Source organism: Pseudomonas sp. DSP3-2-3, from assembly GCF_049898225.1.
GTDB lineage: Bacteria > Pseudomonadota > Gammaproteobacteria > Pseudomonadales > Pseudomonadaceae > Aquipseudomonas.
Genome location: NZ_JAFCXH010000025.1, coordinates 1 through 55449, shown reverse-complemented (window position 1 = coordinate 55449; position 55449 = coordinate 1). Strand labels below are relative to the sequence as shown.

Here is a 55449-nt window from a genome sequence, read left to right as displayed (position 1 = left end):
AATCGACAGGCCGCCGCTGAGTTGCGGGGTTTTATCCAGCTCGCGAACGTGCAGTTCACCCAGGGCGCGCAATTGGTTGGCGGACAGCTTGAGGCTGGTCCATTCGGCGACGTTCGCTGCCAGATCGACCAATAACTGCCCTTGGGCCGCGAAGGTCACTGTTTTGCCTTGTAGCGGTTCGCCTGAGGCTTCGCCGGACAAGCGCATGTCTTCAAACTGATAACGCTTGAGCGCCCGGTCCAGGCGCAGCTCGCCAACCAGTTCGGTCTTGGCGCGAATCACTGGCTGGTTGGTGGCGAGGAATGCAGTCAATTTGATCGGAATCTCGGCGCCTTCGTGGATGGCACCGGTGCTCAGCTGGATACTTTCGGCGCTGAAGGACTGGCCTTTGCGCGCATCGGTGTATTCGACCCGTGCGTTGTTGACGGTCAGGCTGTCGATATCCAGGCGGATCGGCTGTGAAGCCTTGTCGGGCCGGGTTGCAACGGCAGGGCTGTTGTCGGTCGGCTGTGGCGTGACGCCGGGTTCGGCAGGTGCGGGTTTGCCGATATCCTCCCAGTTGCCATGACCGTTTTCGTCACGATTGAGGCTGAGGTTCAAGCCTTCGACACGCACGTCGCTCATCTGTACCTGGCGGCGCAACAGCGGCAGCACGCGCACGGACAGACCGAGCATTTGCAGGTCGGCGAAAGGTTTGGTGGGGTTGGTCAGGGTGGCGACGCTGGCTTCATGCAGCTCCAGGCCCAGCCATGGGAACAGGCTCCAGCCGATGTCGCCGTTGAGCGTGAGTTCCACGTTTGCCTTGTCGCGTGCCAGTTGGCGAATCTCGTCTTTATAGTCGTTGGGATCAAACAGATGACTCAGGGCGAAACCGAGAGCCACGATGATCAGCAACAGCCCGAGAACAAACAGTCCCAGGATTTTGCCGAACGCTTTCATGGGCGAGTCCTTGTAATCGACGTTCAAAATATGCCCGCGAGTATAACGTCCTCACGCAGGTACCGGGCCTTGGATGCCTCACGCACAGCTTGTCCCAGGCTCAGGCACTGGGGAAATCTGCAACTCTACGTGGAGTTTGGCCGCCAGAGTCTGGACTTCGAGAGCCTCGGCGGTTGCCAGCAAGCGTAGCGTGCAACCGGCATCTTCGGCCGATTTCTGCGCATGTATCACCAGGCGTTCAGCGACCCCGCGCCGGCGGGTGAGGGCGCGCACGCACAAGTGGGACAGTTCCCACACTTGCCCGTGCCTTTGCAGGCGCGCTGCGCCCAGCAAGCGGTCATTGAAACGCGCGGCAATGAGCGTGTGGTGATCGAGCGCCGATTCAATGAGCTGCGACGCATCGCTAAAAGGTGCGAAAAGCCAGGACGGGGCGTCTCGATAGATCTTCTGGAGATCCCCCTGGTCCTGGTAAGTGGCCGACTGCAGGGACTCGACAACGATTGGCATGATGTTTCCTTTTGCGATGCGAAGGCGTCTGGATAGTGCCAGACCGGCAACGCGCAAATTGGCGTCAAAAAACTGATGGCAGGTTGCCGCTAGTGCTGCAGCAAATGCTAATCTCTCGCTTTTGGTGCAATAGGTGCGTCGATTTGTCACGTAACCGGAAATGGCGCCGATAAGAAAGCTGTTGCGCATGCGAATGGACTCCGTGTGCAGCAACCAAGGCCTTGCGAGTTATACACAATTGGGGAATATAAAAATGAGTTCAAGCACTGTGTTGGACGGCCCTGCCGTGCAGCCTGCGTTCTTGTCCAAAGAGCGCATCATCGCCAAGCCCGGTTTCAACCGTTGGCTGGTTCCACCCGCAGCACTGGCAATCCATCTGTGCATCGGCATGGCGTATGGTTTCTCCGTGTTCTGGTTGCCGCTGTCGAAGGCCGTTGGCATCACCGCGCCTGTCGCTTGCGCACCCGACATGAGCTTCTTCGCGCAGATTTTCTCGTCTGCCTGTGACTGGCCGATCTCGATGCTCGGCTGGATCTACACCTTGTTCTTCATCTTTCTGGGTTGCTCGGCGGCCATTTGGGGGGGCTGGCTGGAGCACGCAGGTCCACGCAAGGCTGGCGTTGTTTCGGCATTGTGCTGGTGCGGAGGCCTGTTGATATCAGCGCTTGGTGTGTACACGCACCAGATATGGCTGATGTGGATAGGCTCGGGCGTGATCGGCGGCATTGGTCTGGGTCTTGGTTACATTTCGCCGGTCTCGACCCTGATCAAGTGGTTCCCGGACAAGCGCGGTATGGCTACCGGCATGGCGATCATGGGTTTCGGCGGCGGCGCGATGGTCGGCGCACCGTTGGCAGCAGCCTTGATGGGGCATTTCGCTTCGGCTGGCAGTGTCGGCGTCTGGCAGAGCTTCGTGGTGATGGCGGTGATTTACTTCATCTTCATGATCGGTGGCGCGTTGTCTTATCGTGTTCCGCCAACCGGCTGGAAACCTGAAGGCTGGACCGCTCCGGTCAAGAAAGCCAGCAACGCGATGATCACCCACCGTCACGTGCACGTGAATGTGGCCTGGAAAACCCCGCAGTTCCGTCTGGTCTGGCTGGTGCTGTGCCTGAACGTTTCGGCAGGTATCGGCATTCTCGGCATGGCTTCGCCGCTGTTGCAGGAAGTGTTCGCCGGCAAACTGCTGGGCAATAGCCTGACCTTCAGCCAACTCGATGGCGATCAGCTGAAGCAGATTGCTGCTATCGCTGCGGGTTTCACCGGTTTGTTGAGTCTGTTCAACATTGGCGGACGCTTCTTCTGGGCATCCTTCTCGGACTACCTGGGTCGTAAGAACACTTACTTCGTGTTCTTCGCGCTGGGTTTTGCGCTGTATGCGTTGATTCCGGGCATGGGCCATCTGGGCAACATTGCGCTGTTCGTCGGTGCGTTCTGCATCATTCTGTCGATGTACGGCGGCGGCTTCGCAACGGTTCCGGCGTATCTGGCCGACCTGTTCGGTACGCAGATGGTCGGCGCGATCCATGGTCGTCTGCTGACGGCATGGGCAGCGGCGGGCGTGTTGGGTCCGGTGTTGGTCAACTATCTGCGTGAATATCAGCTGAGCCACGGCGTTGCTCGTGCCGATGCCTATGACATTACCTTGTACATCCTGGCCGGTCTGTTGGTATTGGGCTTTATCTGCAACCTGCTGGTACGTCCGGTTGCCGACAAGTACTTCATGACCGATGCCGAACTGGCTGCAGAACAAGCAATCGGCCACGACAAGGGCGCGGATCACACCACTGTGCTTGAGTGGAAAGCCAATCCATCCACCAAGCCGCTGGCTATCGCTGCCTGGCTGGCAGTGGGCATTCCGCTGGCGTGGGGTGTGTGGGTCACCTTGCAGAAGACGGCGGTGTTGTTTCACTGAGTACCGTTTGTACGGTCCCGCGGATATCCCGTGGGACCGGCTTTAGCCGGGAAGAGGCCGGGGTATTCGCGGCATCTGTTGCGTCAGAGGTGCAAGCTTCCCGGCTGAAGCCGGTCCCACGACACCTTTCATCTGTAGTAATTCGTCGTCTTCTTCCTTTCCCTTCTTCTGTTTGCTTCATGCCAGCCGCCTTCTAGGCCTATAATGATCGCCTTTTTCGCCCAATGATTTTGCGGAGCTGGTGATGGCCGAACGTAAGGCGTACGTCGAGCGCAATACTCTGGAAACCCAGATCAATGCCTCGATCAACCTGGATGGCACCGGAAAGGCCCGATTTGATATCGGTGTGCCTTTTCTTGAGCACATGCTCGACCAGATCGCCCGGCACGGGCTGATCGACCTGGATATCAACTGCAAAGGTGACCTTGAGATCGACGACCACCACACCGTGGAAGACGTCGGTATCACTTTGGGTCAGGCCTTCAGCAAAGCCATCGGCGACAAAAAAGGCATCCGTCGTTACGGCCACGCTTATGTGCCGCTCGATGAAGCGCTGTCGCGTGTGGTCATCGACTTCTCCGGCCGCCCTGGCTTGCAGATGCATGTGCCGTTTACCCGCGCTGTGGTCGGCGGTTTCGACGTGGATTTGTTCCAGGAATTCTTCCAGGGCTTCGTCAACCACGCCAATGTCTCTCTGCACATCGACAACCTGCGTGGCACCAACACTCACCACCAGATCGAAACCGTGTTCAAGGCTTTCGGCCGCGCGTTGCGCATGGCTGTTGAGCTGGACGAGCGCATGGCCGGGCAGATGCCTTCGACCAAGGGTGTGCTCTGATGCAGACGGTCGCGGTTATTGATTACGGCATGGGCAACCTGCACTCGGTCGCCAAGGCGCTTGAGCACGTTGGCGCGGGCCGGGTTCACATCACCAGCGACGCCAATGTGATTCGCGAAGCCGACCGCGTGGTGTTTCCCGGCGTCGGCGCGATTCGCGACTGTATGGCTGAAATCCGCCGCCTGGGTTTTGATTCGCTGGTGCGTGAAGTCAGCCAGGATCGCCCGTTTCTCGGCATCTGCGTCGGTATGCAGGCCTTGCTCGACAGCAGCGAAGAAAACGGCGGCGTGGACTGCATTGGCATGTTTCCCGGCCAGGTGAAGTTCTTCGGCAAGGATCTGCATGAGGACGGCGAGCATCTGAAAGTGCCGCACATGGGCTGGAACGAAGTGGCGCAGGCTGTGGATCATCCGCTGTGGCACGACATCCCGGATCTGGCGCGCTTCTACTTCGTGCACAGTTTCTACATCGATGCCGCCAATCAGCGCCAGGTGGTTGGTCGCGGTCACTATGGCGTCGATTTCGCTGCCGCGCTGGCTGAAGGTTCGCGCTTTGCCGTGCAATTCCACCCGGAGAAGAGCCATACCCATGGCCTGCAACTGTTGCAGAACTTCGCCGCGTGGGACGGTCGCTGGTAATCGCCATGGCTAAAGCTAAAGGCAAGCCGCCGATCCTGACCCTCAGTGCCGAACACGAGCAGCAGGCTATCGACAAGCTCAAGCGCCTGTTTTCCCAGCGCTTCGAACTGGACCTGGGTTCGTTCGAAGTCGCCGAGGTGCTTGAGTTGTTCACCAACGAGATCGCCCCGCATTACTACAATCGGGCGATTTTCGATGTTCAGCAGCACCTCAAAGAGCGCTTCGAAAGCATCGAAAGCGATTTGTGGGCGCTTGAGAAGAACTAGACGCAGCGGCAAGCTTCAAGCTTCAAGCTTCAAGCTTCAAGCTGCAAGACTGATACGTACACTTGAAGCTTTCAGCTTGCGGCTCGTAGCTGCTTCTGGGCTCTTTTGACGAAGGAAAAAGCATGCTGATTATTCCCGCTATCGATCTAAAAGACGGTGCCTGCGTGCGTCTGCGCCAGGGCCGCATGGAAGATTCCACGGTGTTCTCCGATGACCCGGTGGCCATGGCCGCCAAGTGGGTCGAAGGCGGCTGCCGTCGTCTGCATCTGGTCGATCTGAACGGCGCGTTCGAAGGTCAGCCAGTGAATGGCGACGTGGTCACTGCAATCGCCAAGCGCTACCCGAACCTGCCGATCCAGATCGGTGGCGGCATTCGTTCGCTGGAAACCATCGAGCATTACGTCAAGGCGGGCGTGAGCTACGTCATCATTGGCACCAAGGCCGTCAAGAATCCTGAGTTCGTCGCTGAAGCCTGTCGCGCGTTCCCCGGTAAAGTGATCGTCGGCCTGGATGCCAAGGACGGTTTCGTCGCTACCGACGGCTGGGCTGAAATCAGCACCGTGCAAGTGATCGATCTGGCCAAGCGTTTCGAAGCTGACGGCGTGTCGGCGATCGTTTATACCGACATCGCCAAAGACGGCATGATGCAGGGCTGCAATATCCCGTTCACCGCTGCCCTGGCTGCGGCAACGCGGATTCCGGTGATTGCGTCCGGTGGCATCCATAACCTGGGCGACATCCGCGCCTTGCTCGACGCCAAGGCACCGGGGATCATCGGCGCCATCACCGGCCGTGCGATCTACGAAGGCACGCTGGATGTGGCTGAAGCTCAGGCGCTGTGCGATGGCTATGCAGCCAGCTGAAAGCGGCAAGCTATGAGCGGCAAGTAAAAGCACACCGCGATCCGCTCTTGCTTGCAGCTTATGGCTTGCAGCTTGTAGCTCTTAATCGGAGATTAAGCCCATGGCCCTGGCCAAACGCATCATCCCTTGCCTGGACGTCGACAACGGTCGTGTGGTCAAGGGCGTCAAGTTCGAAAACATTCGTGATGCGGGCGATCCGGTTGAAATCGCGCGTCTTTACGATGAGCGGGGCGCGGACGAGATTACCTTTCTCGACATCACCGCCAGTGTCGATGGCCGCGATACCACGCTGCATACCGTGGAGCGCATGGCGAGCCAGGTGTTCATCCCGCTGACCGTGGGCGGCGGCGTGCGTACCGTGCAGGATATCCGCAACCTGCTCAATGCCGGGGCCGACAAGGTTTCGATCAATACCGCAGCGGTGTTCAACCCGGAATTCGTCGCCGAAGCGGCCCAGCATTTCGGTTCGCAGTGCATCGTGGTCGCCATCGACGCCAAGAAGGTTTCGCTGCCCGGGGAAACCCCGCGCTGGGAAATCTTCACTCACGGTGGTCGCAAGCCGACCGGCCTGGACGCCGTGCAATGGGCGATGAAGATGGAAGAGCTGGGCGCCGGTGAAATCCTCCTGACCAGCATGGATCAGGACGGCATGAAAAACGGCTTCGACCTCGGCGTGACCCGGGCGATCAGCGATGCGCTGGGCATTCCGGTGATTGCCTCCGGTGGCGTCGGCAATCTGCAACACCTGGCTGACGGCATCATCGAAGGTCACGCCAGTGCAGTGCTGGCAGCGAGCATCTTCCACTTCGGCGAATACACCGTCCCCGAAGCCAAGGCCTACATGGCCAAGCGCGGGATTGTGGTGCGCTGAAGTCAAAAGCTGTTGGAGTGAGGCAACGATACGCGGTTAGTCTGGCACACCGAGGTGATCGATTCGCGGGCAAGCCTCGCTCCAACGGGATGGACTTCCTCCCGACAGCGCTGCACTCTGTGCGCTGTCATGCGTCAGGAGGATGCACATGTTCAGATGCCGTCTTATTGCATTCGCAGCCTTCAGTTCAATGCTGGCGGGCGCGGTTCAGGCCGCGACGTCTGGCGACGGGAGTGGTAGCGCGTCACCGACTTCCATCGTGTTGCTGACTGAAAACTTTCCGCCGTTCAACATGGCCGTCGATGGCAAGAACTTCGCTCAGGAAAGCAGCATCGATGGCATTGCTGCCGAGGTGGTGCGCGCGACGTTCAAGCGCGCGGGCATCGACTACAACATGACGTTGCGTTTCCCTTGGGAGCGGGTCTACAAGCTGGCGCTGGAAAAACCTGGCTACGGCGTGTTCTCCACGACCCGACTGCCGGAACGCGAGAATCTATTCAAATGGGTTGGCCCGGTGGGTTCCTACGACTGGATCATGCTCGCCCGCGCTGACAGCCCCATCAAATTGACTACCCTGGAACAGGCCAAGGCCTACAAGATCGGTGCCTATAAAGGTGACGCCATCGGTGAGCGCCTGGCTTCTCAGGGCCTGAATCCGATTCTGCTGCTGCGTGATCGGGACAACGTGAAGAAACTCACCAGTGGCCAGATCGACCTGTGGGCGGTGGGCGATCCGGTGGGGCGTTATCTGGCGAAGCTCGACGGCGTGACCGGCCTCAAGACGGTGTTGAAGTTCAATAGCGCCGAGTTGTACCTGGCACTGAACATGAACACCCCGGATGAGATGGTTGCGCGTTTGCAGACAGCACTGGACCAGATCCGCGCGGAAGGCAAGATTGCCGAGATTCGTAGTCGGTTTGAGTAGACGGTCAGGCGCTCTACACCGGCCCGTTGGAGATTCTATGTCTGGGGGCAACCGCCAGGCGCCGCAGACGTATTGTCTGAACCGACGCCTTCCCGGCTAAAGCCGGTCCCACTGGATCGCGCTGATTGTGTGGGACCGGATTTATCCGGGAAGACGGCATTCCAGTAGACGCAAATACAGCGGCTGTACGTCCTATCGTGACTGTTGCGTAGATCCGTTGGAGGCTTGCCCGCGAAGAGGCTGGTACATCCTCCAGATATCTGCTGGGTGAACGAATGCCTTCGCGGGCAAGTCCGCTCCCACAAGGGTGATGCATTCTCCCTACCGATAAACCCCATTCTTCCCATGCCCGGCCATGGCTTCATTGCCGCGCACGCTGATCATGCGGCGCAGGTCGATCCAGTCGATGCCCTGGGCCTTGAGGTTGGGCAGTTCGCGTTCCAGCACGTCGAGGGTGACGGGGTAGGGATGGCCGATCATCACCGCTGAACCCTGTTTTTGCGCCAGCTTGATTGCGATGTGCAGTTGGCGAGTGATGGCTTCTGCGGTGCGCTCGTCGTCGAGGAACACATCCCGTGACACGCTGGCCAGGCCGATCTGCTGGGCTTGCGCGGCGGCGACGGTCTTGGCGCTGGTGCGGCTGTCGACGAAAAACATATGCCGACGCTGCAACTCTGCCACCAGCCAGCCCATGGCGACCGGTTCGGCGGTCATGCGGCTGCCCATGTGGTTATTCAGGCCAGCGGCATAAGGCACTTTGAGCAGCGCGGCGTTGAGTCGGCTTTCCAGTTCCGGCAGCGGCAGATCCGGATGCCAGGCAAACGGGCCCGTCGCCGGGTCCATGGGCATGTGTAGCATGACGGTCTTGCCGGCCTTGTGCGCCTGACGGGCGAATTCGGTGGCATGGGGCGTGTCGGGCATGATCGCCAGGGTTACCGGGCCGGGTAGTGCCAGGGCGCGTTGGTCGCGAACCGGGTTTTGCCCCAGATCGTCGATGATCAGGCTCAGATAAGCCACCCGCGCCTGAGGTTTTTCCGACACCGGCGACGCTGCCAGAGCAGCGCCGCTGATGCCCCACGACAAGGCCAATAGCCAAACCCACCGAAACAAGGGCATCGCTTATTTGCCGCGGGTGATACTCAGGCCCTTGAGCAAACTGAGCGCCTGGCTGAGCTGGAAATCGTCGTCCTGCGGACGCGCTTTGCTTGCGCCGCCTTTGACCGTCGGTTTGTCCGCGCCGCCGTTGCCGTTGCCCAGGTGGCCGAGCAGATCCGCTTCCTTGTAGTTCTCGCCATCGACTTCGTTGGTCACCTTGGCGCGACGCACAACGATGTCCGGGTTGATGCCCTGCGCCTGGATCGAACGCCCGTTCGGTGTGTAATACAGCGCCGTGGTGATCTTCAGCGCGCGATCATTGTTCAGCGGCAGCACGGTTTGTACCGAGCCTTTGCCGAAGCTGTCGGTGCCCATGAGGATGCCGCGTTTCTGATCCTGCAAGGCGCCGGCAACGATTTCCGAGGCCGATGCGCTGCCGCCGTTGATCAGCACGACCAATGGCACGCCTTCACTGGCGTCAGCCGGATCGGCTGAGAAGCGCAGTTCGGAATTGGCGATACGGCCTTTGGTGTAGACGATCAAACCTTTGGTCAGGAAGTGATCCGCGACTTCGACCGCTGCTTGCAGCACGCCGCCTGGGTTGTTGCGCAGGTCCAGGACCAGACCGCTCATTTTCTTGCCGTTGTCCTTGCGCAGCTTGGCCAGCGCCTTGCCGACTTCTTCGCCGGTCTTGACCTGGAACTGGGTGATGCGGATATAGCCGTAGCCGTTTTCCAGCATCTGCGCCTTGACGCTCTTGACCTGAATGGTCGCCCGCGCCAGCGTCACGTCGAACGGCGTGCCGCCGTCGCGCACCAGCGTCAGGGTGATTTTCTCGCCGATCTTGCCGCGCATCTTGTCGACCGCTTCCTGCATGGTCTGACCTTGCGTCGGTGCGCCATTGATCTTCACGATCAGGTCGCCGGCTTCGATGCCCGCTTTGGAGGCCGGTGTGTCATCGATAGGCGAGACGACTTTGACGAAGCCGTCTTCGACACCCACTTCGATGCCCAGGCCGCCGAATTCGCCGCTGGTGCTTTCCTGCAACTCCTGGAAGTCTTCCGGGCCGAGGTAGGCCGAGTGCGGGTCAAGGTTGCTGAGCATGCCCTTGATGGCGTTCTCCAGCAGGGTCTTGTCGTCCACCGGCTCGACATAGGCGGCCTTGATCCGGTCCATGACCTCGGCGAAGGTGCGCAGCTCTTCCAGCGGCAACGGTGCCTTGGCCGGCGCTACCGGCGCAGCGGCGGGTGCGACCTTGACCTCAGCAGCCTGAGCCAGTGGGGAGCCGATAACGATGGCAATAGCGAAAGCCAGCGAGGTGAGGCGGGACAGATACGGCATGTCTAACGAACTCCTGAAGTTGATACCGACTTATCCTTGAGTGCGGCACCATTGGGCCGGATCACTTGGGCGACCCTGCTGACGAATAGCGAAATACAACGCTGTAGCTTCTTGACCGCCACTGTTGCCTACCGTGGAAATTGCTTCACCTGCTTTAACAACGTCACCCGCCTGCTTGAGCAAACTCTGATTGTGACCGTACAAACTCAAATAGCCGTTGCCATGGTCGAGAATGACCAGAAGCCCCGAGCCGCGCAACCAGTCCGCGAACACCACGCGACCGCCGTGCACGGCGTGCACCTGGCTGCCCGCAGCGGCGTTGATCATCACGCCATCCCAGGTCGAACGGGCATCGTCGCCGCGGGCTTCACCGAAACGCGCCAACAATCGACCATCAACTGGCCATGGAAGTTTGCCCTTGGCCTCTGCAAAAGGTCCGCCATAGGACACTCCAGCGCTGGAAACCATCGCGCCGGGTGACTTGACCGGACGGCGCGGTGCTTCTTCGGGCTCTTCCTTGCTGTCATCGCGAGTCTTGTTGCGCTCGGCCAGGGCTTGAGCCTGAGCCTGGGCTTCACGCTGGCGCTTTTCTTCAGCCTCGCGTGCGGCGATCAGGGCTTTCTGGCGCGCTTCTTCGGCTTCGCGAGCCTGGCGCGCCAGTGTTTCTTCAATGGTCTTGAGGACTTTGGCCAGATCGGCCTGATCCTGCTGCCGCGATTGCAGTTTCTGGTCGCGGGCCTTGTAGTCCTGATTCAGTTTAGCCAGCACCTTCTGGCGCTCCTGGCGAACCTTGTCGAGTTCCTCGCGCTGGTCGTCCAGCGTACTTTTCTGGACCAGCAGTTGCGCCTGTTGCAGGTCGATATCTTTGCCGACCGCCGCCAATTGGCGCAGCGTTTCGTTGAACGTGTGCAACTGCGCCAGACGCGCCTGACTCATATAATCGTAGTAGGTCAGGGTGCGGGCGAATTTTTCCGGGTGTTGCTGATTAAGCAGCAACTTCAGGTATTCCTGGCGGCCGCTCTGATAAGCGGCGCGCGCCTGAATGGCGATCAGCCGTTGTTGCTCAACGCGCTGGGCTTGCAGCTTCTTTTTTTCCTGGTCGAGCCGTTGCAGCTCGACTTCGGTCTTTTTTAATTCCTTTTGCAGGACCTCGACCTGCTTTTCCAGCTTCCCCATTTCGGTTTCAGTGCCGCGCAGATCCTTTTGGACGCCGGTTTTTTCTTCCTGCAACTTGCCGAGAGCTTTTTGCAGCTCAACGACATCCTGACGCGCAGCATCAATCTGTTTTTGGGTTTGCGCACGCTCATCATCGGCAAACGCCGGATTGAGCAGGCAGATCAGAGCAAGGGCGATTAAGGCGCGGAGCATGGGGGTGGGCGATACCGAGGAAATTGTGAGAAAAAATGACAGGTCTAGTATGCCCGCCACGGGTTGCAAAAAAAACGCCCAACAACAACTGCTTTAGGGCCATTCAGATAAAAAAACCGGCATTGTCGTTACCAACAAGCCGGTTGCGAGCCTTTTACTCCGCCACGAGGATCGAAGTGCCGGTCATTTCTTCGGGTATCGCCAGCCCCATCAGTTCCAGCATGGTCGGCGCGACATCGGCCAGCACGCCGCCTTCACGCACCTTGAGCTTGCGCTTGCCGATATAAATGAAGGGCACCGGTTCCGACGTGTGGGCAGTGTGGGCCTGGCCAGTATGGTCGTCGGTCATCTGCTCGACGTTGCCGTGGTCGGCCGTCACCAGCGCTTCGCCGCCGACTTTTTCCAGCGCTTCGGCGATACGTCCGACGCAGACATCCAGATATTCCACGGCCTTGATTGCCGCTTCCATGATGCCGCTGTGCCCAACCATGTCGCCGTTGGCGTAGTTGACCACGATCACGTCGTAACGCTGATGCTCGATGGCGTCGACGATACGGTCGGTAACTTCCGGCGCACTCATTTCTGGCTGCAGGTCGTAAGTCGCGACTTTCGGCGACGGGATCAGGATGCGCTCTTCACCGGGGAACGGTTCTTCCCGGCCGCCGGAGAAAAAGAACGTCACGTGGGCGTATTTTTCGGTCTCGGCAATGCGCAGCTGGGTCTTGCCGTTGGCGGCGAGGTATTCGCCCAGCACGTTTTTCAGGCTGCCAGCGGCGAATGCCGACGGTGCCGGAATGCTTGCGGCGTATTGGGTAAGCATGACGAAGCCGGCCAGTTTCGGCTGGCGGGCGCGCTCGAAGTCCTTGAAATCGTCTTCGACGAACACGCGAGTCAGCTCGCGGGCGCGGTCGGCGCGGAAGTTCATGAACACCACGGCGTCGCCATCTTCGACCTTGACCTGCTCGCCAATGCTGGTGGCTTTGACGAATTCGTCGTTTTCGTCGCGCTCGTAAGCGGCTTGCAGACCTGCAACGCTGGTTGCGGCCTGGAATTGCGACGCGCCGTCGACGATCAGGTTGTACGCCTGGGCAACGCGGTCCCAGCGGTTGTCTCGGTCCATGGCGAAGTAGCGGCCGATGATACTGGCGGTGCGGCCTTTGCCCAGGCGGGTGAACGTGGCGTCCATCAGTTCCAGGGATTTTTGCGCGCTGCGTGGCGGCGTGTCGCGGCCATCGAGGAACGCGTGCAGGTAGATTTTCTCGGCGCCGCGCTGGGCCGCCAGTTCAGCCATGGCCACCAAGTGGTCCTGATGGCTGTGAACGCCGCCGTCGGAGAGCAGGCCGAGAATGTGCACGGCCTTGCCCGCGCCAACCGCTTTGTCCACGGAGGTGCAGATGGTCGGGTTGGTGAAGAAATCGCCATCACGGATGGATTTGGTCACCCGGGTGAAGTCCTGATACACCACGCGCCCGGCACCAAGGTTCATGTGTCCGACTTCAGAGTTGCCCATCTGCCCGTCCGGCAGGCCGACGTCCATGCCCGAACCGGAGATCAGGCCGTTGGGCATGGTCTTGTACAAGCGGTCCATGACCGGCATTTTGGCGGCCAGAATGGCGTTGCCTTCGCGGTGCTCGCTGTGTCCGAAGCCGTCCAGAATGATCAGGACCAAAGGTTTTGGCGTGGTAGTCATAGATCCCACTCGTGGCTGATGAAGTTAAATAAAAAAAGGATCGGCATTTTAGAGGCTGTTGTTGTTCAATTGCGAGCCGCGTTGCCGGGTCCAATCCTGTGCGCAAGGCATCAAAGGTGCTCAAAACGTGTCAGCGCCGTACGGGCTTTGGCCGATCTTGGGTGCTGTGTATACTGGCCGACATTTTAACGCCCCTGGAACCTACTGATGGTTGATCACCTGATTGCATTTGCCACGAACCACTATTTGATCACTGGCGCCTTCGTCATCCTGCTGGCGATGCTGATCGCCTACGAGATGAGCAAAGGCGGTCGCAGCCTGAGCACGCGTGAGCTCACGGCGCTGGTCAACAGTGATCAGGGTGTAGTCATCGACATCCGTTCGACCAAGGATTACGCGGCGGGCCACATCGTCGGTGCGCTGAGTTTCCCCCAGGACAAAATCCTGACCCGCACCGCCGAGCTTGAAAAGCACAAGGCCAAGACCCTGATCATCGTAGATGCCATGGGCCAGCACGCTGGTACCACTGCTCGCGAGCTGCTCAAGTCCGGTTTCACCGCAGCCAAGCTGTCGGGCGGCGTTTCCAGCTGGCGCGCAGACAATCTTCCTTTGGTGAAATGAAATGGCTGAAGTCATCGTCTATTCCAGCGATTATTGCCCTTATTGCATTCGCGCCAAGCAATTGTTGCAGAACAAGAGCGTGGCATTCGAAGAAATCAGAGTCGATGGCAAGCCGCAAGTTCGCGCTGACATGGTGAAGAAGGCCGGTCGTACCTCGGTGCCGCAGATCTGGATCGGTTCGACCCATGTCGGTGGATGCGATGAACTCTTTGCCCTGGAGCGCGCCGGCAAGCTCGACGCGCTGCTGGCAGCCTGATTCCAAACCCTACTAGACCCTAAAAGTAAGAAGGATCTGAGATGACTGATCAACCGACCAACGGCACCGTTGCCAACGAAGAAGACGCACCGCAATTCTCGTTGCAGCGTATTTATGTTCGCGACCTGTCATTCGAAGCGCCGAAAAGCCCGGCGATTTTCCGTCAAGAGTGGACGCCTACCGTCAGCCTTGACCTGAACACCCGTCAGAAAGCACTGGAAGGCGATTTCTACGAAGTCGTGCTGACCTTGTCCGTTACCGTGAACAACGGCGACGAAGTGGCCTTCATCGTTGAAGTCCAGCAAGCCGGTATCTTCCTGATCAAAGGTCTGGATCAGGGCGCAATGAGCCACACACTGGGCGCGTTCTGCCCGAACATCCTGTTCCCGTATGCTCGCGAAACCATCGACAGCCTGGTTGTCCGTGGCTCGTTCCCGGCGCTGATGCTGGCTCCGGTGAACTTCGATGCCTTGTACGCGCAAGAGCTGCAGCGCATGCAGGAAGCTGGCGAAACACCTACTGTTCAGTAAGTGTTGCTGCTGGACTGAAAAACGCCTTTCGGGGCGTTTTTTTATGGAGTTTTGCGGTGGAGCCGCATTGGTGGGCGATTCTATATTTGAGGGCAACCCGCAGACGCCGCAGATGTGGTGTCTGCACCGACGCCTTCCCGGATAAATCCGGTCCCACGGGATCACCGCATTTCTCCTGTGGGAGCAAGCTTGCTTGCGAAGGCAATGTGTCAGGCTCGAAATAGGCGTCGGCTATACCGGCCTCTTCGCGAGCAAGCTCGCTCCCACCCATAAAAGGATTTGTGCTACTTGAACCCCAACTGCCGCCACGCTTCATACACCGCCACGGCAACGGTGTTGGACAGGTTCAGGCTGCGGCAGCCTTCGCGCATGGGCAAACGCAGGCGCTGGTCGCTGTCCAGGGCGTCGAGGACTTCCGGGGGCAGGCCGCGGCTCTCGGGGCCGAAGATGAACGCGTCACCGTCTTCGAAGCGGGCGTCGTGAAAGGGCCGCGAGCCTTTTGTGGTAAAAGCGAACAGGCGTGGATGACCGATGCTTTCCAGGCAGCTGGCCAGGTCGGCGTGGGTCTGCAAAGTGGCGTACTCGTGGTAATCGAGGCCGGCCCGGCGCAGGCGTTTGTCATCCAGCTCGAAGCCCAGGGGCTCGATCAAATGCAGGGTGCTGCCGGTGTTGGCGCACAGTCTGATGACGTTGCCGGTATTCGGCGGAATTTCTGGTTGAAAAAGGATGACGTGAAACATGCACGGCTCCGAACTTGAGGACGGGGTGCATTCTACCCCCGAAGAGGACCCGCGACCGAAGCTATGGCCGCGCGTTCTTGGTTCGTTGGCAATTGTCGGCTTGATGGTGGGGCTGATGATCGGCCGCCTGACCGAGCCCGATCCCCTCGAACTGCTGCAAATCGAAGAGCTGCCCAGCGGCCTTGCGCTGTGGTTCAACCACGAACCGCAAGTGGTGACTGAACAGGTCGATGGCACGGTGGCTTTACGCTTCACGGCGAAAGGTCAGCCATGGCGCGGTCAGTTGAAGCTCGATGGGAAAAATGTGCGCTGGAAGCTGGAGCGAAGCGGGGGGGATTTGCTGCTGAACCTGCTGGCGGCCCGTCCGCTGCACGGCGACTTGCGCGGTGCGGCGGTGGACGGGCGCTGGAGACTGGAGATCAGTCTCCGAGAGGAATAAAAGAGGGGAATCCCCGGCCTGCCTGTACCAAGGTCCCCAAAACTGGTGATACGTAACCTATTGCAGAGGTCGTGCCAGTTTTCTGATTTTTGCATGAAACAATCTGTTCAATCCGCTCCAGATCGCCCAATGCCCTGTTATTCGGGCGTCTGGGGCGCAGAAGTGAATGTTCGTGGAAAGTGTTCAGCCCGGATTCAGCGTCCATCTGAGCCATGTCGTGGCGATAGCGAGTTCGCAGCTACGCATCGTTGCGGTGCATCGAACGCCTTGGATGCACCTTTGTGAGTGCGCATGCGCCTGTTTCACGCGTTGTGGCTCGTGACGACAGAATCGCTCGCCAGTGACAGCTGCCGGACAGTCCGAAAGCGCTTTTGTTCATCGGCTCCCATTCCGAACTGCCAGATCTGGCTGCAAAAACCCGGATTTCAGGTCTCCCTTAAGCCGTTCTTAAATTATTTTTCAGGTTTTTATTTCGGTCCGACCTAAGGCGGTGGCAATTGTCACAATTGCGGCTACTGGAGCTGGTCTCCCGTGTTTAAAGGGCTCCAGCGATTTACAGCCAGTGTAACGGCGAGGTTACGCTGACTGGATAGTCGGATTTAAGCCGTTTGCCAGGCCGGAATTCGTTTCCCCGACCAGCGGTCATGAAATAAATTTTGGGAATTAGCTTTGCAGGTCGATACACTCCTCGACGGACGGAACCGACATGGCTTGTGACATATATCTGATGGGTCTAAAAGGATGAATATTAATTCTTTTTAGATTTTAGAAATGTTCACTACCCTGCTGACCACCGACACACGCGGTCTAGTCATTTAGTCTTGAGGCGCCCAGTAACCATTGACTCACCGAGTCGGGTCTGGCGCTAATCGCGCGTCCCTGAGTTAGAGCGCTTTGGCGCCGGCATCAGGGATTACAAAAATTAGATTCACGAGGAGCGAAACATGAAGAAGTCCACCCTGGCCCTGGCCGTCACCGTTGCTGCATTGGCGCAACAAGCCGGTGCTGCTGGTTTCATTGAAGACAGCAAAGCGTCCGTAAGCTCGCGCACCATGTATTTCAATAACGATTCCCGCGAAGGTCTTCGTGCAGCTGATCAGCGCGAAACAGCAACGGCTCTGAAGTTCGATTACCTGTCCGGCTTCACTCAGGGCACGGTTGGTTTCGGTCTTGATCTGCAGGCAGTGGTGGGCGTCCACCTCGGCGGCGGTATCGAGCACCACAACGCGGCGACCAGCAACAGCTTCTTCCCGACTGATACCGACGGTAGTTCGGTAGACAGCTGGAGCCGTCTGGGCGGTAACCTCAAGGCTCGCTTCTCGAAAACCGAACTGCGTGCCGGTAACGCATTGGCACCTAACCTGCCAATCCTGGTTTCCAACGATGGTCGTCTGATTCCAGCCGCTTACGAAGGCGGAATCGTTACCTCCAAGGAAATCGACAACGTTACCCTGACTGGCGGTCAACTGACTCAGTCGGCTGGTCGTGCTACCAGTAACTGGACTGACCTGTCGGTTAGCGGCGGTACTAAAGGCAGCGACGAGTTCCGTTTCGCTGGCGGCGACTGGAAAGTCACCAAAGACCTGACCTTGCAGTACTACTACGCGAACCTGGAAAACTACTACAAGCAGCATTTCCTGGGTCTGGTACACGTTCTGCCAATCGCTGAAGACCAGTCCTTCAAGACTGACCTGCGTTACTTCAACAGCAGCGACGATGGCAAGAATGGCCAAACTGGCTATATCTTCAACAACAACGGCGGCTATGCCAAGAAAGCTGGCGTAGTTGATAACCAGACCTGGTCTGCCATGTTCACCTACACCTTGGGTGGCAACGCATTCCTGGTCGGCCATCAACAAGTCGGCGATGACGGCGGCATGGTTTTCCTGGGTCAGGGTAACGTTGTTGACGGTCGCAACCGCAACGAAGGTAACGGCGGTTCCAGCGTTTACCTGTTCACTGACTCCATGGTTGGTAACTTCACCCGTGCCGGTGAAAACACTACTTTCGGTCAGTACTCCTATGACTTCGCACGTCTGGGCGTTCCAGGCCTGAAAGCCGCAGTTGCTTACTTGCACGCTGAAGACATCAAAGGTGTTGGCGCTACTGCAGGCCGTGAGTTCAACGAGTGGGAACGCGACATGCGTGTTGACTACGTCATCCAGAGCGGTCCGCTCAAGGGTTTCGGCACCACGCTGCGTCACGGTACCTACCGCGGCGATGCTGACCTGGCAAGCTCGACCAACACTGACCAGACTCGTCTGATCTTCAACTACACCTACGCTTTCAAATAAGCCTGGTTGGTTGACTGGTTGAGTTAAAAAGGAACCCCGCCCCGTGCGGGGTTCTTTTTGCCTGAAATTTGATATTTCCTTTAGTGCTATATAAATCGTTATCTATTCTTTTTAATTCACTTCGCAGTCGGGCACTGTGTGCTGAACTCAGCTATCAATTTCGGCAAACAAGGAGCAACACCCATGAGCCTGCGACTTGGCGACATCGCCCCTGATTTTGAACAGGAATCCAGCGAAGGCCGTATTTCCTTCCATGACTGGCTGGGTAGCAGCTGGGGAGTGTTGTTCTCCCACCCGGCCGACTTCACGCCGGTCTGCACCACCGAGCTGGGTTTCACTGCCAAGCTCAAGGACGAATTCACCGCACGTGGTGTGAAGGCCATCGCCTTGTCGGTGGACCCGGTTGATTCGCACATCAAGTGGATCGACGACATCAACACCACGCAAAACACCCTGGTCAACTTCCCGATCCTGGCTGACGCTGATCGCAAGGTGTCCGACCTGTACGACCTGATTCACCCTAACGCCAACGACACGCTGACCGTGCGTTCCCTGTTCGTGATCGATCCGAACAAGAAGATTCGCCTGACTATCACTTATCCCGCCAGCACCGGGCGTAACTTCCACGAAATCCTGCGGGTCATCGACTCCTTGCAGCTGACCGACCACTACAAAGTCGCCACGCCCGCCAACTGGGTCGACGGTGATGATGTGGTGATCGTGCCGTCGCTCAAGGATGAAGACGAGATCAAGCAACGCTTCCCCAAAGGCTACAAGGCCGTCACGCCTTACCTGCGCCTGACACCGCAACCCAATCGCTGATTTACCCTTTCCACGACAAGCAGGGGGTTACCTTGGGCCGATTCGTCGGCCCTTTTTTTATGGGCAAAAAAACCTGTTGGAGATTCTATGTCTGGGGGCAACCGCCAGGCGCCGCAGATGTATTGTCTGAACCGACGCCTTCCCGGCTAAAGCCGGTCCCACTGGAACGCGCTGATTGTGTGGGACCGGCTTTAGCCGGGAAGACGGCATTCCAGTAGACGCAAATACAGCGGCTGTACGTCCTATCGTGAATGTTGCGTAGATCCGTTGGAGCGAGGCTTGCCCGCGAAGGCTTCGTCATGACCGCCGAATGTGTGTACGCGGTACGGGCCTCTTCGCGGGCAAGCCTCCAACGATAAAACATATATTCTTTTAAAGAATAACCAAATGAAAAAATGAGATTTATAGATATAAAAAACTGCTGTTAAGGTCTCTGCGTGCTGGCGTCATTGCGAGCGAACGAATTGTCGTCAAACGCCTTACTCGCCCGCCATCGGGCAAGCAGGTGCCAATCATGAATCAGCAAAGGAGAGCGCCAATGCGCACTGTCATTTTGCGTCAAGGCTTGGCCGCTCTGTTTGCTGCAGCGGTCGCCTTGGGCGCGATCAACCAGGCACAGGCGGAAAGCTTGCGCATCGGTTATCAGAAATACGGCACCCTGGTGCTGCTCAAGGCCAAGGGCTCGCTGGAAAAGCGCCTCGCCGAGCAGGGCGTGCAAGTGCAGTGGACTGAGTTCCCCGGCGGCCCGCAATTGCTTGAAGGGCTCAACGTCGGCTCCATCGATTTTGGCGTGACGGGCGAAACCCCGCCGGTGTTCGCCCAGGCCGCCGGTGCCGATCTGCTGTATGTCGCTTACGAGCCGCCTGCGCCAACCAGCGAAGCGATCCTGGTGCCCAAGGACTCGCCGATCACTTCGGTCAAAGACCTCAAAGGCAAGAAAGTCGTGCTCAACAAAGGCTCCAACGTGCATTACCTGTTGGTCAAGGCACTGGAAGACGCCGGCCTGAAATACACCGACATTCAAACCGTGTTCCTGCCGCCCGCCGATGCCCGCGCCGCCTTCGAGCGTGGCAGCGTGGATGCCTGGGTCATCTGGGACCCGTACCAGGCCGCCGCCGAGCAACAGTTGCAGGCGCGAACCCTGCGCGACGGCACCGGGATCGTCGACAACCATCAGTTCTACCTGGCGACCAAGCCTTACGCGCAACAGCACCCGAAAGTCATTCAGGCGCTGATCGAAGAAGTCCGCGCGGTGGGCGAATGGTCCAAGGCCAACCCGGAAGAAGTCACCAGCCAGGTCGCACCGTTGCTCGGTCTGCCAGCTGACATCACCTTGAAGTCGGTCAAGCGTCAGGGCTACGGCGCGCTGTTTCTTACGCCGCAGGTTGTCGCTTCACAGCAGAAAATCGCTGACACGTTTTATCAGCTCAAGTTGATTCCCAAGCCGCTGAACATCGCGGACGTGATCTGGACTCCACCCGCTGCTGTCGCGAAAGCCCAGTAATCAGCAGGCCGTTTGAGGAGACAACTCCATGAGCCATAGTGCTTCGCAACGCATCGTCCAGCGCCTCGCGCCCTGGGCATTACCGATCCTGCTGCTGGCGTTCTGGCAACTGTCGGTCAGCGCCGGCTGGCTATCGACCCGGATTCTGCCTGCGCCGAGCGCGGTCATCGAGGCCGGGGTCAATCTGGTTTCCAGCGGTGAAATCTGGACGCACCTGGCAATCAGTGGCTGGCGTGCCGGGGTCGGTTTCGCCATTGGTGGCGGCATCGGCCTGGTCTTGGGCTTTATCACTGGCCTGTCGAAATGGGGCGAACGCCTGCTCGACAGCTCGGTGCAGATGATCCGGAACATTCCGCACCTGGCGCTGATTCCACTGGTGATCCTCTGGTTCGGCATCGACGAAACCGCCAAGGTATTTCTCGTTGCGTTGGGCACGCTGTTCCCGATTTACCTCAACACGTATCACGGTATTCGCAACATCGATCCGGCGCTTGTGGAAATGTCGCGCAGCTACGGGCTGTCTGGTTTCGGCCTGTTCTGGCACGTGATTCTGCCGGGCGCCATGCCTTCGATTCTGGTCGGCGTGCGCTTCGCTCTGGGCTTCATGTGGTTGACCCTGATCGTCGCCGAGACCATTTCCGCGAGTTCCGGCATTGGTTATCTGGCCATGAACGCACGGGAATTCCTGCAAACCGATGTCGTGGTTCTGGCCATCGTGCTCTACGCGGTACTGGGCAAGCTGGCGGATCTGGCCGCACGCGGCCTGGAGCGGGTCTGCCTGCGCTGGCATCCGGCTTATCAAGTAAATAAAGGCGGTGCGGCATGAGCAGCTTGAAACAGCAACAACCGGCCCATCTGCTGCGCGGTATTCCACTGGCTGTGCGTAACCTGAAGAAAACCTTCGGCAGTCGCGAAGTCCTCAAGGACATCGACCTGCATATTCCGGCCGGGCAATTCGTTGCTGTGGTCGGGCGCAGCGGTTGTGGCAAAAGCACCTTGCTGCGCCTGTTGGCGGGCCTGGATAAACCCACTGGCGGCGAACTGCTGGCCGGTTCGGGCAAGTTGGTCGACGCGCGGGAAGACACGCGTTTGATGTTCCAGGAAGCGCGTTTGCTGCCGTGGAAGAAGATCATCGACAACGTTGGGCTTGGCCTGAGTGGCGATTGGCGCGGCAAGGCGCTGGAAGCCCTCGAAGCGGTGGGTCTGGCCGAGCGCGCCGATGAGTGGCCGGCGGCATTGTCCGGTGGGCAAAAGCAACGCGTGGCGCTGGCTCGGGCGTTGATCCATCAACCGCGTCTGTTGCTGCTGGATGAACCGCTGGGTGCGCTGGATGCCTTGACCCGCATCGAGATGCAGCAACTGATCGAGAACCTGTGGCGCAAACATGGCTTCACCGTGCTGCTGGTGACTCACGATGTCAGCGAAGCGGTGGCGATTGCCGACCGCGTGATTTTGATTGAAGAAGGGCGCATCGGCCTGGACTTGCTGGTGGAGTTGCCTCGCCCGCGCGCGCGTGGCTCGCATCGTCTGGCTGCTCTGGAAACCGAGGTGCTGGAACGCGTCTTGTCCCTGCCTGGCACGCCGCCGGAACCCGAACCTGTTTCACCGCTGCCCACGCAATTGCGCTGGGCTAACTAGTCGCGCCAACTAATCGAATCAACGACCTTTAACCCCAAACAGGAAGCAAATCATGACTATCAAAGCCATCAACGTTCGCAACCAGTTCAAAGGCACCATCAAGGAAATCGTCGAAGGCGACGTGCTGTCCGAAATCGACGTGCAAACCGCGTCCGGCATCGTGACGTCGGTAATCACTACCCGCTCGGTCAAAGAGCTGGAGCTGGTAGTGGGCAGCGAAGTGATCGCGTTCGTGAAATCCACCGAGGTTTCCATCGCCAAGCTGTGATCGATGGGCAACAACCACAGCCCCGGACGGTGACGACCCTCCGGGGTTTTTTCGTTTTCAGCCTTGGCTGTGGATAAACGCGATGGCTTTGGCGGCAAATTCCTCTGGCGCGTCCTCCATCAGAAAATGCCCGGCATTTTCGAGGATATGTAAGGTTGAGCCGGGAATGTCGTCGTGCAGCCGATGAGCGTAAGTCACGGATTGCCACTCATCCTCCGCTCCCCAGAGGATTTGCGTCGGGACGCGCAGTTCCGGCAGGCGTTCGGCATGGTCCTGGGTGTAACGGGCGTTGTAGTGCGCCACCTGATTCTTGTAGAAGCTGACCTGGCCGGTCAGGCCCGTGATTGGCGCGAGGTAATGTTCCAGCACTTCGCCTTGCATGACGCTCTTGTCGAACACCGCCATGCCGAGTTGCCGGGTCATCAAGGCCCGATGCTGTTCGGCGTCCGCTGCGGCGTAGTCGGCATGATGGTCGCGGATGTCGCGCCAGGTTATGGAGGGCCACGAGTCATAGCTGCAGATGTCGGCAATGGTCAGTGATCGCACGCGTTGCGGCATTTCGATGGCGAGCCTGAGCGCGGTGGCGCCGCCGATGTCATGGGCAATGAGGTGCGCGTGAGGGAGATGCCAATGGTCCAGCAGCTGTTCCAGCAAGACGCGCTGCATCGCAATCGAGGTGTCCTGGTCTCGCGGAAACTCCGAGGCACCGAAACCGAGCAGATCAAATAAATGCACCTTGAATCCCGCGTCTACAAGAAGCGGAACGACATTGCGCCAGATATACGAATGGGCTGGTGTGCCATGCAACAGCACGACCGGTACGCCTTCGCCATGAATGCCTGTTGCGATGCGTCGACCCTCGATGATGACGTGCTGGTTGAGCAGATTCGAAATAGCGTTCATGAGCCTGTCCTCTGAGGTGTGTTCGAGCCTCAAGGCTATCGAAGTGCTTTGCATGACTCCAATGACAACTTATGCTGGTGAAATTCGATTCTTGTCATAGTAGAGCTGTCATGGAGGCTGCAATGAACCAGCGATTGCCAATCGATGTGTTGCGGGCGTTGCGCAGCATCGTCGAGCTGGGAAGTGTCACGCGGGCGGCGGAAAGCCTGAATCTCAGTCAGTCAGCGGTGAGTTGGAAGATCAAGCGCCTGGAGAAACAGCTGGGTCGCGATCTGATTCGTCGGGAGGGCCAGCGTCTGGTGGCGACCAACGAAGGCGCCGAGCTGCTGATTCATGCGCGGCGCATCCTCAACTCCCACGATGAAGCGCTGGCGTTGTTTGCCCCGTCGACGCTGGCAGGCGTGGTTCGGCTGGGGGTGACCGAGCAGGCATCGCTGCCGCAACTCGCGCCCCTACTGGCCAGGTTCGCCAGGCAACATGGCAACGTCGATGTCCAGGTGGTGGTCGAGCAGAGTCAGGCTTTGCGTCAATCTCTTGTGCAAGGCAATCTGGATCTGGCACTGCATCAGGATTTTTCCCACGCGTTGAGCGCCGAGGATCACCTGCTGTGGAGCGAGCGCCTGCATTGGTGTGTGCCGCCGGGATGGCAATACACGCCTGATGCCACAGTGTCATTGGTGACTTATGGACCTGGTTGCTTTTACGGCAGTCTGGCGCAGGACCGACTGCAAGCGGCGGGCATACGTTGCAAGGTGGCGGTGCAATGCCCGTATTCAGATGGGGTACTTTCGGCGATTTCTGCCGGATTGGGCATCGGGATCGTGGCCGGGGGCAATATTGACCTGCGCGTTGAGACAGGCCGGGCTTTCCAGCGCAGCATGCCTCTGCCGGAAGTCGCCAATGTGTTGCGCTATAGCCAGCGCAAGCACGATCCGATCCTCCAGGCGTTGCAGCAGATGCTGGCGCAAGCTCTGACGCGCACCCCTGAAGTCGCAGTGATGCAAGGCTGACGCTTTAGTCCGTCGAAGGCTCTGCCTTCAACGGCTCTCTGCGCGCAAGGAACGGCGGCAAGTACAACCCCAGATACGCATCAAACACGCGCATGCCTTCTTCGGCCATGCGCGGGGTGATTGCATCGTGCAGTTGTATGGAGCGGGCGTAGACGCGGTCGCCCAGTTCCATGGCCAGGGCAAACACGTCGACGTCGTCGGGAAGGGCTGGCAGCTGGAAGTGGCGATTGAAGACTTCCAGCATCAAGTGGCCCAGCTCAATGTCGTGCTGGCGGTCGGCCTGGTTGATTTCCGTGAGGCCGTGCTGGGCGAGGATCAGCTGGCGGGCGGCGGCGTCAGCGTTGTAGATGTCCAGCATGCGCATTTCGACCAGCCGCGACAGATCGCGCCAGTTACTCAGTTCTGCATGTTCGATAGGCGCTTGCAGGCAGGCGCGAAAGGCGGCGTGAATATCGGCGGTCAGCGCTTCAAGCAGGGCCGGGACGCTGGCGAAGAAGTGGTAGACCGAAGACGGCGGAATCTGCGCCCGTTCGGCCACGCTGTAGATCGACAGACTCGCCACGCCTTCAGTCGCCAGCAGCTCGCGTGCGGCATCGAGGATCGAATCGATCCGGGCCTGACTGCGTGCACGAGGTTTGCGGGCGGTGGCGGGGCGCGTCATTGAATGCTCTCTTGGGCGGGGCTGTGGGGAGTGTAATGGAAATTAGCGTGGGACCGGCTTTAGCCGGGAAGAGGTATGTGCAGTCGATGTATAGCTGTCGCCTGGAATGATGCTTTCCCGGCTAAAGCCGGTCCCACGACCACAAAAAAACGCCGCAAAACCTTCAAGGTCTGCGGCGTTTTTTATTCTTCACACCAGATTAAACGGTATGCAGATACCAGTTGTACTCAAGGTCGGAGATGGAGTGTTCGAACTCCTCCAGCTCGCTTTCCTTGCAGGCAACGAAAATATCGATGTATTTCGGGTCGATATAGCGCGCCATGATTTCACTGTCGTCCAGCTCGCGCAGGGCATCGCGCAGGTTGTTTGGCAGGCTTTGTTCGTTTTGCTCGTAAGAGTTGCCTTCCACGGGCGGCGGCGGTTCGATCTTGTTGGTCAAACCGTGATGCACGCCTGCCAGGACCGAAGCCATCAGCAAGTACGGGTTGGCATCGGCACCGGCAACCCGGTGTTCCAGACGCACTGCATCGGCAGAACCTGTTGGAACGCGCAAGGCTACAGTCCGGTTGTCCAGGCCCCAGCTTGGCGAATTCGGCACGTAGAACTGAGCACCGAACCGGCGGTATGAGTTGACGTTCGGGCAAAGGAACGCCATCTGCGCCGGTAGGGTCTCGAGCACACCGCCGATCGCATGACGTAATGCGGCGTTCTGCTCGGGATCCTCGCTGGTGAAGATGTTTTTGCCATCGCGATCCAGGATCGAGATGTGGACGTGAAGACCATTGCCTGCCTGACCCGGATAGGGCTTGGCCATAAAGGTCGTGTCCATTTCGTGGTCGTAGGCGATGTTCTTGATCAGTCGCTTGAGCAGTACGGCGTAATCGCAGGCCTTGATCGGGTCGGCGACGTGGTGCAGGTTCACTTCGAACTGTGCCGGGGCGCTTTCCTTGACGATAGCGTCAGCCGGAATGCCTTGTTCTTTCGCGCCTTCCAGAATGTCCTGGAGGCAATCGACATATTCGTCGAGGTCGTCGATCAGGTAGACCTGTGTCGAGTGCGGACGTTTGCCGGAGATCGGCGAGCGTGGCGGTTGTGGGCGGCCATTCACGTTCTCCTGATCGATCAGGTAGAACTCCAGTTCGAAGGCGGCGCAGATCGTCAGGCCCATGTCATCGAACTTGCTGACCACTTGACGCAAGACTTCACGCGGATCGGCGAAGAAGGGTTCACCTTCGATTTCGTGCATGGTCATCAACAGTTGCGCGGTAGGGCGCTTCTGCCAGGGTTCATTGCACAGGGTGTCAGGGATTGGATAGCAGATTCGGTCAGCATCACCGATGTCCAGACCCAGGCCGGTGCTTTCCACCGTCGAGCCATTGATATCCAGGGCAAATAAAGAGGCAGGCAGGTTGATGCCCTTCTCGTAAACCTTATGGAGGCTGGTGCGTTCTATGCGCTTGCCGCGCACCACACCATTCATATCTGCAATCAGAAGGTCAACGTACAGAACCTCAGGATGTTCCTTAAGGAACGCGTTCGCTTCGTTAAGCTGAACGGCACGCGGGGGTACCGACATGATGCAACACCTTTGTTGTTAAAAATATCAATCATCGAGCCTTACGGGATTCAGTCAATCCGAAAGCCATGATTAAGTCAATAGAGCCTTCTTTTGCCCTAAAAGGGCGCCGAAAAGCCGTTTTTGCCGCAATTAGGGGCAAGTATTGGACGCTGGAAGGGCCCGGCACATCGGGCCTGCACGACCCGTGTTCGATTTTTTACCGCACAGTTGTGGAAAAAAATGAACAAGGCTAAGCTCGATTGCAACCCATAACAGCAACAACAACACGGGGGTCCTATGTCTCGCCTGCCACTGATCGGCGTCACCGCCTGCAACAAGCAGATCGGTCACCATGCCTATCACATCAGCGGCGACAAATATGTCCGTGCGGTAGCCGTGGCGGCCAAAGGCCTGCCTCTGATTCTGCCTGCGCTCGGACCCTTGCTTGATCCCGCCGAAATTCTCGCCAGCCTCGATGGACTGCTGTTCACCGGCTCGCCTTCCAATGTCGAACCCTGGCACTACAGTGGTCCTGCCAGCGCTCCAGGTACGGAGCACGATCCTGATCGCGACAGCACCACCTTACCGCTTATTCGTGCCGCCGTGGCAGCTGGTGTTCCGGTTTTGGGTATTTGCCGCGGATTTCAGGAGATGAATGTGGCCTTCGGCGGCAGTCTGCATCAGCGTGTTCACGAAACCGGAACCTTCATGGACCATCGTGAACCTGACAACGAACCTGTCGAAGTGCAGTACGCGCCGAGCCATGCAATGCATGTTCAGCCAGGCGGTGTATTGGCCGGAATCGGCTTGGCCAGCGAGATCCGGGTCAACTCCATTCACGGGCAAGGCATTGAGCGGCTGGCGCCGGGCTTGCGCGTGGAGGCATCGGCGCCGGACGGCCTGATTGAAGCCATTTCGGTGGACGGCAGCGAAGGATTCGCGCTGGGCGTGCAATGGCATCCCGAGTGGCAGGTCACTTCCAATCCGGATTATCTGGCGATCTTTCAGGCGTTTGGCGATGCCTGTCGAAAACGAGCGATTGAACGCGACGCCGATGCGTCACACAACTCCTGATCCTTGATCGGGACCAAGCGGGTCTGTTGAGCCTCAACAGACGCTTTATAAACCTGAGGTATTTATGAGTACCAACCTCGACCAGCTCACCGATTGGTTGAAAGAACACAAGATCACCGAAGTCGAATGCATGATTGCCGACCTCACCGGGATCACTCGCGGCAAAATCTCACCCACCAACAAATTCATTGCCGAGAAGGGCATGCGCTTGCCGGAGAGCGTATTGCTGCAAACCGTCACGGGTGATTACGTCGAAGACGACATTTATTACGAACTGCTCGACCCTGCCGATATCGACATGCTCTGCCGTCCCGACCAGAACGCGGTGTATCTGGTCCCTTGGGCAGTCGAGCCCACGGCGCAGGTGATTCATGACACCTACGACAAGCAGGGCAACCCCATCGAGCTGTCGCCGCGCAACGTCTTGAAGAAAGTCCTCAAGCTGTATGCCGACCGAGGCTGGCAGCCGATTGTCGCGCCGGAGATGGAGTTCTACCTGACCAAGCGCAGCGACGACCCGGATTATCCGTTGCAACCGCCAATTGGTCGCTCCGGTCGCCCGGAAACCGGTCGCCAGTCGTTTTCGATTGAAGCGGCCAACGAATTCGACCCGCTGTTCGAAGACGTCTACGACTGGTGCGAGCTGCAAAACCTCGATCTGGACACCTTGATTCACGAAGACGGCACCGCGCAGATGGAAATCAACTTCCGTCACGGCGATGCTCTGTCCCTGGCCGACCAGATTCTGGTGTTCAAACGCACCATGCGCGAAGCCGCGCTCAAGCATGATGTGGCCGCCACGTTCATGGCCAAGCCAATGACCGGCGAGCCGGGCAGCGCCATGCATCTGCACCAGAGCATCATCGATATCAAGACCGGCAAGAACATCTTCTCCAATGAAGACGGGACCATGAGCGAGCTGTTCCTGCATCACATAGGCGGCCTGCAGAAATTCATTCCCGAGCTGTTGCCGCTGTTCGCGCCCAACGTCAATTCATTCCGCCGCTTCCTGCCCGACACCTCGGCGCCGGTCAACGTGGAATGGGGGGAAGAGAACCGCACCGTGGGCCTGCGCGTGCCGGATGCCGGGCCGCAGAACCGTCGTGTGGAAAACCGCTTGCCCGGTGCCGACGCCAACCCTTACCTGGCGATTGCCGCGAGCCTGCTGTGCGGGTTCATTGGCATGGTCGAAGGGCATAGTCCAAGCGCGCCAGTAGTCGGGCGTGGATATGAACGTCGCAATCTGCGTCTGCCGTTGACCATTGAAGACGCGCTGGAGCGAATGGAAAACAGCAAGACCATCGAGAAATACCTCGGCAAGAAATTCATCGTCGGCTACGTTGCCGTCAAACGTGCCGAACACGAAAACTTCAAGCGCGTGATCAGTTCGTGGGAGCGGGAGTTCCTGCTCTTCGCCGTTTAACGGGACATTGTGGGAGCGAGCTTGCTCGCGAAAGCATTGTTTCTGCCCAAGAATCTGTCGGATGTGCCGACTCTTCGCGAGCAAGCTCGCTCCCACGCATTTGGTGAGCTGGGCCACACAAGCATATGGAGTGCTATAAATGAGTTCGAACAACCCGCAAACCCGTGAATGGCAGGCCTTGAGCAGCGAGCACCACCTGGCCCCGTTCAGTGATTACAAACAGCTCAAAGAAGTCGGCCCGCGCATCATCACCCGCGCCAACGGGGTTTATCTCTGGGACAGCGAGGGTCACAAGATTCTCGACGGCATGTCCGGCCTGTGGTGCGTCGCCATCGGCTATGGCCGTGATGAACTGGCCGAAGCCGCCGCCAAACAGATGCGTGAACTGCCTTATTACAACCTGTTCTTCATGACCGCCCACCCGCCGGTGCTGGAGTTGGCCAAGGTCATCTCGCAAATTGCTCCACAAGGCATGAACCACGTGTTCTTCACCGGTTCAGGTTCGGAAGGCAACGACACGATGCTGCGCATGGTTCGCCACTATTGGGCGATCAAGGGCCAGCCGAACAAGAAAACCATCATCAGCCGGGTCAACGGCTATCACGGCTCGACCGTGGCGGGCGCGAGCCTGGGCGGCATGACGTATATGCACGAGCAGGGCGATCTGCCGATTCCGGGCATCGTGCACATCCCGCAGCCGTACTGGTTCGGTGAAGGTGGTGACATGAGCCCCGACGAGTTCGGTGTCTGGGCCGCCGAGCAGCTGGAAAAGAAAATCCTCGAACTGGGCGTGGACAACGTTGGTGCTTTTATTGCCGAGCCGATCCAGGGCGCCGGTGGCGTCATCGTGCCGCCTGCCAGCTACTGGCCGAAGATCAAAGAGATCCTCGCCAGGTACGACATCCTGTTCGTCGCCGATGAAGTGATCTGTGGTTTCGGGCGTACTGGCGAATGGTTTGGCAGTGATTTCTATGACCTCAAGCCGGACATGATGACCATCGCCAAAGGCCTGACCTCGGGTTACATCCCCATGGGCGGCCTGATCGTGCGTGATGAAATCGTCAAGGTGCTCAACGAGGGCGGCGACTTCAACCACGGCTTCACCTATTCCGGTCATCCGGTTGCGGCAGCGGTGGCGCTGGAGAACATTCGCATTCTGCGCGACGAGAAGATCGTCGAGCGGGTGAAAGCGGAAACGGCACCGTATTTGCAAAAGCGTTTACGTGAACTCAACGACCATCCGTTGGTGGGCGAAGTCCGGGGTGTGGGCCTGTTGGGGGCAATCGAGCTGGTCAAGAACAAGACAACCCGCGAACGTTATACCGGCAAGGGCGCAGGCATGATTTGCCGAACCTTCTGCTTCGACAATGGCCTGATCATGCGAGCGGTCGGCGACACCATGATCATCGCGCCGCCGCTGGTGATCAGTTTTGCGGAAATTGACGAGCTGATCGAGAAAGCCCGCAAATGTCTTGATCTGACATTGGCGAAGTTGCAGGGCTAGAGTGATTCACTGTGGGACCGGCTTTAGCCGGGAAGACGGCGTTATACCTGTGGGACCGGCTTTAGCCGGGAAGACGACATTACCTGTGGGACCGGCTTTAGCCGGGAAGACGACATGAATGCACCGGCTTCTTCCCGGCTGAAGCCGGTCCCACAAGACTTGTCGTAGACTTATGGTCAGAAGCCGCTACCTAACAACACTGGAGCTGTATACATGAAAAAATTTGGCAAGACCCTCCTGGCACTGTCCCTGATGGGCGTTGTGGCCGCCGCTGCTCAGGCTGATGACAAAGTGCTGCACGTGTACAACTGGTCCGATTACATCGCACCGGACACCATTTCCAAATTTGAAGCAGAGTCGGGCATCAAAGTCGTCTACGACGTGTTCGACAGTAACGAAACCCTCGAAGCCAAGCTGCTGGCCGGTAAATCCGGTTACGACATCGTCGTGCCGTCGAACAATTTTCTCGCCAAGCAGATCAAGGCCGGCGTCTATCAGGAGCTGGACAAGTCCAGGCTGCCTAACTACAAAAACCTGAATACCGCGCTGCTCAAGGCTGTATCGGTCAGCGACCCGGACAACAAACACGCCTTCCCGTACATGTGGGGCTCGATCGGTATCGGCTTCAACCCGGACAAGGTCAAGGCTGCGTTGGGTGCCGATGCGCCGACCAACTCCTGGGATTTGCTGTTCAAGCCTGAGAACGCTGCCAAGCTGAAATCCTGTGGCATCAGCTTCCTGGATTCGCCAACCGAAATGTTGCCGATTGCCCTGCATTACCTGGGCTATCCAACCGACTCCCAGGACAAGAAGCAGCTGGCCGAAGCCGAAGCGCTGTTCCTGAAAATTCGTCCATCGATTGGTTACTTCCACTCGTCCAAGTACATCTCCGATCTGGCCAACGGCAACATCTGCGTCGCGGTCGGTTACTCGGGTGACATTTACCAGGCAAAATCCCGGGCTGAAGAAGCCGGTGGCAAGGTCAAGGTCAGCTACAACATTCCCAAAGAAGGTGCTGGCAGCTTCTACGACATGGTCGCCATTCCCAAGGATGCCGAAAACGTCGAAGGCGCCTACAAGTTCATGAACTTCCTGATGAAGCCGGAAATCATGGCTGAGATCACCAACGAAGTGCATTTCCCGAACGGCAACGAAGCGTCGACCCCGTTGGTCAACAAAGACATCACCAGCGACCCGGGCGTTTACCCGCCAGCTGATGTGTTGGCGAAACTGTACGCCATCGCCGATTTGCCAGCCGCGACCCAGCGGATCATGACCCGCAGCTGGACCAAGATTAAATCGGGTAAGTAAAACGGGTTAATCAGCCTCTGTAGGACCGGCTTCAGCCGGGAGGGCGTAGGTACATTCACACGATGTATGCAGGAATAACGCCCTCCCGGCTGAAACCGGTCCTACGAGCGATCTGGAGCTCCTGCAGCTCCACCCAAACCATTGTCATATAATGTTTTTTTGCAGTCCGCGGTCATCAACGGTAAGTTGCGCGCCGGTTCGCCGACCCACGATGCTCAGCTCAGCGACACGGGCACCAGACCCCATACAGAAGAAGGAATGTTCACGTGTCTATTTCTTTATTTGCCAAATCCATGCTCGCCGCTGCCACTCTGACCCTTACGGTCGGTGCCCAGGCAGAATCCGTCGTGCATATTTATAACTGGTCCGATTACATCGGCACGACAACGTTGGCGGACTTCGAAACCGCCAGCAATATCAAGCCGATGTACGATGTATTCGACTCCAACGAAACCCTGGAAGCCAAGCTGCTGGCCGGGCGCACCGGTTACGACGTGGTGGTGCCGTCCAATCACTTCCTCGGCAAACAGATCAAGGCCGGCGCGTTCCAGAAGCTGGATAAAGCGCAGCTGAGCAACTATCAGAACCTTGATCCGGCGCTGCTCAAGCGTCTGGAAAAAAACGATCCCGGCAATCAATACGCCGTGCCGTATCTGTGGGGCACCAACGGCATCGGTTACAACGTCGACAAAATCAAAGCCGTGCTGGGCGTCGACAAGATCGATTCCTGGGCCATGCTGTTCGAGCCTGAGAACATCAAGAAGCTGTCGAGTTGCGGCGTGGCCTTCCTCGATTCCGCCGATGAAATGCTTCCGGCGGTGCTCAATTACATGGGCCTGAACCCCAACAGCACCAACGAGGCCGATTACAAAAAGGCCGAAGCCAAGCTGATGGCGGTACGTCCTTACGTCACTTATTTCCACTCGTCGAAATATATTACCGACCTGGCCAACGGCGACATCTGCGTTGCTGCCGGATTCTCCGGTGATGTGTTCCAGGCCAAGGCCCGTGCGGCCGAAGCGGGCAAAGGTGTGAACATCGCCTATGCGGTGCCCAAAGAGGGCGGCAATCTGTGGTTCGACATGCTGGCGATTCCGGCCGACGCCAAAAACGTCAAGGAAGCTCACGCTTTCATCAATTACCTGCTCAAGCCTGAAGTGATCGCCAAAGTCAGCGATCAGGTCGGTTACGCCAACCCGAACCCGAAATCCAGTGAGTTCATGGATCAGGAAATTCGTACCGATGAGGCGGTTTACCCATCGCAGGCCGTCCTGGACCGGTTGTTCGTGAACAGCGAGCTGCCACCCAAGGTGCAACGTCTGATGACCCGCAGCTGGACCAAGGTCAAGTCGGGCAAATAAAAATCCAGCGCCCGGCTGCATTGGTCGGGTTGCGAATCTGTTGGGAGTTTCACCCATGGCAGTTGCCTCCGGCGCCTACAAGAAATCACTCGAAGGCGGTCAGCAACCAAAGCAGGTGCTGGTCAAGATCGATCGGGTCACGAAGAAATTCGACGAGACGATTGCGGTGGACGATGTGTCCCTGCAAATCAACAAGGGCGAAATTTTCGCCCTGCTGGGCGGTTCGGGTTCGGGCAAGTCCACGCTGTTGCGCATGCTGGCGGGTTTCGAACGACCTACCGAAGGCCGGATTTACCTGGATGGCGTCGACATTACCGACATGCCACCGTACGAACGTCCGATCAACATGATGTTCCAGTCCTACGCGCTGTTCCCGCACATGACCGTCGAGCAGAACATCGCTTTCGGTCTGCAGCAGGACAAACTGCCGAAAGCCGAAGTGACGGCCCGCGTCGAAGAAATGCTCAAGCTGGTGCAGATGACCCAGTACGCGCGCCGCAAGCCGCATCAATTGTCCGGTGGTCAACGGCAGCGGGTCGCGCTGGCGCGTTCCCTGGCCAAGAAGCCCAAATTATTGCTGCTCGACGAACCCATGGGCGCGCTGGACAAGAAACTGCGCTCGCAGATGCAACTGGAGCTGGTGGAAATCATCGAGCGGGTCGGCGTGACCTGCGTGATGGTGACCCACGATCAGGAAGAGGCCATGACCATGGCCGAGCGCATCGCGATCATGCACCTGGGCTGGATCGCGCAGATCGGCAGCCCCATCGACATCTACGAAACCCCGACCAGCCGTCTGGTCTGTGAATTCATCGGCAACGTCAATCTGTTCGAAGGCGAGGTCATCGACGACGCCGAAGGCCACGCGTTGATCAGCACCCCGGAGCTGGAACGCAGCATCTATGTCGGCCACGGCGTCACCACTTCGGTGGAAGACAAGCGCATCACCTACGCGCTGCGTCCGGAAAAACTGCTGGTTACCACCGAGCAGCCGTCCTTCGAGTACAACTGGTCCCGGGGCAAGGTTCACGACATCGCCTATCTGGGCGGCCACTCGGTGTTCTATGTGCAGCTGCCGTGCGGCAAGCTGGTCCAGTCGTTTGTGGCCAACGCCGAACGTCAGGGTACGCGGCCTACCTGGGGCGATGAAGTATTCGTCTGGTGGGAAGACGACAGCGGCGTGGTGCTGCGCTCATGAAAATCCGAAAAATAAAACGAGCACTCAATCGAATAACCCCCGGTGGCCGGCAGATGGTCATCGGCGCGCCGTTCCTCTGGCTGTTCCTGTTCTTCGCCTTGCCATTCATAATCGTCATCAAGATCAGCTTCGCTGAAGCTGACGTCGCAATCCCGCCGTATACCGAGATTTTCAGTTACGCCGAGCAGAAGTTCGAAGTGATCCTCAACTTCGCCAACTACGCGCTGCTGACCGGCGACGACCTGTATATTTCAGCGTATCTGGGTTCGCTGAAAATGGCCTTCTTCAGCACGCTGCTGTGCCTGTTGATCGGCTTTCCCATGGCCTACGGCATTGCCACGGCACGCAAGGAAATGCAGACGGTTTTGCTGCTGCTGATCATGATGCCGACCTGGACCGCAATCCTGATCCGGGTCTATGCGTGGATGGGCATCCTCAGCAACAACGGCCTGCTTAACGCCTTCCTGATGTGGCTGGGCTTTATCGACGAGCCTTTGCAGATTCTCAACACCAACCTCGCGGTCTATATCGGCGTGGTGTATTCGTACCTGCCGTTCATGATTCTGCCGCTGTACGCCAATCTCGTGAAACATGATCCAAGCCTGCTGGAAGCCGCATCGGACCTGGGTTCGAGCACCTTCAACAGCTTCTGGAAAATCACCGTGCCGCTGTCCAAGAACGGCGTGATTGCCGGCTGCATGCTGGTGTTCATTCCGGTGGTGGGCGAGTTCGTCATTCCTGAACTGCTGGGTGGCCCGGAAACCCTGATGATTGGTCGCGTGCTGTGGCAGGAATTCTTCAATAACCGCGACTGGCCCGTGGCGTCCGCGCTGGCGGTGGTCATGCTGTTGATCCTGATCGTGCCGATCATTCTGTTCAACCGCAGTCAGGCTAAAGAGCTGGAGGGCAAGGCATGAGAAGCTTTCGATTCTCGAACATGATGCTGGTCCTCGGTCTGCTGTTCATCTATGCGCCGATGGTGATTCTGGTCATCTATTCGTTCAACGCCTCCAAGCTGGTGACGGTGTGGGGCGGCTGGTCGGTGAAGTGGTATGTCGGCCTGCTGGATAACACGCAACTGATGGGCTCGGTAATGCGTTCGCTGGAGATCGCCACTTACACGGCCATCGCAGCGGTTGCGCTGGGGACCATGGCGGCGTTCGTGCTGACGCGCATCACCCGCTTCAAGGGCCGCACCTTCTTCGGCGGCCTGGTGACTGCGCCGTTGGTAATGCCGGAAGTGATTACCGGTCTGTCATTGCTGCTGCTGTTCGTAGCCATGGCGCAACTGATTGGCTGGCCACAGGAACGCGGCATCGTCACGATCTGGATCGCCCACACCACGTTCTGCGCGGCGTATGTCGCGGTAGTGGTGTCGGCGCGTCTGCGTGAGCTGGACCTGTCTATCGAAGAGGCAGCAATGGATCTCGGTGCGCGGCCGTGGAAGGTGTTCTTCCTGATCACCATCCCGATGATCGCGCCGTCGCTGGCAGCAGGCGCGATGATGTCGTTCGCCTTGTCGCTGGACGATCTGGTACTGGCGAGCTTCGTCTCCGGGCCTGGCTCCACGACCTTGCCGATGGAAGTCTTCTCCGCCGTGCGTCTGGGCGTGAAGCCGGAAATCAACGCCGTGGCGAGTCTGATCCTGCTGGCGGTTTCCATGGCGACCTTCCTGGTCTGGTTCTTCAGCCGCCGCGCGGAAAACCTGCGCAGGAAAGCCATTCAGCAAGCCATCGAGGAAAGCGCCGCCGACACCTACAAACAGCCCGATCCACGCCGGACGGCTGCGCCGGTTTGATGGGCTGAAACCGTGGGACCGGCTTTAGCCGGGAAGGCGGTATTTCTGACGCAAAAAATGCATCGGATGTACCGGCCTCTTCCCGGCTAAAGCCGGTCCCACACGCCGGGCATCGAATGTACTGCCTTCCCGGCTAAAGCCGGTCCCCCACGCCGGACATCGGATGTACCGGCCTCTTCCCGGCTTTAGCCGGTCCCACGGTGGACCGAATATTTCATCGGCCCGGCACCAACCGCAACGTCCCTTCTGTATGCCCCGCAACATCCCCTTCGCTCAAATACTGCGGCACATAGCCGCCGTCGATGTAGGTCTGTGCCTGATCCGAATAGTGTTTGTCGAACGGCACGCCGCTTTGCCCGACCGGGTTGATACCCACGCTGTGCGCCGGGTCGGCGAAGTCGATGATGCGCCGGGTTGATGGGCCGTAGGTCACCGGCCATGGCGCGGGGCCGATGCGCGCGGAAAGGTTGTTCGGGACTTCATGAGTGCCGGGCGCGGCAAACGGCCCGACATTGAGCAGTTGCCCCAATAGCGGCTGCGAACCCAGCGGATGTGCATGCGTCAGGGTATGCGCCTTGCCCCACAGCCATTCATCCGGGTTCACGCCATAGGTGGATTTCAGATGTGAAACGCTGGCGTGCCAGGCGACTTTCACCGTGTTGGCGCGGCTCTCCGGCGCCGGGGAATTGCGATTGTTCCACCATGGCGAGCTGGCATCGGCGGCGACACGAGGCAAAGCGGCATCGATGACCCGAGTCGAGAGCAAGGTTTCGAACAGCCCATCGCCCAGTTCGTCATGAAAGGTTTCTTCGGTGAGATCGAACAGGAACTGGTTGAACAACGTCGCGCCGACTGAATCCAGCGAATAATCGCCTTTCCAGCTGGCCAGCCGTTCCACCAAAGCCTTTTCTTCCGGATCGCTGATCACGCTGCGCAATACCGGAATCAATGGCGTGAGAATGCGTGAGGCGTACTCGGTCTGCGTGCCCAGTTGCAGCTTCTTGCTGCTGTCCACATCCCACTTCAGCGCCGAATCGCTCAACTGCCGATTGAGCTGTTGCCCACGGTCGGCGAGGTTGTAATAGCCGGGGATCGACATGCCCGTGGGCGAAGTCGGCTGGAAGTTGGCAGACACGATGTAACCGCGAGTCGGGTTCTCTTCCTGCGGGTTGGCGCTGAACGGGTAAAAGCCCAGTTTGTCTGCCTGCTCGGTGCTGCCATCCAGAATGTAGTTGGGGTTGACGCCTTCGGGGCGAATCGGCAATTGCGCCGCCGCCCACCAACCGATATCGCCCTTGGCGTTGGCCCAGACGATGTTCAGCCCCGGCGACTGGATCTTCTCGGCAGCGCCGCGCATTTTTTCCAGGGTGTCGGCACGATTGGCTTCATAAAAGCCTTCGAGGATCGGATTCTCCGATTCAAGGAAAGACCACCACATGGCAATCGGCGTCTTGCCCGCCGTCGCGCCCAACACGTCATTGACGATGGGGCCGTGGGGCGAGCTGCGCAGGGTGAGCGTCACCGGCTGTTCGCCCTTGACCGCAATCTGCTGCTGGCTGCTGGTCATCTCGACCCATTGGCCGTGGTACCAGACTTGATTGGGATTTTCCGGATTGGCCTTTTCGGCGATCAAATCCAGATCGTCGTTCTGGAACATGGTCAGGCTCCAGCCGAAATCCATGTTGTTGCCCAGCGATGCGAACGGATTCAGCGCCTGATGATGGCCGTACAGCTCAAAACCCGGCGCGGAGAGCTGCGCTTCGTACCACACCGCCGGAGTAGAAAAGCGAATATGCGGATCGCCCGCCAGCAGCGGCTTGCCGCTTTGCGTGCGAATGCCGGAAACCGCCCAGGCATTGCTGCCCTCGAATTGCGGCAGACCGGCTTGTTCCAGCGCCTGATTGCTGAGGAATGCCAGTTGGTTGAGGGACTTCCAGTCGCTGTCAGCAAGAGTTGGCGCCTGGCTGAGTGCGCCTTGGGGCTGCCAGTCCAGATCAAAGGCTTTCAGGTATTCAGGGCCAAGCGTGTCGCGCACGAAGGTCAGCAAGGGTTCGGTACGAAACGCCGCCGCAAAGCTGTAGGCCATATAACCGCCGACGCTCAGCGTGTCTTCAGCCGTGAACGGTCGCTTGGGAATGCCGAGTAAATCGAATTCCAGCGGTTTGGCGTGGCCGTCCTGATATTGATTGATGCCGTCCAGATAGGCTTGCAGGGCTTTCCAGGCTGGCGTGTTCTGGTCGTGGCGCGCGACATAAGCGTCGGCGTGCTCGCGAATGCGCAGACTGCGGAACAGCTTGTCGGTGCCCACCAGCTTGGGGCCAAGCACCTCGGCCAGCTCGCCACGCGCCAGTCGCCGCATCATTTCCATCTGGAACAACCGATCCTGGGCATGCACATAACCCAGGGCGCGATACAGATCGGCCTCGTTTTCGGCGCGGATATGCGGCACGCCGCGCTCGTCATAACGCACGCTGACCGGCGCTTGCAGATGCGCGAGCGCAATTTCGCCATCGCGCACTGGCTGTTTGAGGTGGATGAACCAGGCGCCGCCGCCTGCAACGAGGGCAATGATGAATACAAGGATAGTCAGACTGCGTTTCATCCAGCTTCTCTATGAATAATTAGGCGGGCGCGAACTCGTGGGAGCAAGCTTGCTTGCGAAGACAATATTTCAGACAACAGCAATGTGCCTACTGTACTGACCTCTTCGCGAGCAAGCTCGCTCCCACAGGTTTTTTCATGGCAACCACGGGCAATAACACCCCACCGCCATGGTATGCGTGGCGTCCACCGGGCGGCCGGAGCTGAGGGCTTGCAGGATCGGCTCGATGAAGCTGTTGCTGGAATTGCAGGTCAGCCCTTCGCTGTACGGCCCGAAATAGGCGAGCTTGCCTTCCCGATCCCAAATCGCAACCGCAGGGCTGGCGGTGATTTGCTCGGCGCCGGGCAGGCTACTCAATGGCTTGATGGCGCTCAGGGTTTCCGGCAACTGGCCGTGGCTGCCGGGTTTCTGCACCGAATAGAAATCCACGCCGCTGCTCCCAACAATGTCGCTGCCAAAGCGCTCGATCAATTCCCCGAGATGCTGCTGATTGCCGACATTGCACGGGCAAGCCGGGTCCCAGAAATGCACCAGGCGGATTCGCCCCGGCCCGGCCAGCTCGGCGGGCAGACGCAGCGCGTCGCCGGCGAACAGCGCGGTCTGATCGCTGAACGCGCGCAAGTAACGTCCCTGAAACCAGTCGTACGCCGCCCACAGTCCGGCTGCGCAGACCAGCGCAAGCAGCCAGCTGAACAATGTGTTGCGGCGGATCAGTTTCATGTCAGACGCTTCTGTTTGAGGTGGCGTAGCTTGCCACGCCAAGGGATACAGATGAATATCGGCACAGCGCATTTCGCCACGCCGTTTGTTCTGGAATTTTCATGACCGCCACGTTCGACCCCAATTCCCTGCGTGCCAGCCTGCAACCGTTGAGCGCGATGCAGCCGCTGTCAGTCGAGGGACTCGCCTACCAGCGCTTTTACAGCATTGCCGGACTGGGCCCGAAAGGCCCGACGCGCAGTTGGCTGGGCCGCATGGACGTGGCAGGTTATGAAATCGTCGCTCAGGTCTGGCTTCCCGAGCAACCGGTGGCGACGCTGTTCCTGCTACACGGCTTTTATGACCACATGGGTCTGTTCAAGCATGTGATCGAGTGGGGGCTGAGCATGAACTTCGCGGTAATCGCCTGCGACTTGCCGGGGCACGGTTTGTCCGGCGGCCCGCGCGCCAGCATCAACGACTTCGCGGAGTATCAGCTGGTGCTGCAGCGCTTGTTCGCAGAAGCCTCCACCTTGCAGTTACCGCAGCCCTGGCATCTCCTGGGACAAAGTACGGGCGGGGCGATTGTGATTGATCACGTGCTCAATCAGGGCGAGAAAAGCCCGGCCCAAGGTCAGGTGATCCTCCTCGCGCCGCTGGTTCGGCCGCGCGCCTGGGGCTGGTCGAAGCTCAGCTATTACCTGCTCAAACCCTTCGTCAAAGGCATCGCCCGACGCTTCAGCGAAAACTCCAATGCGCCGACTTTCCTGCCATTCCTGCTGGCCGACCCGCTGCAAGCGCGGCGTCTGCCCACCGCATGGGTCGGCGCCCTGGCACGCTGGATCGAACGCATAGAATCAGCGCCGCGCAGCTCCCGCAGCCCGATCATCATCCAGGGCGAAGCCGACATGACCGTTGACTGGAGTCATAACCTGGGCGTGCTCAACGAAAAATTCAACCACCCGCAAATCCTCATGCTCAGCGAAGCCCGCCATCATCTGGCCAATGAACTGCCGGAGTTGCGCGCGCGCTATTTCGCGTCCATAGAGCAGAAGATGGGGCTGGCGGCTTCAAACAGTCAGGTTTACTGACTCGGCGCCAGGCTCGAAGCGCTTTGCCCGACCGCCAGTCCTGCGCGGATCGCGGCCAGTGCGGCCTGGTAATAGGCTTTGCCATCGGGGGATTCGGCGAAGTTCGAGAATTCTTCCAGCTCCGGGTCGGACAGGTCGCGGTAGACGTACAGCAGGGTGTTGTTCATGTCGGCGGCGATTTGCGTCATCAGGCGTTGGCGCTGGCCGTCGAGCATGCTTTGCCCCTGGCCACCTGCGCCGCCCATCAAACCGGGGATCATCTGGCTCAGGCTGTCGGCCGCCACACCGGCAATCGCCAGGCTGATTTCGGCACCTGCTTCCTTGGCGGGCAGAGCCTGCGCCAAATGGCCGATCAATAGTTGGCGGGTGGCGTCAGCTTCGATATGCGGCAGGCCCTGAGCGTTTTTTGCCAGTTGATCGGCGCGGGTTGCGGTCAGCTCGGCGTTGACGATTTTCATGCCCAGTGGCGATTGAAAGAATTGCAGGGCAGGGTTGGGATCGCGCAGGGTTTCACGCAAACGCTTTTCGGCACGCTGATCCATGGCCTGCGGGCCGAAGCGCTGGTTGCTGTTATCGACCAGCGCCTGATACACCGCGGGCGGCAGGCTATTGCGATATCGTTGTTGGGCTGCTTTGAGGGCATCGTTGAAATGCGCGCGTTGTTCTGGCCAACCGGCGACCTTGTATAACTGGTCATAGCTGTCTGCCCAGGCAGGCAAAGTGCAGAACATCAACAGCAAAACAAACAAACGGCGCATAGGGACTCCTGTCGGCAGGTCGCTATTCTCCGGGTGCTGGCGGGGATTTGTCGAGTTATGACTTCCCTTGCCACGTGAAAATTAATTGAGTTGGCAATCCCTGCATCACCGGTACTGTTGGATTTGCGGGCATATGGATACTATGCGCGATGCGAATTGCCCCTGATCACCCGTTGCTGCTGCGAATCGTTGACGACCTGGCTGCCCACGGCTGGTCGCAGCAGAATATTTTCCTGCCTGAAACATTGACCCGCGAGCTGGCGAGCGAGTGCCACACACGCGCCGCCGAAGGCGAACTGGCCCCCGCTGGCGTGGGTCGCGGGCCGTTCCAGGAAGTGCGCGAAGGTATTCGTGGCGATCATATCCAGTGGCTCGAAGCCGGGCAGGTCGAGGTCTGCGACCGCTATCTGGAACTGATGGACAGCCTGCGTCTGGCGCTCAATCGCGGACTGTTTCTCGGCCTTGAAGACTACGAAAGTCATTTCGCGCTGTACCCGCCCGGCGCTTTCTATCGCAAGCACGTCGACCGCTTTCGTGATGACGACCGGCGCATGGTTTCGGCTGTGCTTTATCTGAATCAGGCCTGGTTGCCCGAGCACGGCGGCCAGCTGCGCATGTATCTTAAAAATGAGCTGCAAGATGAAACGCAATACGACGTGCAGCCCACCGGCGGTTGTCTGGTGGTGTTCCTGTCCGGTGAAATCCCTCACGAGGTCATGCCTTCGACCCGCGAGCGGCTGTCGTTGACCGGATGGTTCCGGCGCCGGGGCAACGAGCCGTTCTGACCGATGCCGAGACGAATGGCGTGGCTTTGCCTTGGTCATACCGGCTGATCGGGCTAGAATGCTCGCCCCTAAAATGATGGCTGCAATCGCGCATGCACATTCAGTTGAACGGCGAACCCCTTGAACTGCCGGATGGCGAAACCGTCCTGGCACTGCTGACCCGCCTTGATCTTGCCGGGCGTCGTGTTGCGGTCGAGCTGAACCTGGATATCGTGCCGCGCAGCCAGCATGTGTCTACGGTCTTGAGCGAGGGCGATCAGGTCGAAGTGGTCCACGCCATCGGCGGCGGCTAGTCCCCGGCACGCAGTGATTTCAATCTGCTAGAAACCTTCCAAGAGGATTTCCCATGAGCAACGTTCGCAGCGACAAGCCGTTCACCCTGGCCGGTCGGACTTTCGAGTCGCGCCTGCTGGTCGGTACCGGCAAATACGTCGATATGGAACAAACCCGCCTGGCTATCGAAGCTTCTGGCGCCGAGATCGTCACGGTCGCGGTGCGCCGGACCAATCTGGGCCAGAATCCGGGCGAGCCGAACCTGCTGGATATCCTGCCGCCGGACCGCTACACCATCCTGCCGAACACCGCTGGCTGCTTCGATGCCATTGACGCCGTGCGCACCTGTCGCCTGGCCCGTGAGCTGCTCGACGGCAAGAATCTGGTCAAGCTCGAAGTACTGGCGGACCAGAAGACTTTGTTCCCCAACGTGATCGAAACCCTCAAGGCCGCCGAAGTGCTGGTCAAGGAAGGCTTCGACGTGATGGTTTATACCAGCGATGACCCGATTATTGCCCGACAACTGGCGGAGATCGGCTGCATCGCGATCATGCCGCTGGCCGGCTTGATTGGCAGCGGCCTGGGGATCTGTAATCCGTACAACCTGCAGATCATCCTCGAAGAAACCAAAGTCCCGGTGCTGGTCGATGCTGGTGTCGGTACTGCATCCGACGCCACCATCGCCATGGAGCTGGGCTGCGAAGCGGTGCTGATGAACTCGGCCATCGCCCACGCGCAGGACCCGATCCTGATGGGCGCCGCCATGAAACACGCCGTCATTGCCGGCCGCATGGCCTACCTTGCCGGCCGCATGCCGAAAAAACTTTATGCCAGCGCGTCCTCGCCGCTGGATGGCCTGATTCGGTAGGACTCCTACCGTGGGACCGGCTTTAGCCGGGAAGGCGTCATTCTGATCAAAGAATTTCGTCGGATGTACTGGCCCTTTCCCGGCTAAAGCCGGTCCCACGGTCAAATAGATAATGTGTCGTTTGATATAGAGCTCGTTGATGACTGATTCGCACGTTCCACCCGAGTTGCCTGTTGCAGAAGAAGGCGCAGAACGCCAACACCGGCGCATCAAGAGTTTCGTGATGCGCGCCGGGCGCATGACTGAAGGCCAGCAACGTGGTCTGGATCAAGGTCGCCCGCTGTTCGTTCTGCCGCTGACCGATGCGCCCGTGGATTACGATCAGGTGTTTGGCCGCTCTGCGCCGCGCACCCTGGAAATCGGCTTCGGCATGGGCCATTCCCTGCTGGAGATGGCGGCGGCTGCGCCGGATCAGGACTTCATCGGCGTCGAAGTGCACAATCCGGGCGTCGGCGCGCTGCTCAATGGCGTGCTGACTCAAGGCCTGACCAACGTGCGGGTCTACGATTGCGACGCAATCGAAGTGCTCAACCGTTGCATCGCCGACAATAGCCTCGATCGCCTGATGCTGTTTTTCCCCGATCCATGGCACAAGAGCCGTCACCACAAGCGCCGCATCGTGCAGCCTGAATTTGCCAAACTGGTGCGCAGCAAGCTCAAGGTAGGCGGCGTGCTGCACATGGCCACTGACTGGGAACCCTATGCCGAGTACATGCTGGAAGTGATGAACGTCGCGCCGGGTTATCGCAACCTGGCCGAAGACGGCAAATGCGTCCCACGCCCAACTGAACGCCCGATCACCAAATTCGAACGCCGTGGCGAACGCCTGGGGCATGGGGTTTGGGATTTGAAGTTTGAGAAGATCGATTAATTGTGGGAGCGAGCTTGCTCGCGAATAGGCCAGTACATCTAATAGATATCTGGAGTCTGACAAACCCCTTCGCGAGCAAGCTCGCTCCCACAAATGTGGGGTGATCTTGCTTGTTGGTCACTTCCTGTCCGCAACAACCCCGATCAACACCAGCACCACCACCAATACCGGCGCCAGGCTGTAGTTGTTGAACTGGCTTAGCCCGCGAATCACCCACGGGGTGGCGTAGATCAACGCTGCGCCGCTGCCGAGAGTGACCAGCAACGCCATGAGCGGGATGCGCAATGCGCCTGCGAAGCTGCTGATGCGTTGTTCGACCCAGCCCTTGAAGTCCGCGCCAAACAGCACCAGCAAACAGCCCACCAGCGCGAGCGCGATTTCCGAAAGGTTGCTGCGGCTCCAACGGGAGGCAGTGGCGAGCAGGTCGAAGATGAAATCCATGCAGGGTCCTTAGATTAGAAAGTATTGCAGCAAGTCATTGAGAAACAGCTGGCCTTGGGGCGTGGCGACCAGTCGTGTCGGATCAGGCAGCAGCAGGCCGCGTTGTTCGGCTTGCTGACGGGCGCTGGCCAGCGAATCGAGGCTTAGACCGGTGCGCTGGCGAAATAATGCAGCGTCCACACCATTTGTCAGGCGCAGGGCATTCATCAGGAATTCGAACGGCAGCTCTTCGACGCTGAGCAGCTTTTCCCCGGCCTTGAATGGCTTGGCCGGGTTGAGGTAATCCTTGGGCAGACGGGTTTTCCAGGTCCGCACGATGCGTCCGTCCGGATGGCTGAGCTTGCCGTGGGCGCCCGCGCCGATGCCGATGAAGTCGCCAAAACTCCAGTAATTAAGGTTATGCCGCGCCGGTCTGCCGGGTTGTGCGTAAGCCGAGACTTCGTACTGCGCGTAACCGTTTTCGGCGAGCAGCAATTGTCCGGCTTCCTGAATGTCCCAGAGAATGTCGTCTTCGGGCAGCACGGGCGGCTGGTTCCAGAACACGGTGTTCGGCTCCAGCGTCAGTTGATACCAGGACAAATGCGTCGGACCCAGATCGATGGCTTGTTGCAGATCGCCCAAGGCATCGCTTTGCGACTGATCCGGCAGGCCGTGCATCAGGTCCATATTGAAGTTGTCGAAACCGGCCTGACGCGCCATGTCGGCGGCGCGAATTGCTTCGTCGCCGTTGTGAATCCGGCCCAGCGCCTTGAGTTTGGCTTCCTGGAAGCTCTGGATGCCGATGGACAGGCGATTGATGCCCAGCCCGCGATAGGCGCTGAACTTGACCTGCTCGAAGGTGCCCGGATTGGCTTCCAGGGTGATTTCGATGTCGCTGGCGAAGCGAATGCGCTGTTCGACGCCCTTGAGCAAGCGGCCCAGTGCATCGGCGCTGAACAGGCTCGGCGTGCCGCCGCCGAAGAAGATCGAGCTCAGTTCCCTACCGTAGACATTGGGCAAATCCAGATCCAGGTCGGCCAGCAACGCGTCGATGTATTCGGCTTCCGGCAGCACCGGGCTGGCGGTGTGGGAATTGAAATCGCAATACGGGCATTTGCGCACGCACCACGGAATATGGATATACAGCGACAACGGCGGCAGTTGCGGCAGCGCGGCCCTCGGACCGGTGGAGGAAAAGCCGGTTTCGCCGAGAAACAGCGGTTGTGCGGGTGCGTCGTGGCTCATTTCAAACTCAAGCGCTGGCGCAGAATCGCCATGGCGCGGGCGCGATGGCTGAACTGGTTCTTCTCGACGGGGCTCAGTTCGGCGCTGGAGCAATCGCGCTCCGGAACCCAGAACAACGGGTCATAACCGAAACCATGCGCGCCACTCGCAGCGGTCAGAATGCGCCCGTGCCACAGGCCTTCGCAAAGAATCGGCAGCGGATCATCAGCGTGACGGACCAAGGCCAGCACGCAGACGAACTGCGCGCCGCGTTGCTCTTCGGGTACGTCCTTGAGCGCATCCAGCAATTTGGCGTTGTTCGCCGCGTCGCCGAGCCCGTCGGCATAGCGCGCCGAATAAATCCCCGGCGCGCCGCCCAGATAATCCACCGCCAGCCCCGAGTCGTCCGCCAGAGCGGGCATACCGGAGATGCGCGCCGCGTTACGCGCCTTGAGGATCGCGTTTTCGACAAACGACAGGCCGGTTTCTTCCGGCTCGACCTGGCTGAACTCACCAATCGAGCGCAATTGCACGCTGTCGCCGAGCATGGCCTGGAGTTCTTTGAGTTTGCCGGCGTTGTGGCTGGCCAATACGAGCTGCGGGAAAGTCATTAGTCGCCTGAGTAGATTTCTTGGTTGAAGCTGAACGAGTGTGCGACATCGTCACCGGCCTTTACGTTGACGGTGAAGGTGTAGATCGCTGACGCGTTCGGATCAACGGGGAACTGCGCGATGTAATAGACCGCGCCCTTGTCGTTGATCTGCTTGAAGGTGAGGGTTTTTTCCCGTCCGGTCAGATCCTTTACAGCCCCCGTGACATTGGCGGGAATAGTCTTGCCGGCCTTGACCGTTGCGATGTTCAGCACGCCCTGATTCTTGCTGCGAATCAGGCCGGTAGCTTCAGCGATGGCCGGTTGCAGGACGCTGGAAGCGAACGCGTTGTAGTGCACGGTCAGCTCACCGAATTGTTCTTTGCGCTCGGGCTTGGCGTTGTCGGCAGCCATTAGCGGCAATGCCAGGCACAAGGTGCATAAAAAGACAGCTAGGCGGCGCATGTTCGTTCTCCTGTCATGAGGTGACTCAAATCGCAATCTGGTGCTCTTGCAGGCCCGGACTGCTGACCCGATAGATGCCGATCTCACCTAACAGGTTAGGCCATAGCTTACTGGCCCAACCATGTCGATGCTGTTGATCTACCGCAAGCCGATCAATGACCCGCGCGTGGCGGCCCCGGCACAGGTCTTCGAAGTCTTCGAAGGTGCAGAAGTGAATATTAGGCGTGTTGTACCAGGTGTAAGGCAGGAAGTCGGATACCGGCATGCGGCCCTTGCTCGCCAGGTACCAGCGGCAGCGCCAGTGACCGAAGTTGGGGAAGGTGATGATGCACTGGCGGCCGACGCGGAGCATTTCGTCGAGGATCTTGTCCGGGTAGCTCACCGCTTGCAGCGCCTGGGTCATGACCACGACGTCGAAACTGTTGCTGGCGAAGTTGCCCAGGCCCTTGTCCAGATCCTGCTCGATGACATTGACACCCTTGCCCACGCAGCGGGCGATGTTATCGGCGTCGTTTTCCAGGCCGTAGCCGGTGACTTGCTTGTTGTCCCGCAGCCAGGCCAGCAGTTCGCCGTCGCCGCAACCGAGGTCGAGCACGCGGCTGCCCGCAGGGATCCATTCTTGGATGATTTCCAGGTCAGCTCTCATGGCTTCCTCAAAGTGCAATGCGGTTCATGTAGCTGGAGAAAGCCTGCAAGTAGCGCGGGATCGGGATCAGAAAGGCGTCGTGGCCCTGGGGCGCGTCGATTTCCAGGTAACAGACGTTCTTCTTCGCCGCCATCAGCGCATCCACCAGTTCCCGGGAGCGGGCTGGGGAAAAGCGCCAGTCGGTGGTGAACGAAATCACGCAGAACTCGGCGGTGACGTTGGCCAGCGTCGCCGCCAGATTGTCGTTGAATGCGCCAGCCGGGTCGAAGTAGTCCAGCGCCTTGGTCATCAGCAGGTAAGTGTTGGCGTCGAAACGCCCGGAGAACTCTTCACCCTGATAACGCAGATAGCTTTCAACCTGGAACTCGACGCTGTGGAAGTCGTAGTTGAGCTTCTCGCTTTTGAGCCCACGGCCGAATTTCTCGCCCATGGAATCGTCGGACAGATACGTGATGTGCCCGACCATGCGCGCCAGCATCAGGCCGCGTTTGGGGATCACGCCGAATTCCTGGAAGTCGCCACCATGGAATTCCGGGTCGGACAGGATCGCCTGACGCGCCACTTCGTTGAAGGCGATGTTCTGCGCCGACAGCTTGGGTGCCGAAGCGATGGCCAGACAATGGCGAACGCGATTGGGGTACGTCATGGTCCATTGCAGCGCCTGCATGCCGCCCAGGCTGCCGCCGACCACAGCGGCCCATTGCTCGATGCCCAGCAGATCAGCCAGACGGGCTTGACTGTGAACCCAGTCTTCAACGGTCAACACCGGGAAATTCGCGCCGAACGGCTTGCCGGTTTCCGGATCGATGCTGCTCGGGCCGGTGGAGCCGTTGCAGCCGCCCAGATTGTTCAGGCTGACCACGAAGAAACGGCGGGTGTCGATGGGCTTGCCGGGACCGATGCAGCTGTCCCACCAGCCGGGTTTGCGCTCGTCGACGCTATTGAAACCCGCTGCGTGGTGGTGGCCGGACAAGGCGTGGCACACCAGCACGGCATTGCTGCGCGCGGCGTTGAGTTCGCCATAGGTTTCGTAAATCAGGTCGTAGGCAGGCAAGGAACGACCACAGTCCAGGGCCAGAGGCTCGCTGAAATGCGCCAGTTGCGGCGTGACTAGACCGACAGAATCTTCGGGAAAGACCGTGGACATCGACCCTGCTCTCGCTTAAATGAGGCGTAAGTCTAAAGACCATGGGGGGGTAGGGCAAATGATCTTCCAGTGTCTGTGTGGACATCTTCGCGAGCAAGCTCGCTCCCACGGAGCATGTGATACCTGTGGGAGCGAGCTTGCTCGCGAAAGCGATTATCCAGACGCCGAAAATCAGATCAGCAAACGCAGCACATCCGGCATCATGCTCATTGCCGCCAGGTTGTTGATAACCAGCATGTCCAGCAGCTTGAGGACCATGAACGCCAGGATCGGCGAGATATCCAGACCGCCCAGGTTAGGCAGAATCTTGCGCAGCGGGGCCAGCATCGGCTCGCAGATCTGGTTGACCATTTCCGCACCAGGGTTGTGGCTGGCCGGGGCGACCCAGGACAGGATCACGCTGATGATCAGGGCGAAGAAGAAAATCTTCAGGAACAGCGCCGTCACGCCAATGATTGCCCAGAGCAGCAGATGCAGCGGATCACCGGTGGTGCCATAGGCCAGCAACAGGGTCAGGGCCATCAAAATCAGCTGCACGATGATCGCCAGCACCAGAGACGACATGTCCAGGCCAAACAGGCTGGGGATGATCCGGCGCAGCGGCTTGAGCAGCGGCTGGGTGGCGCGCACGGCGAACTGGCTCAACGGGTTGTAGAAGTCCGCCCGTACCAGTTGCAGCACGAAGCGCAGCAAAATGATCAGCAGGTACAAGCTGCCGATGGTTTGCAGGATGTAGATTGCAGCGGTGTTCAGTCCGATCATCGGTTCTGTTCCTCAAAGGCCTGGAAGGTTACTTGCCCAGCTGTTCGGCCATCTCTGCCGAACGCTGTGCGGCGGCAGTGAGTGCGGTTTCGACCAGGGCTTCGAAGCCCCCGGCCTGGAATGATTTGATTGCAGCTTCTGTGGTGCCCGCTGGCGAGGTTACCCGACGACGCAGTTCGGCAGCGTCAACATCGCTGCCGGTGGCCATCAGCGCGGCGCCCAGCGCGGTTTGCAGCGTCAGCTGCGAGGCCACTTCCTGCGGCAGGCCGAGTTTCACGCCCGCCGCCGTCATGGCCTCGATCAACAGGAAGAAATACGCCGGGCCGCTGCCCGATACCGCCGTCACTGCATCCAGTTGCTGTTCTTCGTCGAGCCACAGGGCAATGCCAACTGCCGACAACAACTGCTCGGCCTGTTCACGCTGCGCCTGGCTCACCAAAGCCGTGGCGTACAAACCGCTGACGCCCTGACGCAGCAACGCCGGCGTGTTGGGCATGCAGCGCACGATGGGTTGCGCGCCCAGCCATTGGCTCATGCTGGCGCAAGTGATGCCGGCAGCAATCGAAACCACCAATTGATTGGGTTTGAGGCTTGGACGCAGGGCTTCGCAAACGGCTTTCATCATCTGCGGCTTGACCGCGATCAGCACGACATCCGCGCCTTCGATGGCTTCGGCGTTATCGGCCACCACCACGATGCCATGTTCAGCGGCGATTTTGCCGCGCTGTTCGGCGCCGGGATCACTGGCGCGGATCGAGTCGGCTTCCACGCCCTGGGCGCGCAGTCCGCCGATCAGGCTGGCGGCCATGTTGCCGGCGCCGATAAAGGCAATACGAGTCTTGCTCATGTCGGGTTCCTTGAGAGGGGAAGGTTATGGCTGGCCGTAGTCACGGGCGCCAAACAGGGCAGTACCGATCCGCACCCAGGTTGCGCCTTGTGCGATGGCGGCCTCCAGGTCGTGGCTCATGCCCATGGAAAGGGTGTCGAGTGGCAGATTCAACGAATCCTGCAGCGAACGTACCGCAGCAAAGGCCGCGTTTTGTTCCGCGTTGTCTTCGGTCGGTTCGGGAATGGCCATCAAACCGCGCAGTTTCAGGTGCGGCAAGGCACTGATCGCGGCGGCCAGCGCCGGTAAATCAGCGGGCGTGCAGCCGGACTTGCTGGCTTCGCCACTGACATTGACCTGAATGCAGATATTAAGCGGTGGCAAGTCCGCAGGACGTTGCTCAGACAGACGTTGCGCGATTTTCAAACGATCCACTGAATGCACCCAGGCGAAATTCTCGGCAATAGCACGAGTCTTGTTCGACTGAATGGGGCCGATGAAATGCCAACACAAGGGCAGGTCGGCCAATTCGAGCTGTTTGCTCAGGGCTTCCTGCAAATAGTTTTCGCCGAAGTCACGCAAACCCGCCGCATAGGCTTCGCGCAAGGCGCTGGCCGGCTTGGTCTTGCTGACCGCGAGCAGGCCTATGGCGGCTGGATCGCGTTGGGCGGCAAGGGCGGCTGCGTTAATTCGTGCGCCGAGCGTTGAAATGTTCGCTGCTATCGTGGACATTGATTTGCGCCAGCAGGGCTAAAGTCTGCGGCATTCTATGTGATTGAGGAGCTGTATGGATATTACCGAGCTGCTGGCCTTCAGTGCCAAGCAAGGCGCATCGGACTTGCATCTCTCTGCTGGCCTGCCGCCGATGATCCGGGTCGATGGCGATGTGCGGCGGATCAACCTGCCAGCCCTGAGCGCCAAAGAGGTCCAGGAGCTGATCTACGACATCATGAACGACAAGCAACGACAGAACTTCGAAGAGCTTCTGGAGACCGACTTTTCCTTCGAAGTCCCGGGCGTGGCGCGCTTCCGGGTCAACGCGTTCAACCAGAACCGTGGCGCGGGCGCGGTGTTCCGGACCATTCCTTCGAAGATCCTGAGCATGGAAGATCTCGGGATGGGAGAAGTGTTTCGCAAGATTACCGACGTGCCGCGCGGCCTGGTGCTGGTCACCGGACCGACCGGTTCCGGCAAGTCGACGACCCTTGCGGCAATGGTCGACTATCTGAACTGCAACAAGCATCACCACATCCTGACTATCGAAGACCCGATCGAATTCGTTCACGAGTCCAAGAAGTGCCTGGTCAACCAGCGCGAAGTGCACCGCGATACCCTCGGCTTCTCGGAAGCCTTGCGCTCGGCGCTGCGGGAAGACCCGGACGTGATTCTGGTGGGCGAGCTGCGCGACCTGGAAACCATTCGCCTGGCGCTGACGGCTGCGGAAACCGGCCACCTGGTGTTTGGCACGCTGCACACCACGTCTGCCGCGAAGACCATCGACCGGATCGTCGACGTGTTTCCGGCGCAGGAAAAATCCATGATTCGTTCGATGTTGTCCGAGTCGCTGCATGCCGTGGTATCGCAAACCCTGCTGAAGAAGGTTGGCGGCGGGCGGATTGCCGCGCACGAAATCATGATGGGTACGCCGGCGATCAGGAACCTGATTCGCGAGGACAAGGTCGCACAGATGTACTCAGCGATTCAGACCGGAGGCTCGCTGGGCATGCAGACGCTGGATATGTGCATGAAGGATCTGGTCACCCGCGGCCTGGTAACCCGCGAAAGTGCGCGGGAAAAAGCCAAGGTGCCGGACAATTTCTGAGTAGACGGCCTGTTGGAGCGAGGCTTGCCCGCGAATCGGTGTCCAAGCCGGGAATAGGGCGATGCATCTGTGTGGCCAGACACGACGCCTTCCCGGCTAAAGCCGGTCCCGCTAGATAAACCGCACCCCAAAGTCTGGACCAGGTGTCCAACTTTTTGGGGTGCAGTTCAAGATCAGCGCTGAACGATGCGCAACGGCTCTTTCTGCTTGGGCAGGACGCGCTTGGCGACCATGTAGTGGCTGTCCCAATACGGCTTTTTCAGCGTATCGACAGTCACCGCCTTGCCACGGCGCGGGGCGTGGACGAAGCGGTCGTTGCCCAGGTAAATGGCGACATGGTTGACCTTGCGGCTCTTGATGTTGAAGAACAGCAGGTCGCCGGGCTTCAGATCCTTGCGGTCGACTTTTTGCCCGTGGCCTTCGGCCATGGCATTGGACGTGCGCGGCAGATTGACTTCACTGACGCCGTTGAACGCGTATTTGACCAGCCCGCTGCAATCCAGACCTTTGCCGGCGGTGGTGCCGCCCCAACGGTAAGGTGTGCCGACGGCGCTGAGCGCGCGGCTGACCACCGAGTTGCTTTGTTTGGCGTTAGGCGCAATCACTGCAACACTGCTGGTCTTCTTCGAATTCTTCAGGGCGGCTGAACGAATAGCGGCCTTGGTGCTGCGCTCTCGTGGAGAAATGACCGGCGCAGGCTCGGTGCGGTTGGTTGCGAGGGTTGGCGAAGAGTGACTTTTCGCCGTGTAGCCAGAGAAGCTCGCAGGTAAGGATTGCTCACGATTGGTGGCATGAGCGGCCAGGGGCAATAATAGGCAGATGGTTAGCCATGACTTGAAAAATGGACGCATTCGGCAGGGCTCTTGTGGGTAAGCGCGCAACTTTATAACAGCTTTTTGTGAATTCCTGACCCCATTTGTCGATTCAATTACGGCGCAATCGTTACGATTTATGCGACAAACTGTCTCAAAAGGCACGCCAATCCCTTTGGTTACAAGGGTTTGCCCGATCCGTAGGAGGTTCCCGCCATACGTCGGATGGACACAGAAAAGTCACAAACTTTACGAATATTTTTTTCTATCAACTCAAATGAGGGCGCAAATGAACACCTATCAAAACGGCGTGCAGCAGCACGACACCCACAGCAAGGTCATGGGCTATGTGCTCTGGATTGTCGGCTTCACCGGGGCGCATCGCTTCTACTACGGCAAGCCGGTTACCGGGACGATCTGGTTCCTGACCCTCGGTCTGCTGGGTATCGGCTGGCTGATTGACGTGTTCCTGATTCCGGCCATGGATCGCGAAGCCGACCTGCGTTTCACTTCGGGTTCGACGGACTACAGCCTTTCCTGGATTCTGCTGACCTTCCTCGGCGTATTCGGCGTGCATCGCATGTACATGGGCAAGTGGATCACCGGGCTGATCTACCTGTGCACAGGCGGGCTGTTTCTGGTGGGCGTGCTGTATGACTTCTGGACGCTGAACGACCAGATCTCGATAAAAAACGCCCAGCGCGGTTGATTGCAGGGTCTTTTCAGACGCCGCTTAGTCAAGGACCGGTAGGAGGGGACTTGTCCCCGAACACGGCAGCCCAGGCGGCGTTGATATCTGCATTGTTGGTTGTCCGGCCCATCGCATTCGGGGACAAGTCCCCTCCTACATTAAGTTGGTTCGCCTTGGATATTCAGCAGCCAATAAAATTTGCATCCACATTTAAATCAGAGTAAACCGAAAATTGTGATGCCCCATGGATGAAATTGTTCTTTGGAAAAGAGCAGGGCGTCACTTCTAAAATTTTCGAACAAGGATGCTGTTATGGAAAACATTGATACTGCTGCGCGTTATGCGGGACAACTTGATCCTGAGTTCACCCAACAGCCGAATATTCCTGGCTGGGTCGATATTTTGCGCGCGCTGGGCTGGCCGGCAAGTCGCGATCTGTTCTTTTCTTCAGTTGCCGCGACAGCTGATGGTTATCTTTATGCCTGCGGCTATTTCGCCGAAACAGTCAGTCATCCGGTGGAGTACTTTATCGCCCGTCTGCAAGAGGACGGGCAAAGAGATACCGCATTCGGCAATGACGGAGTCATCAGGGGCACATTCCCGGTCAACTTCAAGATGATCATCCCGACCAGAATGGTGGTGCAGGCCGACGGCAAGATTCTCTTGCAGGCGCTGGGTTATGCCGGCAGTCAGGAGTCGGCTGACCCGGTTCTGCTGGTGGCGCGGTTCCTGGCGAACGGCGAGGCGGATGTAGAGTTCGGCGAGCAAGGGTTGATGCGCAAGGACCTGCCACCCGGGAAGCCCGGTTTTCTCGCGTCCTTTGTCGGTGATCTGCAGCAGTTGCCGGATGGCCGGATTCTCGCCAGCACAACCGGCGTGCGAACGACTGCGCAGGGCCCAATGGAAAGCGCGATTGTTTACCGGCTCACCGCTCAGGGCGAGCTGGACGGGTCGTTCAACGGTAACGGCATAAAGGACTTTGCCCCGCCGGGCGCGTCGTTGCGGGTCAAGGGCTTCGTGGTCCAGCCTAATGGCAAAGTGGTGCTCGCTGGGCGGGTGACCCATGAAGGCAGCGGCTCAACCAGCGGCATGTTCGCGCGCCTGGATGAGACTGGGCAGCTGGATAAAACCTTCGGCCCGCTGGGCACAGGCTTTTTCGAGTTCTCCCTGGGCGATTACAATCTGCACATCAACTCAATCGCGCTGAGTCCAGATGGTTCGCTAGTGGGGGTTGGTGCGGCGTCGGCGATTATTCCCGAGCAGGGTTTTATTGATCAGGGATTTATCATCGGCATTACCGCTGACGGTTTGTCCGATGAGGATTTTAATAACGGAACGCTGTTGGTGACGCCGATCAATGAGCGGTATTCCGTAGAATGGGTTTCGGCGCACTTTCAGCATGATGGTAAGTTATTGGTGGCGGGGCGTTCAAAGCGTCTGGTTTCTACCCATGACACTTATATCTATGTGGCGCGATTTAACAGTGATGGTGCGCCGGATATGAATTTTGGTGGCCTGGAAACTGGAAGAGTTGAAACTCCGGTGGGTGGCTTTAATGATATTCCGCTTGAAATGCGTCAACAAGCAGACGGCAGGATACTTGTGGGCGTCAATGCCAGTAGTTTCCGCAAGGGAACGCTGTTGCGTTATTTGAATGATTGATTAGTCGCTGTGGGAACGAGGCTTGCCCGCGAATGCGTCAACCCAGTTGAGGAACACTCAGACTGGAAATCCGATTCGCGGGCAAGCCTCGCTCCTATGTATGGACTCGCCCACACTTTCAACCTGCTTTTGAACACTGCTACCCGGTTGCATCTATGTATAAGGCCTATTCGAGGAAGCATCATCGGCTTCTGGCCAACATTGGGTGAGCTCGCGGTATGCCGATTACGTTAAGGCCTCAAAGGGCCAGTAGGAGCGCAGGCATCT

Annotated in this window: 57 protein-coding genes (1 of these 57 only partly in view); 34 read left to right on the top strand and 23 right to left on the bottom strand. The window is 58.8% G+C overall.

The annotated features are described in order from the left end of the window. A protein-coding gene (locus tag ACP7E4_RS23510) for an AsmA family protein (protein WP_426117921.1) crosses the window boundary here: on the bottom strand, positions 1–939 show its start. The gene continues 1281 nt to the left of window position 1, outside the view; only the first 939 of its 2220 coding nucleotides appear in the window; the start codon lies at positions 937–939; its stop codon lies off the left edge, out of view. A gap of 78 nt (positions 940–1017) precedes the next feature. Then, positions 1018–1446: an aspartate 1-decarboxylase autocleavage activator PanM gene (panM, locus tag ACP7E4_RS23505; RefSeq protein WP_426117959.1), complete on the bottom strand. Its 429-nt coding sequence runs from the start codon at positions 1444–1446 to the stop codon at positions 1018–1020. A 253-nt stretch (positions 1447–1699) separates the two neighbouring features. On the opposite strand from panM, the gene ACP7E4_RS23500 reads away from it, so the two are divergent. The 7 genes from ACP7E4_RS23500 to ACP7E4_RS23470 all read left to right on the top strand — a co-directional run bounded on the left by ACP7E4_RS23500 (position 1700) and on the right by ACP7E4_RS23470 (position 7762). Next, positions 1700–3361: an OFA family MFS transporter gene (locus ACP7E4_RS23500; RefSeq protein ID WP_426117920.1), complete on the top strand. Its 1662-nt coding sequence runs from the start codon at positions 1700–1702 to the stop codon at positions 3359–3361. 244 nt (positions 3362–3605) lie between these two features. Next, positions 3606–4199, top strand: a complete 594-nt coding sequence (gene hisB, locus ACP7E4_RS23495) for an imidazoleglycerol-phosphate dehydratase HisB (protein WP_020291744.1) — start codon at positions 3606–3608, stop codon at positions 4197–4199. Then, positions 4199–4837, top strand: a complete 639-nt coding sequence (gene hisH / locus ACP7E4_RS23490) for an imidazole glycerol phosphate synthase subunit HisH (protein WP_047576549.1) — start codon at positions 4199–4201, stop codon at positions 4835–4837. The genes hisB and hisH overlap by 1 nt, the downstream gene beginning before the upstream one ends. Positions 4838–4842: 5 nt before the next feature. Continuing rightward, on the top strand, positions 4843–5103 hold the full coding sequence (locus ACP7E4_RS23485; RefSeq protein ID WP_065835342.1) for a DUF2164 domain-containing protein: 261 nt from the start codon (positions 4843–4845) through the stop codon (positions 5101–5103). A 122-nt stretch (positions 5104–5225) separates the two neighbouring features. Next, complete coding sequence (gene hisA, locus ACP7E4_RS23480; protein ID WP_426117919.1) at positions 5226–5966, top strand: 1-(5-phosphoribosyl)-5-[(5-phosphoribosylamino)methylideneamino]imidazole-4-carboxamide isomerase; 741 nt, start codon at positions 5226–5228, stop codon at positions 5964–5966. A gap of 100 nt (positions 5967–6066) precedes the next feature. Further along, a complete protein-coding gene (gene hisF / locus ACP7E4_RS23475; RefSeq protein ID WP_426117918.1) occupies positions 6067–6837 on the top strand; it encodes an imidazole glycerol phosphate synthase subunit HisF in 771 nt (256 codons plus the stop codon). Positions 6838–7027: 190 nt separating this feature from the next. Further along, complete coding sequence (locus ACP7E4_RS23470) at positions 7028–7762, top strand: substrate-binding periplasmic protein (RefSeq protein ID WP_426117958.1); 735 nt, start codon at positions 7028–7030, stop codon at positions 7760–7762. A gap of 321 nt (positions 7763–8083) precedes the next feature. On the opposite strand, the gene ACP7E4_RS23465 is transcribed toward ACP7E4_RS23470, so the two are convergent. From ACP7E4_RS23465 to gpmI, 4 genes are all read right to left on the bottom strand, one after another. Beyond that, positions 8084–8878: a divergent polysaccharide deacetylase family protein gene (locus tag ACP7E4_RS23465; protein ID WP_426117917.1), complete on the bottom strand. Its 795-nt coding sequence runs from the start codon at positions 8876–8878 to the stop codon at positions 8084–8086. A gap of 3 nt (positions 8879–8881) precedes the next feature. Further along, entirely contained in the window at positions 8882–10198 is a 1317-nt protein-coding gene (locus ACP7E4_RS23460) for a S41 family peptidase (protein ID WP_341522253.1), read from the bottom strand. A gap of 30 nt (positions 10199–10228) precedes the next feature. Beyond that, complete coding sequence (locus ACP7E4_RS23455) at positions 10229–11566, bottom strand: murein hydrolase activator EnvC family protein (protein ID WP_426117916.1); 1338 nt, start codon at positions 11564–11566, stop codon at positions 10229–10231. A 154-nt stretch (positions 11567–11720) separates the two neighbouring features. Further along, the gene (gpmI, locus tag ACP7E4_RS23450) at positions 11721–13256 is read right to left on the bottom strand and encodes a 2,3-bisphosphoglycerate-independent phosphoglycerate mutase (protein WP_426117915.1); all 1536 of its coding nucleotides are present in this window, start codon (positions 13254–13256) and stop codon (positions 11721–11723) included. A 207-nt stretch (positions 13257–13463) separates the two neighbouring features. Here gpmI and ACP7E4_RS23445 point away from each other — a divergent pair, with 207 nt between their 5' ends. The 3 genes from ACP7E4_RS23445 to secB are packed head-to-tail and all read left to right on the top strand — an operon-like array spanning position 13464 to position 14663. Then, positions 13464–13877 carry a rhodanese-like domain-containing protein gene (locus tag ACP7E4_RS23445; protein ID WP_065835349.1) on the top strand — a complete coding sequence of 138 codons (414 nt, stop codon included), beginning with the start codon at positions 13464–13466 and terminating at the stop codon, positions 13875–13877. Between the two features lies 1 nt (position 13878). Further along, positions 13879–14133 carry a glutaredoxin 3 gene (gene grxC, locus ACP7E4_RS23440; protein ID WP_426117914.1) on the top strand — a complete coding sequence of 85 codons (255 nt, stop codon included), beginning with the start codon at positions 13879–13881 and terminating at the stop codon, positions 14131–14133. A gap of 41 nt (positions 14134–14174) precedes the next feature. Further along, on the top strand, positions 14175–14663 hold the full coding sequence (secB, locus tag ACP7E4_RS23435; protein ID WP_020291756.1) for a protein-export chaperone SecB: 489 nt from the start codon (positions 14175–14177) through the stop codon (positions 14661–14663). A 284-nt stretch (positions 14664–14947) separates the two neighbouring features. Here secB and trmL read toward each other — a convergent pair whose 3' ends face one another. Continuing rightward, positions 14948–15403: a tRNA (uridine(34)/cytosine(34)/5-carboxymethylaminomethyluridine(34)-2'-O)-methyltransferase TrmL gene (trmL, locus tag ACP7E4_RS23430; RefSeq protein ID WP_020291757.1), complete on the bottom strand. Its 456-nt coding sequence runs from the start codon at positions 15401–15403 to the stop codon at positions 14948–14950. Here trmL and ACP7E4_RS23425 point away from each other — a divergent pair. The 7 genes from ACP7E4_RS23425 to ACP7E4_RS23395 all read left to right on the top strand — a co-directional run bounded on the left by ACP7E4_RS23425 (position 15402) and on the right by ACP7E4_RS23395 (position 22368). Beyond that, positions 15402–15842, top strand: coding sequence for a hypothetical protein (locus ACP7E4_RS23425; RefSeq protein WP_426117913.1), 441 nt, complete (start codon positions 15402–15404; stop codon positions 15840–15842). The genes trmL and ACP7E4_RS23425 overlap by 2 nt on opposite strands. Before the next feature lie 944 nt (positions 15843–16786). Continuing rightward, a complete protein-coding gene (locus ACP7E4_RS23420; protein WP_426117912.1) occupies positions 16787–18136 on the top strand; it encodes an OprD family outer membrane porin in 1350 nt (449 codons plus the stop codon). Positions 18137–18319: 183 nt separating this feature from the next. Further along, a complete protein-coding gene (locus ACP7E4_RS23415) occupies positions 18320–18958 on the top strand; it encodes a peroxiredoxin (protein ID WP_426117911.1) in 639 nt (212 codons plus the stop codon). 538 nt (positions 18959–19496) lie between these two features. Further along, positions 19497–20462, top strand: coding sequence for a sulfonate ABC transporter substrate-binding protein (locus ACP7E4_RS23410; RefSeq protein WP_426117910.1), 966 nt, complete (start codon positions 19497–19499; stop codon positions 20460–20462). Between the two features lie 28 nt (positions 20463–20490). Then, positions 20491–21288 (top strand): aliphatic sulfonate ABC transporter permease SsuC, encoded by a 798-nt coding sequence (gene ssuC, locus ACP7E4_RS23405; RefSeq protein ID WP_426117909.1) that lies wholly within the window; start codon positions 20491–20493, stop codon positions 21286–21288. Further along, a complete protein-coding gene (gene ssuB / locus ACP7E4_RS23400) occupies positions 21285–22100 on the top strand; it encodes an aliphatic sulfonates ABC transporter ATP-binding protein (RefSeq protein WP_426117908.1) in 816 nt (271 codons plus the stop codon). The genes ssuC and ssuB overlap by 4 nt, the downstream gene beginning before the upstream one ends. A 52-nt stretch (positions 22101–22152) precedes the next feature. Next, positions 22153–22368 (top strand): TOBE domain-containing protein, encoded by a 216-nt coding sequence (locus ACP7E4_RS23395; protein ID WP_020291765.1) that lies wholly within the window; start codon positions 22153–22155, stop codon positions 22366–22368. A gap of 57 nt (positions 22369–22425) precedes the next feature. Here ACP7E4_RS23395 and ACP7E4_RS23390 read toward each other — a convergent pair whose 3' ends face one another. Further along, positions 22426–23271, bottom strand: a complete 846-nt coding sequence (locus ACP7E4_RS23390; RefSeq protein ID WP_426117907.1) for an alpha/beta fold hydrolase — start codon at positions 23269–23271, stop codon at positions 22426–22428. A gap of 122 nt (positions 23272–23393) precedes the next feature. On the opposite strand from ACP7E4_RS23390, the gene ACP7E4_RS23385 reads away from it, so the two are divergent. After that, the gene (locus tag ACP7E4_RS23385; RefSeq protein ID WP_426117906.1) at positions 23394–24281 is read left to right on the top strand and encodes a LysR family transcriptional regulator; all 888 of its coding nucleotides are present in this window, start codon (positions 23394–23396) and stop codon (positions 24279–24281) included. 4 nt (positions 24282–24285) lie between these two features. Here ACP7E4_RS23385 and ACP7E4_RS23380 read toward each other — a convergent pair whose 3' ends face one another. Together ACP7E4_RS23380 and ACP7E4_RS23375 are read right to left on the bottom strand one after the other, a co-directional pair. Beyond that, a complete protein-coding gene (locus ACP7E4_RS23380) occupies positions 24286–24942 on the bottom strand; it encodes a TetR/AcrR family transcriptional regulator (RefSeq protein ID WP_426117905.1) in 657 nt (218 codons plus the stop codon). A 199-nt stretch (positions 24943–25141) separates the two neighbouring features. Further along, on the bottom strand, positions 25142–26518 hold the full coding sequence (locus tag ACP7E4_RS23375; RefSeq protein WP_020291769.1) for a glutamine synthetase family protein: 1377 nt from the start codon (positions 26516–26518) through the stop codon (positions 25142–25144). 279 nt (positions 26519–26797) lie between these two features. On the opposite strand from ACP7E4_RS23375, the gene ACP7E4_RS23370 reads away from it, so the two are divergent. From ACP7E4_RS23370 to ACP7E4_RS23335, 8 genes are all read left to right on the top strand, one after another. Beyond that, positions 26798–27574, top strand: coding sequence for a gamma-glutamyl-gamma-aminobutyrate hydrolase family protein (locus ACP7E4_RS23370; protein WP_426117904.1), 777 nt, complete (start codon positions 26798–26800; stop codon positions 27572–27574). A 64-nt stretch (positions 27575–27638) separates the two neighbouring features. Continuing rightward, positions 27639–28997, top strand: coding sequence for a glutamine synthetase family protein (locus ACP7E4_RS23365; protein WP_426117903.1), 1359 nt, complete (start codon positions 27639–27641; stop codon positions 28995–28997). A gap of 139 nt (positions 28998–29136) precedes the next feature. Next, a complete protein-coding gene (locus tag ACP7E4_RS23360) occupies positions 29137–30501 on the top strand; it encodes an aspartate aminotransferase family protein (protein ID WP_426117902.1) in 1365 nt (454 codons plus the stop codon). A gap of 213 nt (positions 30502–30714) precedes the next feature. Next, a complete protein-coding gene (locus tag ACP7E4_RS23355) occupies positions 30715–31812 on the top strand; it encodes a polyamine ABC transporter substrate-binding protein (protein ID WP_426117901.1) in 1098 nt (365 codons plus the stop codon). A gap of 266 nt (positions 31813–32078) precedes the next feature. Continuing rightward, positions 32079–33173, top strand: coding sequence for a polyamine ABC transporter substrate-binding protein (locus ACP7E4_RS23350; protein WP_426117900.1), 1095 nt, complete (start codon positions 32079–32081; stop codon positions 33171–33173). 55 nt (positions 33174–33228) lie between these two features. Further along, positions 33229–34371: a polyamine ABC transporter ATP-binding protein gene (gene potA, locus ACP7E4_RS23345; RefSeq protein WP_426117899.1), complete on the top strand. Its 1143-nt coding sequence runs from the start codon at positions 33229–33231 to the stop codon at positions 34369–34371. After that, entirely contained in the window at positions 34368–35288 is a 921-nt protein-coding gene (locus ACP7E4_RS23340) for an ABC transporter permease subunit (RefSeq protein WP_426117898.1), read from the top strand. The genes potA and ACP7E4_RS23340 overlap by 4 nt, the downstream gene beginning before the upstream one ends. After that, positions 35285–36169: an ABC transporter permease subunit gene (locus ACP7E4_RS23335; RefSeq protein ID WP_426117897.1), complete on the top strand. Its 885-nt coding sequence runs from the start codon at positions 35285–35287 to the stop codon at positions 36167–36169. The genes ACP7E4_RS23340 and ACP7E4_RS23335 overlap by 4 nt, the downstream gene beginning before the upstream one ends. A 214-nt stretch (positions 36170–36383) precedes the next feature. On the opposite strand, the gene ACP7E4_RS23330 is transcribed toward ACP7E4_RS23335, so the two are convergent. Further along, positions 36384–38771: a penicillin acylase family protein gene (locus ACP7E4_RS23330; protein ID WP_426117896.1), complete on the bottom strand. Its 2388-nt coding sequence runs from the start codon at positions 38769–38771 to the stop codon at positions 36384–36386. Between the two features lie 135 nt (positions 38772–38906). After that, a complete protein-coding gene (locus tag ACP7E4_RS23325; protein ID WP_426117895.1) occupies positions 38907–39491 on the bottom strand; it encodes a DUF6436 domain-containing protein in 585 nt (194 codons plus the stop codon). A gap of 101 nt (positions 39492–39592) precedes the next feature. On the opposite strand from ACP7E4_RS23325, the gene ACP7E4_RS23320 reads away from it, so the two are divergent. Then, positions 39593–40561: an alpha/beta hydrolase gene (locus tag ACP7E4_RS23320; RefSeq protein WP_426117894.1), complete on the top strand. Its 969-nt coding sequence runs from the start codon at positions 39593–39595 to the stop codon at positions 40559–40561. Here the strand turns inward: ACP7E4_RS23320 and ACP7E4_RS23315 are convergent. Further along, entirely contained in the window at positions 40555–41319 is a 765-nt protein-coding gene (locus tag ACP7E4_RS23315; protein ID WP_426117893.1) for a DUF2059 domain-containing protein, read from the bottom strand. The genes ACP7E4_RS23320 and ACP7E4_RS23315 overlap by 7 nt on opposite strands. 149 nt (positions 41320–41468) lie before the next feature. Between ACP7E4_RS23315 and ACP7E4_RS23310 the strand changes: the two genes are divergently transcribed. The 4 genes from ACP7E4_RS23310 to trmB all read left to right on the top strand — a co-directional run bounded on the left by ACP7E4_RS23310 (position 41469) and on the right by trmB (position 44116). Next, positions 41469–42104, top strand: a complete 636-nt coding sequence (locus tag ACP7E4_RS23310; protein ID WP_426117892.1) for a 2OG-Fe(II) oxygenase — start codon at positions 41469–41471, stop codon at positions 42102–42104. 92 nt (positions 42105–42196) lie between these two features. Then, positions 42197–42397 (top strand): sulfur carrier protein ThiS, encoded by a 201-nt coding sequence (gene thiS / locus ACP7E4_RS23305; protein ID WP_426117891.1) that lies wholly within the window; start codon positions 42197–42199, stop codon positions 42395–42397. A gap of 53 nt (positions 42398–42450) precedes the next feature. Beyond that, entirely contained in the window at positions 42451–43245 is a 795-nt protein-coding gene (locus ACP7E4_RS23300; protein ID WP_426117890.1) for a thiazole synthase, read from the top strand. A 223-nt stretch (positions 43246–43468) separates the two neighbouring features. After that, positions 43469–44116: a tRNA (guanosine(46)-N7)-methyltransferase TrmB gene (trmB, locus tag ACP7E4_RS23295; protein WP_426117957.1), complete on the top strand. Its 648-nt coding sequence runs from the start codon at positions 43469–43471 to the stop codon at positions 44114–44116. Positions 44117–44233: 117 nt separating this feature from the next. On the opposite strand, the gene ACP7E4_RS23290 is transcribed toward trmB, so the two are convergent. The 9 genes from ACP7E4_RS23290 to ACP7E4_RS23250 form a co-directional block, all read right to left on the bottom strand. Further along, the gene (locus tag ACP7E4_RS23290; protein ID WP_020291786.1) at positions 44234–44557 is read right to left on the bottom strand and encodes a DUF3392 family protein; all 324 of its coding nucleotides are present in this window, start codon (positions 44555–44557) and stop codon (positions 44234–44236) included. Positions 44558–44566: 9 nt separating this feature from the next. Beyond that, positions 44567–45781 (bottom strand): radical SAM family heme chaperone HemW, encoded by a 1215-nt coding sequence (gene hemW / locus ACP7E4_RS23285; protein WP_426117889.1) that lies wholly within the window; start codon positions 45779–45781, stop codon positions 44567–44569. Then, entirely contained in the window at positions 45778–46371 is a 594-nt protein-coding gene (gene rdgB / locus ACP7E4_RS23280; protein ID WP_426117888.1) for an RdgB/HAM1 family non-canonical purine NTP pyrophosphatase, read from the bottom strand. Before rdgB ends, hemW begins: the two co-directional genes overlap by 4 nt. Further along, complete coding sequence (locus ACP7E4_RS23275; protein WP_426117887.1) at positions 46371–46814, bottom strand: DUF4426 domain-containing protein; 444 nt, start codon at positions 46812–46814, stop codon at positions 46371–46373. The genes rdgB and ACP7E4_RS23275 overlap by 1 nt, the downstream gene beginning before the upstream one ends. 25 nt (positions 46815–46839) lie before the next feature. Further along, positions 46840–47460, bottom strand: a complete 621-nt coding sequence (metW, locus tag ACP7E4_RS23270) for a methionine biosynthesis protein MetW (RefSeq protein ID WP_426117886.1) — start codon at positions 47458–47460, stop codon at positions 46840–46842. A gap of 7 nt (positions 47461–47467) precedes the next feature. Continuing rightward, complete coding sequence (gene metX, locus ACP7E4_RS23265) at positions 47468–48607, bottom strand: homoserine O-succinyltransferase MetX (RefSeq protein ID WP_020291791.1); 1140 nt, start codon at positions 48605–48607, stop codon at positions 47468–47470. 171 nt (positions 48608–48778) lie between these two features. After that, the gene (locus tag ACP7E4_RS23260; protein ID WP_020291792.1) at positions 48779–49369 is read right to left on the bottom strand and encodes a YggT family protein; all 591 of its coding nucleotides are present in this window, start codon (positions 49367–49369) and stop codon (positions 48779–48781) included. Between the two features lie 28 nt (positions 49370–49397). Beyond that, positions 49398–50216, bottom strand: a complete 819-nt coding sequence (gene proC, locus ACP7E4_RS23255; protein WP_426117885.1) for a pyrroline-5-carboxylate reductase — start codon at positions 50214–50216, stop codon at positions 49398–49400. Between the two features lie 24 nt (positions 50217–50240). Beyond that, positions 50241–50927, bottom strand: coding sequence for a YggS family pyridoxal phosphate-dependent enzyme (locus ACP7E4_RS23250; protein ID WP_426117884.1), 687 nt, complete (start codon positions 50925–50927; stop codon positions 50241–50243). A 55-nt stretch (positions 50928–50982) separates the two neighbouring features. Between ACP7E4_RS23250 and ACP7E4_RS23245 the strand changes: the two genes are divergently transcribed. Beyond that, positions 50983–52017, top strand: a complete 1035-nt coding sequence (locus ACP7E4_RS23245) for a type IV pilus twitching motility protein PilT (RefSeq protein WP_426117883.1) — start codon at positions 50983–50985, stop codon at positions 52015–52017. 173 nt (positions 52018–52190) lie between these two features. On the opposite strand, the gene ACP7E4_RS23240 is transcribed toward ACP7E4_RS23245, so the two are convergent. Next, positions 52191–52868, bottom strand: a complete 678-nt coding sequence (locus ACP7E4_RS23240) for a C40 family peptidase (RefSeq protein WP_426117882.1) — start codon at positions 52866–52868, stop codon at positions 52191–52193. A 250-nt stretch (positions 52869–53118) separates the two neighbouring features. Here ACP7E4_RS23240 and ACP7E4_RS23235 point away from each other — a divergent pair, with 250 nt between their 5' ends. Both ACP7E4_RS23235 and ACP7E4_RS23230 read left to right on the top strand, forming a co-directional pair. Beyond that, positions 53119–53538: an NINE protein gene (locus ACP7E4_RS23235; RefSeq protein WP_426117881.1), complete on the top strand. Its 420-nt coding sequence runs from the start codon at positions 53119–53121 to the stop codon at positions 53536–53538. Between the two features lie 294 nt (positions 53539–53832). Further along, positions 53833–55182 carry a hypothetical protein gene (locus ACP7E4_RS23230; RefSeq protein WP_426117880.1) on the top strand — a complete coding sequence of 450 codons (1350 nt, stop codon included), beginning with the start codon at positions 53833–53835 and terminating at the stop codon, positions 55180–55182. Positions 55183–55449 lie beyond the last annotated feature (267 nt).

Coding starts and splice junctions, on each gene's coding strand:
- panM (WP_426117959.1), bottom strand. CDS start 1,446: ATGCCAATCGTTGTCGAGTCCCTGCAGTCGGCCACTTACCAGGACCAG.
- ACP7E4_RS23500 (WP_426117920.1), top strand. CDS start 1,700: ATGAGTTCAAGCACTGTGTTGGACGGCCCTGCCGTGCAGCCTGCGTTC.
- hisB (WP_020291744.1), top strand. CDS start 3,606: ATGGCCGAACGTAAGGCGTACGTCGAGCGCAATACTCTGGAAACCCAG.
- hisH (WP_047576549.1), top strand. CDS start 4,199: ATGCAGACGGTCGCGGTTATTGATTACGGCATGGGCAACCTGCACTCG.
- ACP7E4_RS23485 (WP_065835342.1), top strand. CDS start 4,843: ATGGCTAAAGCTAAAGGCAAGCCGCCGATCCTGACCCTCAGTGCCGAA.
- hisA (WP_426117919.1), top strand. CDS start 5,226: ATGCTGATTATTCCCGCTATCGATCTAAAAGACGGTGCCTGCGTGCGT.
- hisF (WP_426117918.1), top strand. CDS start 6,067: ATGGCCCTGGCCAAACGCATCATCCCTTGCCTGGACGTCGACAACGGT.
- ACP7E4_RS23470 (WP_426117958.1), top strand. CDS start 7,028: ATGCTGGCGGGCGCGGTTCAGGCCGCGACGTCTGGCGACGGGAGTGGT.
- ACP7E4_RS23465 (WP_426117917.1), bottom strand. CDS start 8,878: ATGCCCTTGTTTCGGTGGGTTTGGCTATTGGCCTTGTCGTGGGGCATC.
- ACP7E4_RS23460 (WP_341522253.1), bottom strand. CDS start 10,198: ATGCCGTATCTGTCCCGCCTCACCTCGCTGGCTTTCGCTATTGCCATC.
- ACP7E4_RS23455 (WP_426117916.1), bottom strand. CDS start 11,566: ATGCTCCGCGCCTTAATCGCCCTTGCTCTGATCTGCCTGCTCAATCCG.
- gpmI (WP_426117915.1), bottom strand. CDS start 13,256: ATGACTACCACGCCAAAACCTTTGGTCCTGATCATTCTGGACGGCTTC.
- ACP7E4_RS23445 (WP_065835349.1), top strand. CDS start 13,464: ATGGTTGATCACCTGATTGCATTTGCCACGAACCACTATTTGATCACT.
- grxC (WP_426117914.1), top strand. CDS start 13,879: ATGGCTGAAGTCATCGTCTATTCCAGCGATTATTGCCCTTATTGCATT.
- secB (WP_020291756.1), top strand. CDS start 14,175: ATGACTGATCAACCGACCAACGGCACCGTTGCCAACGAAGAAGACGCA.
- ACP7E4_RS23425 (WP_426117913.1), top strand. CDS start 15,402: ATGCACGGCTCCGAACTTGAGGACGGGGTGCATTCTACCCCCGAAGAG.
- trmL (WP_020291757.1), bottom strand. CDS start 15,403: ATGTTTCACGTCATCCTTTTTCAACCAGAAATTCCGCCGAATACCGGC.
- ACP7E4_RS23420 (WP_426117912.1), top strand. CDS start 16,787: ATGAAGAAGTCCACCCTGGCCCTGGCCGTCACCGTTGCTGCATTGGCG.
- ACP7E4_RS23415 (WP_426117911.1), top strand. CDS start 18,320: ATGAGCCTGCGACTTGGCGACATCGCCCCTGATTTTGAACAGGAATCC.
- ACP7E4_RS23410 (WP_426117910.1), top strand. CDS start 19,497: ATGCGCACTGTCATTTTGCGTCAAGGCTTGGCCGCTCTGTTTGCTGCA.
- ssuC (WP_426117909.1), top strand. CDS start 20,491: ATGAGCCATAGTGCTTCGCAACGCATCGTCCAGCGCCTCGCGCCCTGG.
- ssuB (WP_426117908.1), top strand. CDS start 21,285: ATGAGCAGCTTGAAACAGCAACAACCGGCCCATCTGCTGCGCGGTATT.
- ACP7E4_RS23395 (WP_020291765.1), top strand. CDS start 22,153: ATGACTATCAAAGCCATCAACGTTCGCAACCAGTTCAAAGGCACCATC.
- ACP7E4_RS23390 (WP_426117907.1), bottom strand. CDS start 23,271: ATGAACGCTATTTCGAATCTGCTCAACCAGCACGTCATCATCGAGGGT.
- ACP7E4_RS23385 (WP_426117906.1), top strand. CDS start 23,394: ATGAACCAGCGATTGCCAATCGATGTGTTGCGGGCGTTGCGCAGCATC.
- ACP7E4_RS23380 (WP_426117905.1), bottom strand. CDS start 24,942: ATGACGCGCCCCGCCACCGCCCGCAAACCTCGTGCACGCAGTCAGGCC.
- ACP7E4_RS23375 (WP_020291769.1), bottom strand. CDS start 26,518: ATGTCGGTACCCCCGCGTGCCGTTCAGCTTAACGAAGCGAACGCGTTC.
- ACP7E4_RS23370 (WP_426117904.1), top strand. CDS start 26,798: ATGTCTCGCCTGCCACTGATCGGCGTCACCGCCTGCAACAAGCAGATC.
- ACP7E4_RS23365 (WP_426117903.1), top strand. CDS start 27,639: ATGAGTACCAACCTCGACCAGCTCACCGATTGGTTGAAAGAACACAAG.
- ACP7E4_RS23360 (WP_426117902.1), top strand. CDS start 29,137: ATGAGTTCGAACAACCCGCAAACCCGTGAATGGCAGGCCTTGAGCAGC.
- ACP7E4_RS23355 (WP_426117901.1), top strand. CDS start 30,715: ATGAAAAAATTTGGCAAGACCCTCCTGGCACTGTCCCTGATGGGCGTT.
- potA (WP_426117899.1), top strand. CDS start 33,229: ATGGCAGTTGCCTCCGGCGCCTACAAGAAATCACTCGAAGGCGGTCAG.
- ACP7E4_RS23340 (WP_426117898.1), top strand. CDS start 34,368: ATGAAAATCCGAAAAATAAAACGAGCACTCAATCGAATAACCCCCGGT.
- ACP7E4_RS23335 (WP_426117897.1), top strand. CDS start 35,285: ATGAGAAGCTTTCGATTCTCGAACATGATGCTGGTCCTCGGTCTGCTG.
- ACP7E4_RS23330 (WP_426117896.1), bottom strand. CDS start 38,771: ATGAAACGCAGTCTGACTATCCTTGTATTCATCATTGCCCTCGTTGCA.
- ACP7E4_RS23325 (WP_426117895.1), bottom strand. CDS start 39,491: ATGAAACTGATCCGCCGCAACACATTGTTCAGCTGGCTGCTTGCGCTG.
- ACP7E4_RS23320 (WP_426117894.1), top strand. CDS start 39,593: ATGACCGCCACGTTCGACCCCAATTCCCTGCGTGCCAGCCTGCAACCG.
- ACP7E4_RS23315 (WP_426117893.1), bottom strand. CDS start 41,319: ATGCGCCGTTTGTTTGTTTTGCTGTTGATGTTCTGCACTTTGCCTGCC.
- ACP7E4_RS23310 (WP_426117892.1), top strand. CDS start 41,469: ATGCGAATTGCCCCTGATCACCCGTTGCTGCTGCGAATCGTTGACGAC.
- thiS (WP_426117891.1), top strand. CDS start 42,197: ATGCACATTCAGTTGAACGGCGAACCCCTTGAACTGCCGGATGGCGAA.
- ACP7E4_RS23300 (WP_426117890.1), top strand. CDS start 42,451: ATGAGCAACGTTCGCAGCGACAAGCCGTTCACCCTGGCCGGTCGGACT.
- trmB (WP_426117957.1), top strand. CDS start 43,469: ATGCGCGCCGGGCGCATGACTGAAGGCCAGCAACGTGGTCTGGATCAA.
- ACP7E4_RS23290 (WP_020291786.1), bottom strand. CDS start 44,557: ATGGATTTCATCTTCGACCTGCTCGCCACTGCCTCCCGTTGGAGCCGC.
- hemW (WP_426117889.1), bottom strand. CDS start 45,781: ATGAGCCACGACGCACCCGCACAACCGCTGTTTCTCGGCGAAACCGGC.
- rdgB (WP_426117888.1), bottom strand. CDS start 46,371: ATGACTTTCCCGCAGCTCGTATTGGCCAGCCACAACGCCGGCAAACTC.
- ACP7E4_RS23275 (WP_426117887.1), bottom strand. CDS start 46,814: ATGCGCCGCCTAGCTGTCTTTTTATGCACCTTGTGCCTGGCATTGCCG.
- metW (WP_426117886.1), bottom strand. CDS start 47,460: ATGAGAGCTGACCTGGAAATCATCCAAGAATGGATCCCTGCGGGCAGC.
- metX (WP_020291791.1), bottom strand. CDS start 48,607: ATGTCCACGGTCTTTCCCGAAGATTCTGTCGGTCTAGTCACGCCGCAA.
- ACP7E4_RS23260 (WP_020291792.1), bottom strand. CDS start 49,369: ATGATCGGACTGAACACCGCTGCAATCTACATCCTGCAAACCATCGGC.
- proC (WP_426117885.1), bottom strand. CDS start 50,216: ATGAGCAAGACTCGTATTGCCTTTATCGGCGCCGGCAACATGGCCGCC.
- ACP7E4_RS23250 (WP_426117884.1), bottom strand. CDS start 50,927: ATGTCCACGATAGCAGCGAACATTTCAACGCTCGGCGCACGAATTAAC.
- ACP7E4_RS23245 (WP_426117883.1), top strand. CDS start 50,983: ATGGATATTACCGAGCTGCTGGCCTTCAGTGCCAAGCAAGGCGCATCG.
- ACP7E4_RS23240 (WP_426117882.1), bottom strand. CDS start 52,868: ATGCGTCCATTTTTCAAGTCATGGCTAACCATCTGCCTATTATTGCCC.
- ACP7E4_RS23235 (WP_426117881.1), top strand. CDS start 53,119: ATGAACACCTATCAAAACGGCGTGCAGCAGCACGACACCCACAGCAAG.
- ACP7E4_RS23230 (WP_426117880.1), top strand. CDS start 53,833: ATGGAAAACATTGATACTGCTGCGCGTTATGCGGGACAACTTGATCCT.